General features: G+C 69.2%; 58 protein-coding genes, 1 tRNA gene and 1 pseudogene (1 of these 60 only partly in view). 28 read left to right on the forward strand and 32 right to left on the reverse strand.

What is annotated here, in order from left to right:
- Window positions 1-131 precede the first annotated feature (131 nt).
- Window positions 132-1,466 (forward strand): AAA family ATPase, encoded by a 1,335-nt coding sequence (locus NRB56_RS36560; protein ID WP_153348958.1) that lies wholly within the window; start codon window positions 132-134, stop codon window positions 1,464-1,466.
- A 287-nt stretch (window positions 1,467-1,753) separates the two neighbouring features.
- Here NRB56_RS36560 and NRB56_RS39560 read toward each other — a convergent pair whose 3' ends face one another.
- Window positions 1,754-2,047, reverse strand: coding sequence for a hypothetical protein (locus NRB56_RS39560; RefSeq protein WP_227838639.1), 294 nt, complete (start codon window positions 2,045-2,047; stop codon window positions 1,754-1,756).
- A gap of 210 nt (window positions 2,048-2,257) precedes the next feature.
- Between NRB56_RS39560 and NRB56_RS36565 the strand changes: the two are divergent.
- The 6 genes and pseudogenes from NRB56_RS36565 to NRB56_RS36590 all read left to right on the forward strand — a co-directional run.
- A pseudogene (locus NRB56_RS36565) lies at window positions 2,258-2,740 on the forward strand (Fic family protein); the annotation flags it as partial.
- Between the two features lie 167 nt (window positions 2,741-2,907).
- Window positions 2,908-3,261 (forward strand): VOC family protein, encoded by a 354-nt coding sequence (locus tag NRB56_RS36570; RefSeq protein WP_153348959.1) that lies wholly within the window; start codon window positions 2,908-2,910, stop codon window positions 3,259-3,261.
- Window positions 3,262-3,379: 118 nt separating this feature from the next.
- Entirely contained in the window at window positions 3,380-4,147 is a 768-nt protein-coding gene (locus NRB56_RS36575) for a dienelactone hydrolase family protein (protein WP_227838640.1), read from the forward strand.
- 162 nt (window positions 4,148-4,309) lie between these two features.
- Entirely contained in the window at window positions 4,310-5,149 is an 840-nt protein-coding gene (locus NRB56_RS36580; RefSeq protein WP_153348961.1) for a mycofactocin-coupled SDR family oxidoreductase, read from the forward strand.
- A gap of 61 nt (window positions 5,150-5,210) precedes the next feature.
- Entirely contained in the window at window positions 5,211-5,834 is a 624-nt protein-coding gene (locus NRB56_RS36585) for a TetR/AcrR family transcriptional regulator (protein WP_153348962.1), read from the forward strand.
- A 23-nt stretch (window positions 5,835-5,857) separates the two neighbouring features.
- Window positions 5,858-7,894, forward strand: coding sequence for an APC family permease (locus NRB56_RS36590; RefSeq protein ID WP_319944059.1), 2,037 nt, complete (start codon window positions 5,858-5,860; stop codon window positions 7,892-7,894).
- A 73-nt stretch (window positions 7,895-7,967) separates the two neighbouring features.
- Here NRB56_RS36590 and pdxR read toward each other — a convergent pair whose 3' ends face one another.
- From pdxR to NRB56_RS36635, 10 genes are all read right to left on the reverse strand, one after another.
- Window positions 7,968-9,431 carry a MocR-like pyridoxine biosynthesis transcription factor PdxR gene (pdxR, locus tag NRB56_RS36595; RefSeq protein ID WP_319944060.1) on the reverse strand — a complete coding sequence of 488 codons (1,464 nt, stop codon included), beginning with the start codon at window positions 9,429-9,431 and terminating at the stop codon, window positions 7,968-7,970.
- A gap of 145 nt (window positions 9,432-9,576) precedes the next feature.
- A complete protein-coding gene (locus tag NRB56_RS36600; RefSeq protein WP_319944061.1) occupies window positions 9,577-10,917 on the reverse strand; it encodes a salicylate synthase in 1,341 nt (446 codons plus the stop codon).
- A complete protein-coding gene (locus NRB56_RS38545; RefSeq protein WP_194291125.1) occupies window positions 10,914-11,216 on the reverse strand; it encodes an acyl carrier protein in 303 nt (100 codons plus the stop codon). The genes NRB56_RS36600 and NRB56_RS38545 overlap by 4 nt, the downstream gene beginning before the upstream one ends.
- Window positions 11,213-12,187, reverse strand: a complete 975-nt coding sequence (locus NRB56_RS36610) for a beta-ketoacyl synthase N-terminal-like domain-containing protein (protein WP_153348964.1) — start codon at window positions 12,185-12,187, stop codon at window positions 11,213-11,215. Before NRB56_RS36610 ends, NRB56_RS38545 begins: the two co-directional genes overlap by 4 nt.
- Window positions 12,187-13,317 (reverse strand): beta-ketoacyl synthase N-terminal-like domain-containing protein, encoded by a 1,131-nt coding sequence (locus NRB56_RS36615; RefSeq protein WP_153348965.1) that lies wholly within the window; start codon window positions 13,315-13,317, stop codon window positions 12,187-12,189. The genes NRB56_RS36610 and NRB56_RS36615 overlap by 1 nt, the downstream gene beginning before the upstream one ends.
- Window positions 13,317-14,831, reverse strand: a complete 1,515-nt coding sequence (locus NRB56_RS36620) for an AMP-binding protein (RefSeq protein ID WP_319944062.1) — start codon at window positions 14,829-14,831, stop codon at window positions 13,317-13,319. Before NRB56_RS36620 ends, NRB56_RS36615 begins: the two co-directional genes overlap by 1 nt.
- Window positions 14,828-15,103, reverse strand: coding sequence for an acyl carrier protein (locus tag NRB56_RS39565; RefSeq protein WP_227838641.1), 276 nt, complete (start codon window positions 15,101-15,103; stop codon window positions 14,828-14,830). Before NRB56_RS39565 ends, NRB56_RS36620 begins: the two co-directional genes overlap by 4 nt.
- Window positions 15,104-15,396: 293 nt before the next feature.
- The gene (locus tag NRB56_RS36625) at window positions 15,397-16,242 is read right to left on the reverse strand and encodes an ADP-ribosylglycohydrolase family protein (protein WP_153348966.1); all 846 of its coding nucleotides are present in this window, start codon (window positions 16,240-16,242) and stop codon (window positions 15,397-15,399) included.
- 55 nt (window positions 16,243-16,297) lie between these two features.
- Window positions 16,298-17,032, reverse strand: coding sequence for an HAD family hydrolase (locus tag NRB56_RS36630; RefSeq protein ID WP_153349014.1), 735 nt, complete (start codon window positions 17,030-17,032; stop codon window positions 16,298-16,300).
- A gap of 172 nt (window positions 17,033-17,204) precedes the next feature.
- Complete coding sequence (locus tag NRB56_RS36635; protein WP_153348967.1) at window positions 17,205-17,684, reverse strand: winged helix-turn-helix transcriptional regulator; 480 nt, start codon at window positions 17,682-17,684, stop codon at window positions 17,205-17,207.
- Between the two features lie 123 nt (window positions 17,685-17,807).
- Between NRB56_RS36635 and NRB56_RS36640 the strand changes: the two genes are divergently transcribed.
- Entirely contained in the window at window positions 17,808-19,043 is a 1,236-nt protein-coding gene (locus tag NRB56_RS36640; RefSeq protein WP_227838642.1) for an MFS transporter, read from the forward strand.
- Between the two features lie 169 nt (window positions 19,044-19,212).
- On the opposite strand, the gene NRB56_RS40360 is transcribed toward NRB56_RS36640, so the two are convergent.
- From NRB56_RS40360 to NRB56_RS36665, 5 genes are all read right to left on the reverse strand, one after another.
- The gene (locus tag NRB56_RS40360) at window positions 19,213-19,587 is read right to left on the reverse strand and encodes a ClpX C4-type zinc finger protein (protein WP_153348968.1); all 375 of its coding nucleotides are present in this window, start codon (window positions 19,585-19,587) and stop codon (window positions 19,213-19,215) included.
- A 362-nt stretch (window positions 19,588-19,949) separates the two neighbouring features.
- Complete coding sequence (locus NRB56_RS36650) at window positions 19,950-20,768, reverse strand: class I SAM-dependent methyltransferase (protein WP_153348969.1); 819 nt, start codon at window positions 20,766-20,768, stop codon at window positions 19,950-19,952.
- A 184-nt stretch (window positions 20,769-20,952) separates the two neighbouring features.
- Window positions 20,953-21,474, reverse strand: coding sequence for a type II toxin-antitoxin system RelE family toxin (locus tag NRB56_RS36655; protein ID WP_153348970.1), 522 nt, complete (start codon window positions 21,472-21,474; stop codon window positions 20,953-20,955).
- Between the two features lie 4 nt (window positions 21,475-21,478).
- A complete protein-coding gene (locus NRB56_RS39575) occupies window positions 21,479-21,646 on the reverse strand; it encodes a hypothetical protein (protein ID WP_227838643.1) in 168 nt (55 codons plus the stop codon).
- A gap of 248 nt (window positions 21,647-21,894) precedes the next feature.
- Window positions 21,895-21,967 (reverse strand) — tRNA-Ala (locus NRB56_RS36665).
- Between the two features lie 136 nt (window positions 21,968-22,103).
- Here NRB56_RS36665 and NRB56_RS36670 point away from each other — a divergent pair.
- A complete protein-coding gene (locus tag NRB56_RS36670) occupies window positions 22,104-23,501 on the forward strand; it encodes a DUF222 domain-containing protein (RefSeq protein ID WP_194291126.1) in 1,398 nt (465 codons plus the stop codon).
- A gap of 62 nt (window positions 23,502-23,563) precedes the next feature.
- Window positions 23,564-23,812: a hypothetical protein gene (locus NRB56_RS36675; protein WP_153348973.1), complete on the forward strand. Its 249-nt coding sequence runs from the start codon at window positions 23,564-23,566 to the stop codon at window positions 23,810-23,812.
- A 102-nt stretch (window positions 23,813-23,914) separates the two neighbouring features.
- Here NRB56_RS36675 and NRB56_RS36680 read toward each other — a convergent pair whose 3' ends face one another.
- The 3 genes from NRB56_RS36680 to pgm form a co-directional block, all read right to left on the reverse strand.
- A complete protein-coding gene (locus NRB56_RS36680) occupies window positions 23,915-24,652 on the reverse strand; it encodes a DsbA family protein (RefSeq protein WP_319944063.1) in 738 nt (245 codons plus the stop codon).
- A gap of 108 nt (window positions 24,653-24,760) precedes the next feature.
- The gene (locus tag NRB56_RS36685; RefSeq protein WP_319944064.1) at window positions 24,761-25,978 is read right to left on the reverse strand and encodes an MFS transporter; all 1,218 of its coding nucleotides are present in this window, start codon (window positions 25,976-25,978) and stop codon (window positions 24,761-24,763) included.
- Window positions 25,979-26,031: 53 nt separating this feature from the next.
- Entirely contained in the window at window positions 26,032-27,666 is a 1,635-nt protein-coding gene (pgm, locus tag NRB56_RS36690) for a phosphoglucomutase (alpha-D-glucose-1,6-bisphosphate-dependent) (RefSeq protein WP_153348974.1), read from the reverse strand.
- 372 nt (window positions 27,667-28,038) lie between these two features.
- Between pgm and NRB56_RS36695 the strand changes: the two genes are divergently transcribed.
- The gene (locus NRB56_RS36695; RefSeq protein ID WP_319944065.1) at window positions 28,039-28,713 is read left to right on the forward strand and encodes a TetR/AcrR family transcriptional regulator; all 675 of its coding nucleotides are present in this window, start codon (window positions 28,039-28,041) and stop codon (window positions 28,711-28,713) included.
- A gap of 64 nt (window positions 28,714-28,777) precedes the next feature.
- Here NRB56_RS36695 and NRB56_RS36700 read toward each other — a convergent pair whose 3' ends face one another.
- On the reverse strand, window positions 28,778-30,307 hold the full coding sequence (locus NRB56_RS36700; RefSeq protein WP_153348975.1) for an MFS transporter: 1,530 nt from the start codon (window positions 30,305-30,307) through the stop codon (window positions 28,778-28,780).
- A 128-nt stretch (window positions 30,308-30,435) separates the two neighbouring features.
- On the opposite strand from NRB56_RS36700, the gene NRB56_RS36705 reads away from it, so the two are divergent.
- Together NRB56_RS36705 and NRB56_RS36710 are read left to right on the forward strand one after the other, a co-directional pair.
- Window positions 30,436-31,110, forward strand: a complete 675-nt coding sequence (locus NRB56_RS36705) for a TetR/AcrR family transcriptional regulator (protein ID WP_319944066.1) — start codon at window positions 30,436-30,438, stop codon at window positions 31,108-31,110.
- 93 nt (window positions 31,111-31,203) lie between these two features.
- Window positions 31,204-32,493, forward strand: a complete 1,290-nt coding sequence (locus NRB56_RS36710; RefSeq protein WP_153348976.1) for a D-arabinono-1,4-lactone oxidase — start codon at window positions 31,204-31,206, stop codon at window positions 32,491-32,493.
- On the opposite strand, the gene NRB56_RS36715 is transcribed toward NRB56_RS36710, so the two are convergent.
- The 3 genes from NRB56_RS36715 to NRB56_RS36725 are packed head-to-tail and all read right to left on the reverse strand — an operon-like array spanning window position 32,474 to window position 33,974.
- Window positions 32,474-33,055, reverse strand: coding sequence for an Asp23/Gls24 family envelope stress response protein (locus NRB56_RS36715; protein WP_153348977.1), 582 nt, complete (start codon window positions 33,053-33,055; stop codon window positions 32,474-32,476). The two genes, NRB56_RS36710 and NRB56_RS36715, sit on opposite strands and share 20 nt — an antisense overlap.
- On the reverse strand, window positions 33,052-33,618 hold the full coding sequence (locus NRB56_RS36720) for a DUF6286 domain-containing protein (protein ID WP_153348978.1): 567 nt from the start codon (window positions 33,616-33,618) through the stop codon (window positions 33,052-33,054). Before NRB56_RS36720 ends, NRB56_RS36715 begins: the two co-directional genes overlap by 4 nt.
- Window positions 33,615-33,974 carry an Asp23/Gls24 family envelope stress response protein gene (locus tag NRB56_RS36725; RefSeq protein ID WP_153348979.1) on the reverse strand — a complete coding sequence of 120 codons (360 nt, stop codon included), beginning with the start codon at window positions 33,972-33,974 and terminating at the stop codon, window positions 33,615-33,617. The genes NRB56_RS36720 and NRB56_RS36725 overlap by 4 nt, the downstream gene beginning before the upstream one ends.
- A 289-nt stretch (window positions 33,975-34,263) precedes the next feature.
- Between NRB56_RS36725 and NRB56_RS36730 the strand changes: the two genes are divergently transcribed.
- Window positions 34,264-34,512, forward strand: a complete 249-nt coding sequence (locus NRB56_RS36730) for a hypothetical protein (RefSeq protein ID WP_153348980.1) — start codon at window positions 34,264-34,266, stop codon at window positions 34,510-34,512.
- 57 nt (window positions 34,513-34,569) lie between these two features.
- On the opposite strand, the gene NRB56_RS36735 is transcribed toward NRB56_RS36730, so the two are convergent.
- Window positions 34,570-35,391 (reverse strand): helix-turn-helix transcriptional regulator, encoded by an 822-nt coding sequence (locus tag NRB56_RS36735; RefSeq protein ID WP_319944067.1) that lies wholly within the window; start codon window positions 35,389-35,391, stop codon window positions 34,570-34,572.
- A 102-nt stretch (window positions 35,392-35,493) separates the two neighbouring features.
- Between NRB56_RS36735 and NRB56_RS36740 the strand changes: the two genes are divergently transcribed.
- Entirely contained in the window at window positions 35,494-36,036 is a 543-nt protein-coding gene (locus tag NRB56_RS36740; protein WP_153348981.1) for a YceI family protein, read from the forward strand.
- Window positions 36,037-36,180: 144 nt separating this feature from the next.
- Here NRB56_RS36740 and NRB56_RS36745 read toward each other — a convergent pair whose 3' ends face one another.
- On the reverse strand, window positions 36,181-36,531 hold the full coding sequence (locus NRB56_RS36745; protein WP_227838644.1) for a hypothetical protein: 351 nt from the start codon (window positions 36,529-36,531) through the stop codon (window positions 36,181-36,183).
- A gap of 157 nt (window positions 36,532-36,688) precedes the next feature.
- Between NRB56_RS36745 and NRB56_RS36750 the strand changes: the two genes are divergently transcribed.
- From NRB56_RS36750 to NRB56_RS36765, 4 genes are all read left to right on the forward strand, one after another.
- The gene (locus NRB56_RS36750; protein WP_153348982.1) at window positions 36,689-37,393 is read left to right on the forward strand and encodes a GAF and ANTAR domain-containing protein; all 705 of its coding nucleotides are present in this window, start codon (window positions 36,689-36,691) and stop codon (window positions 37,391-37,393) included.
- A gap of 190 nt (window positions 37,394-37,583) precedes the next feature.
- Window positions 37,584-38,396, forward strand: a complete 813-nt coding sequence (locus NRB56_RS36755; RefSeq protein ID WP_319944068.1) for a PAS and ANTAR domain-containing protein — start codon at window positions 37,584-37,586, stop codon at window positions 38,394-38,396.
- A gap of 95 nt (window positions 38,397-38,491) precedes the next feature.
- Window positions 38,492-40,204 (forward strand): AMP-binding protein, encoded by a 1,713-nt coding sequence (locus NRB56_RS36760; protein WP_153348983.1) that lies wholly within the window; start codon window positions 38,492-38,494, stop codon window positions 40,202-40,204.
- 383 nt (window positions 40,205-40,587) lie between these two features.
- On the forward strand, window positions 40,588-40,779 hold the full coding sequence (locus tag NRB56_RS36765; protein WP_319944069.1) for a hypothetical protein: 192 nt from the start codon (window positions 40,588-40,590) through the stop codon (window positions 40,777-40,779).
- 14 nt (window positions 40,780-40,793) lie between these two features.
- Here the strand turns inward: NRB56_RS36765 and NRB56_RS36770 are convergent, their stop codons facing one another.
- The 3 genes from NRB56_RS36770 to NRB56_RS36780 all read right to left on the reverse strand — a co-directional run bounded on the left by NRB56_RS36770 (window position 40,794) and on the right by NRB56_RS36780 (window position 43,359).
- Entirely contained in the window at window positions 40,794-41,792 is a 999-nt protein-coding gene (locus tag NRB56_RS36770) for an AraC family transcriptional regulator ligand-binding domain-containing protein (protein ID WP_153348985.1), read from the reverse strand.
- Complete coding sequence (locus NRB56_RS36775; protein ID WP_153348986.1) at window positions 41,789-42,658, reverse strand: AraC family transcriptional regulator; 870 nt, start codon at window positions 42,656-42,658, stop codon at window positions 41,789-41,791. The genes NRB56_RS36770 and NRB56_RS36775 overlap by 4 nt, the downstream gene beginning before the upstream one ends.
- A gap of 128 nt (window positions 42,659-42,786) precedes the next feature.
- A complete protein-coding gene (locus NRB56_RS36780) occupies window positions 42,787-43,359 on the reverse strand; it encodes a TetR/AcrR family transcriptional regulator (RefSeq protein WP_153348987.1) in 573 nt (190 codons plus the stop codon).
- A 95-nt stretch (window positions 43,360-43,454) separates the two neighbouring features.
- On the opposite strand from NRB56_RS36780, the gene NRB56_RS36785 reads away from it, so the two are divergent.
- Entirely contained in the window at window positions 43,455-43,889 is a 435-nt protein-coding gene (locus tag NRB56_RS36785) for a DoxX family protein (RefSeq protein WP_153348988.1), read from the forward strand.
- A gap of 9 nt (window positions 43,890-43,898) precedes the next feature.
- Here the strand turns inward: NRB56_RS36785 and NRB56_RS36790 are convergent, their stop codons facing one another.
- From NRB56_RS36790 to NRB56_RS36800, 3 genes are read right to left on the reverse strand one after another with little or no spacing between them, the layout of a single operon-like run.
- Window positions 43,899-44,690, reverse strand: coding sequence for an ABC transporter permease (locus tag NRB56_RS36790; protein WP_319944070.1), 792 nt, complete (start codon window positions 44,688-44,690; stop codon window positions 43,899-43,901).
- The gene (locus NRB56_RS36795; RefSeq protein WP_406603577.1) at window positions 44,687-45,346 is read right to left on the reverse strand and encodes an ABC transporter ATP-binding protein; all 660 of its coding nucleotides are present in this window, start codon (window positions 45,344-45,346) and stop codon (window positions 44,687-44,689) included. Before NRB56_RS36795 ends, NRB56_RS36790 begins: the two co-directional genes overlap by 4 nt.
- A 45-nt stretch (window positions 45,347-45,391) precedes the next feature.
- On the reverse strand, window positions 45,392-46,300 hold the full coding sequence (locus NRB56_RS36800; RefSeq protein ID WP_153348989.1) for an Lrp/AsnC family transcriptional regulator: 909 nt from the start codon (window positions 46,298-46,300) through the stop codon (window positions 45,392-45,394).
- Between the two features lie 250 nt (window positions 46,301-46,550).
- Here NRB56_RS36800 and NRB56_RS36805 point away from each other — a divergent pair, with 250 nt between their 5' ends.
- Genes NRB56_RS36805 through speB form a run of 8 tightly spaced genes read left to right on the forward strand, consistent with a single transcriptional unit; the run spans window position 46,551 to window position 53,662 of the window.
- Window positions 46,551-47,384 carry a transporter substrate-binding domain-containing protein gene (locus tag NRB56_RS36805; protein ID WP_227838652.1) on the forward strand — a complete coding sequence of 278 codons (834 nt, stop codon included), beginning with the start codon at window positions 46,551-46,553 and terminating at the stop codon, window positions 47,382-47,384.
- A gap of 4 nt (window positions 47,385-47,388) precedes the next feature.
- The gene (locus tag NRB56_RS36810) at window positions 47,389-48,111 is read left to right on the forward strand and encodes an amino acid ABC transporter permease (RefSeq protein ID WP_319944071.1); all 723 of its coding nucleotides are present in this window, start codon (window positions 47,389-47,391) and stop codon (window positions 48,109-48,111) included.
- A complete protein-coding gene (locus tag NRB56_RS36815; RefSeq protein WP_153348991.1) occupies window positions 48,108-48,917 on the forward strand; it encodes an amino acid ABC transporter ATP-binding protein in 810 nt (269 codons plus the stop codon). The genes NRB56_RS36810 and NRB56_RS36815 overlap by 4 nt, the downstream gene beginning before the upstream one ends.
- 13 nt (window positions 48,918-48,930) lie before the next feature.
- Window positions 48,931-49,884 (forward strand): NAD(P)-dependent oxidoreductase, encoded by a 954-nt coding sequence (locus tag NRB56_RS36820; protein ID WP_153348992.1) that lies wholly within the window; start codon window positions 48,931-48,933, stop codon window positions 49,882-49,884.
- Window positions 49,881-50,765 (forward strand): sugar phosphate isomerase/epimerase family protein, encoded by an 885-nt coding sequence (locus tag NRB56_RS36825; RefSeq protein ID WP_153348993.1) that lies wholly within the window; start codon window positions 49,881-49,883, stop codon window positions 50,763-50,765. Before NRB56_RS36820 ends, NRB56_RS36825 begins: the two co-directional genes overlap by 4 nt.
- Window positions 50,762-51,955: an aromatic ring-hydroxylating oxygenase subunit alpha gene (locus NRB56_RS36830; protein ID WP_319944072.1), complete on the forward strand. Its 1,194-nt coding sequence runs from the start codon at window positions 50,762-50,764 to the stop codon at window positions 51,953-51,955. Before NRB56_RS36825 ends, NRB56_RS36830 begins: the two co-directional genes overlap by 4 nt.
- Window positions 51,952-52,698, forward strand: coding sequence for a class II aldolase/adducin family protein (locus tag NRB56_RS36835; RefSeq protein ID WP_153348994.1), 747 nt, complete (start codon window positions 51,952-51,954; stop codon window positions 52,696-52,698). The genes NRB56_RS36830 and NRB56_RS36835 overlap by 4 nt, the downstream gene beginning before the upstream one ends.
- A gap of 28 nt (window positions 52,699-52,726) precedes the next feature.
- Window positions 52,727-53,662 carry an agmatinase gene (gene speB, locus NRB56_RS36840; RefSeq protein WP_153348995.1) on the forward strand — a complete coding sequence of 312 codons (936 nt, stop codon included), beginning with the start codon at window positions 52,727-52,729 and terminating at the stop codon, window positions 53,660-53,662.
- 3 nt (window positions 53,663-53,665) lie between these two features.
- On the opposite strand, the gene NRB56_RS36845 is transcribed toward speB, so the two are convergent.
- On the reverse strand, window positions 53,666-55,905 hold the 3' portion of the coding sequence (locus NRB56_RS36845; protein ID WP_319944073.1) for a protein kinase domain-containing protein. The gene runs 1,255 nt beyond the window's last position; the window shows 2,240 of its 3,495 coding nt (coding positions 1,256-3,495); the start codon falls outside the window, past its right edge; it ends in the stop codon at window positions 53,666-53,668.

The following is a 55,905-nucleotide window of genomic DNA, read 5'->3' on the forward strand; positions in this document are numbered from 1 at the left end:
ACCGGTAGTAGCGGCTCGATAACCGACCACAACTCGTCGTTCACGACCCAAGGTGCTGCCACAACGAAACATGCTGCACAACAACATGTCTCAGCGCAAGCCGACCGAACCTGTTAGGAGCTCTAAGCCACATGTCCGAACCCGGCGACTGGCACATCGATCGACTCGAGCTCGAGAATTTCCGATGCTTCGAGCGACTCGATGTCGCACTCGACCCCTCGTTGACAGTGCTGGTCGGCGCCAACGGCACCGGCAAGACCGCGGTTTTGGATGCTCTTGCCGTCATGCTCTCGACGGTCGTCCGCCAGTTCAATGGTGGTACAAGGGGTTTCGGCATCGAGGATGCTCGCGAGGTGCCGCGCGATCTCGACTCCCGGGCCGCTGTGGCACGGATGGATGCGATGTACCCGGTTCGCGCTTCGGTGGAAGCGACGCTTGCGGGTAGCAAATTTCGCTGGCAGCGAGAACGAGCGAGCGAGAAGGGCCGCACCTCATGGGGCGAAAAGAATAGCCAGGTCGGACAGGCTGTCGCTCGAATATGGCACGAGTCGGACGCACTCGAGAACGCCGAAGGACGCCCACTACTGCTACCAGTGGTAGCGCTGTACGGCGTGGAGCGACTGCTCGGAGTGCGAAAAGCTATGGGCGCCATTGCGCGGTCCCGATCCGGCGCCTACGACTCAGCCTTGGACGGCAAGTCCGATCTGTCTCGGCTGTCACGTTTCATCGAAGCACTGACACTGGCAGACTTCGTCGCGGACACCCGTGGTGAGGATGCGCTCGCTGCCCGCAATCAATTGAAAGCGATCACGTTGGCCTGCAATACGATGCTGAAGGACACGGGCTGGCAGGACCCGACCTGGAATCCGATCGTCGACGGACTGACACTACGCCATCGTGATCGCGGCGAACTTCCATTGTCATTCCTGTCCAGCGGGATCAAGATCGCCGCCGGTCTTGTGATCGATCTCGTGAGCCGGATCGCGCGGGCGAACCCGGCACTCGGCGCGGAAGATCTGCTCGCAGCTGTGCCCGGGATCGTTCTGATCGATGAAATCGACCTGCATCTGCATCCCACCTGGCAGCAACGGATCATCCCGCTGTTCGCAGAAGTCTTTCCTCGCGTGCAGTTCGTAGTCACTACACACAGTCCGCAGGTACTTTCTACGGTCGAGGCCGGCAGCATCAGAGTGCTCGACGACACGGAGGTGCGGACGGTCCAGTATTCGGCAGGTCTGCGCAGTGACGTCGTGCTCGCCCAGGTCATGGGCACCGATCCGGAGCCCCGACTTGCCATCAATGACAAACTGGACGAATACCTCGAGCTTGTCGACCGAGGACAAGGTCGCTCGGAGGCCGCAATGACTCTGCGTAGGCGACTGGATGAGGAACTCGGCGGCATCACGAACGTCCCTCAGTTGGCGGATGCGGATGCTAGCATCGCGTTCTTCGATATGGACGACTGATGCGCCGTATTCATGCTGCCCCACCCCCGTCGAGCCACAGTGCGGGCCGCTCTGCGCATGCGACTTTTGCCGAGTTGTCGTCGGATCCGGCGATCCGTCGTGCTCTCTGGACCGAGCAGGCCGGCCGGTGTGCGCACTGCGAGCGGATTCTTCGCGACCCGGCGCACCCCGATCATCGGACCAGGATCGAGCACTTCCATCCGCAATCGGCATCGGCTTGGACCTCGGACTGCTCCCGGTGCAGCGGGGCAACAGGCAATCAGGACGCGCCGACCAGGTGGACAAATCTACTCCTCTGTTGCGACGGCAACGAGGGAGCCGGATCCGATTTCACCTGCGACAAGTCCAAATCGGACAAGGACATCTGCGGAGATTTCCGAAATCCGAAGACGTGGAGTCACGATCGACTGCTCGTAGTCGATCGTGACGGACGGATACGACCGGGTAGTGGTCTTCCGCCGCGCGCCGGAAAGGTCGCCGACGAAGTCCTGAAGCTGAATGCGAAACGCCTCGTTATTATCCGAAGAAAAATCATCGGGGCACGAACACGCGAAATCAACAAAATAAGAGCCAAGAATCACGGGCTAACCGACAATATGCGAGATAAGCGTATTTCGAGGCTGCACACGGAAGCATCAACAGCCGAGTACGCCTCGGCATTGCTGACGGTGGCAGATCACCTGCTCCGAAAAGACACTACCTAATCGGACAAAAGGATTCTTCGCTTCCCTGCGAGAACGCTCTGTGCGATTCTCTCGTCACCCAATCGCTGACCCAGAATCTCCTCGGCCAGCGCAATACTGCGGCGCCGGGACCTGACCCGCACGATCACTGTCCCACTGGCCTCGGCCATGCTGGCCGATACCGGCGCCTACTTCGCCAGACTGGACTCCTACCGTCGCGGCGACGCCGACCAATTCGTAGAATACGTCGCCCGAGCCACCGTGAACTGTTGTACAGCTGCGGAAGATTCAGCACGCGGTCTGGCGGTGCTGCCGTCGAGATGGCGCGAAATCGCCCGGCCACGTGCCAACTCGGCCGACGAGGCATTGATCGACGCATTGCTGGATACCCCGATCCTCAATGCCGACACCGCCCAGCGGATCACCGGTACTTCCGATGCGAGCACCTATCGGGCGCTCAACGATCTCACGGAGGCCGGAATCCTCGAAGTGCTGTCGGAGAACAAACGTAACCGCATCTGGGCGGCGGTCGACGTTCTCGCCGCACTCGACGCCCTCAGTGCGGCAATCGGGAAGCGCATCGCTATCTGACGTCGACTGCGTCTGCCGCGCAACCTCTGTCGGCAGTCGTCACACGCCCGAACAGGTTGCCGACGCGACGTGGCGGGCGCCCGCCGGGCACGGGCCCGACGTGGTCGTCGACGCGGCGAACGCGGTCGTGGCGCGCCTGGCCGCGCGACATGCTGCAAGATGTCGGCATGGAACGTGTGCTCGGCATCGGTGGTTACTTCGTCCGCGCTGCCGATCCGGTGGCGCTGAACGCCTGGTATCGCGACTGCCTCGGCCTCGACGCCGACGAGCACGGGCTGTGGCAACAGCAGCCCGGGGCAACGGTTTTCGCTGCGTTCGAGGCCGAGACCGACTACTTCGGTTCCCGCAACCAGGCGGTCATGCTCAATTTCCGGGTCCGCGATCTGGACGCGATGCTCGCCCAATTGCGTTCTCGTGGAGCGGAAGTGGCCGACGAGGTGCAGGAGATGGCGGGGGTCGGCCGGTTCGGCTGGGTCACCGATCCGGCGGGCAACCGGATCGAGCTCTGGCAGCCCGCCTGAGCTTTTGCCCGTCCGGTGGCCTACCGTATGAGGCGATGACCACCGGGACGCGGTGCCGCGCGGGCCCGCCACTGTCGAGTTGAGCACCGGATATCAACTACGACAGAAGGATTCAATGATGACCACCCACGGTCTGACCGTCGATGTGCGGACCTCCGACGGCGTCGCCGACGCGTATCTCGCCCATCCGGACGACGGCTCCCCGCACCCGGGGGTGCTGGTGTTCCAGGACGGTTTCGGGCTGCGGCCCGCCCTGCGGTCGCTGGCCGATCGTATTGCCGCCCACGGTTATACGGTCCTGCTACCGAACGCTTTCTACCGGCACGGACCGGCGCCGGTGATCGACCTGCCGGATTTCATCGATCCGGACGAGCGGCCGGAGATCTTCCGGCAGGTCTTCCCGATGATCCGGGCGCTGACACCGGAACTGCTGCGTTCCGACGTCGGCGCGTACCTCGCGTATCTGGCGGCCGCACCGCTGGTCACCGCGGGGAAGGTGGGTCTCACCGGCTATTGCATGGGCGCGCGGCTGGCGGTGCTGGCCGCCGCGATGTTCCCCGATCGGGTGGGGGCGGTGGCCGGATTCCATGGCGGGCCACTCGTCACCGACACCCCGGACAGTCCGCATCTGGCCGTCGGAAACATCACGGCGGAACTGTATTTCGCCCATGCCGGCGAGGATCCGCACATGACGCCCGAGCACATCGCCCGGTTCGACGACGCCCTCGCGGCCGCCGGCGTCCGGCATCGCACCGACGTCTATCCGGGAGCCCGGCACGGGTACACGCAGGCCGACACCTCCGCCTACGATCCCGCCGCCGCCGAACGGCACTACCGCGAACTGCTGGCGCTGTTCGACCGCACCCTGCACGGACAGTCGGATTGACCCACCGATCAGAGTCTGCCCAGAGCCGGAACACCCCGCCCTGGGCAGCCCACCATTGACAGGCCGGTGCCGTACTGCCAAGGTTTGATCGATCGATCAGGAAGAGTCGATCGTCGGTCCATCGGGCGCCTCAGCGCCCGATCGGTAGTGAAGAGGTGCTTCATGGCAGGGCGGGTCGAGGGCAAGGTCGCCTTCATCACCGGTGCGGCGCGCGGTCAGGGCCGCAGTCACGCGGTGCGATTGGCACAGGAGGGCGCCGACATCATCGCGGTCGACGTGTGCCGCAACGTCAGCGGCAGCGATGTCATCGCGGGGTCGGCGCCGGAGGATCTGGCGGAGACCGCGGATCTGGTGAAGGGCCTGGGCCGGCGCATCGTCACCGCCGAGGTCGACGTGCGTGACTTCGATGCCCTGTCGGCGGCCGTGGACAGCGGCGTCGAGCAGCTGGGCCGGCTGGATATCGTCGTCGCGAACGCGGGCATCGGCAACGGCGGCGATACGCTGGACAAGACCAGCGAGGCCGACTGGGGGACGATGATCGACATCAACCTCTCCGGCGTCTGGAAGTCGGTGAAAGCCGCTGTGCCGCACCTGTTGTCGGGTGGCAACGGTGGCTCGATCGTGCTCACCAGTTCGGTCGGCGGACTGAAGGCCTATCCGAACACCGGTCACTACATCGCGGCCAAGCACGGCGTCATCGGCCTGATGCGCAGCTTCGCCGTGGAACTCGGTGAACATTCGATCAGGGTCAACGCGGTCTGCCCGACGAACGTCAACACCCCGATGTTCATGAACGAGGGCACCATGAAGATGTTCCGGCCCGATCTGGAGAACCCGACCGTCGACGATTTCCGGCCGGTGGCCCAGTTCATGCACGTGCTGCCGATCGGCTGGGTCGAGCCCGTCGACATCAGCAACGCGGTGCTGTTCCTGGCCTCCGACGAAGCCCGCTATGTCACCGGACTGCCCCTGACCGTCGACGCGGGTAGCACCCTCAAGTAGTTTCGGGGCCCGCGCCGGTGGCCGCTGGAGTTGATCGATCGATCAATCGTTAGAATGCGCCATGCCCATGACAGAGCCCGGCGTGACCGGCGGCAAGGATCCGGGGGCCCGGCAGCGCTTGATGGAGGCGACCGCCCGGATCATCAGCGAGGAGGGCTACGCCGCCGCCACGTCCCGGCGGGTCGCGGCGGCGGCCGGCGTCCGGTCGGCGCTGGTGTACTACTACTTCCCGACGATGGACGATCTGTTCGTCGCGGTGCTGCGCGCCGGCGCCGAGGTCGCGCTCGAGCGGATGCGCGCGGCGATCGCCGCCGACGATCCGTTGCAGGCCCTGTGGGTGATCAACACCGACACCCGGTTCACCCAGCTCAATCTCGAATTCATGGCACTGGCCAACCATCGCAAGGTGATCGGCGCCGAACTCCGGACCTACGCGGAACGGGTCCGCGACATCGAAACGGCGGCAGTCACTCTCGTGTTGCGCGCCTACGGGGTCGATCTGCGGGAGTTCCCGCCGGTCGTGATGTCCATGCTGCTCACCGGCGCCGCCCGGATCCTGTGCAACGAGGGCGCCGTCGGCGTCGAACAAGGTCATCGGGAACTACGGGCGTTCGTCGAGCGCTACATGAGCCGATTCGGCACCCCGCTGCCGCCCGCGGCCCCGGCGGAGCGACGAGAACGGTAACGGGACTCTTGTAGGCTGCGCGAGTGCCTCGTGTGACGGCCGCTGCCAAGCGCCTGCTGGTTGGTCGCCCGTTCCGTAGTGAACGGTTGTCCAACACTTTGTTACCCAAGCGTCTCGCGCTGCCGATGTTCGCCTCCGACGCATTGTCGAGTGTCGCCTACGCACCGGCCGAGATCTTCACCGTACTGTCCGTCGCCGGTCTGTCGGCTTACGCCTACACCCCGTGGATCGCGGTCCTGGTCTGCCTGGTCATGGTCGTGGTCGTGGCGTCGTACCGGCAGAACGTGCACGCCTACCCCAGCGGCGGCGGCGACTACGAGGTCGCGACCGAGAACCTGGGCCCCGACTTCGGGCTCGTGGTGGGTAGCGCGCTGCTGGTGGACTACATCCTGACTGTGGCGGTGTCCGCGGCGTCGGGCGTCGCGAACGTCGGCTCGGCGATCGCGATCGTGGGCCAGCACCCGGTATGGGCCGCGGTCGTCGTCGTTCTCGTCGTGACCGGCGCGAACCTGCGCGGCATCCGGGAGTCGGGCGCCGCGTTCGCGGTCCCGGTGTACGCGTTCATCTTCGCGATGATGGCGATGCTGGCCACCGGCATCGTGCGCTGGTTGCTGGGCTCGGCGATGCGCGCGGAGAGCGCGGGCTTCGATGTGCAGCCCGAGCACGCCGTGTCCGGTTTCGCGCTGGTGTTTCTGCTGGCCCGCGCCTTCTCGTCGGGCTCGGCCGCGCTGACCGGGGTCGAGGCCGTCTCCAACGGCGTGCCCGCGTTCCGCAAACCCAAGTCCCGCAACGCCGCCACGACGCTCACCCTGATGGGCGTGCTGGCGGTGACGATGATGATCGGACTGGTCAGCCTGGCCCTGATCACGAAGGCCCGGGTCACCGACGATCCGGGCCGGTTGATCGGGGCGCCCGCGGACTACCACCCGAAGACGCTCATCGCCCAGATCGCCCAGGCCGTGTTCTCCGGATTCCCGGTCGCGTTCTACTTCCTGTCGATCACGACCGGCATCATCCTGTTCCTCGCGTGCAACACCGCGTTCAGCGGATTCCCCGTGCTCGGATCGGTCCTCGCGCAGAACCGGTACCTGCCCCGCCAGTTGCACACCCGTGGTGACCGGCTCGCGTTCTCCAACGGGATCGTGCTGCTGTCGTTCATGGCGCTGGTACTGCTGGTGGCGTTCCGGGCCGACGTGACCGCGCTGATCCACCTGTACGTGGTCGGGGTGTTCGTCTCCTTCACGTGCTCGCAGGCCGGGATGATCCGTCACTGGAACCGGTTGCTGCGGTCCGAGACCGAGGCGTCCGTGCGGCGGCGGATGCGCCGCAGCCAGACCATCAACGCCGTCGGATTCACCTTCACCGCGGTCGTGCTGCTGATCGTGCTCGTCACCAAGTTCCTGGCCGGAGCGTGGATCGCCGTCGCGGGGATGGCGATGTTCTTCGTCCTGATGAAGGCCATCCGCCGGCACTACGACCAGGTGGCCCGCGAAACCGAGGGCGACGAGGAGGACATGCTGCTGCCGGGACGGGTCCACGCGATCGTGCTCGTGTCACGGCTGCACCTGCCGACCATGCGGGCCCTGGCCTACGCGCGAGCCACCCGCGCCGACAGTCTGGAGGCGGTGACGGTCAACGTCGATCTGGCCGATACCCGCGCGCTGGTCGATCAGTGGGACACCCAGAACCTTCCGGTTCCGCTGAAGGTGCTCGAATCCCCGTACCGCGAGGTGACCCGCCCGATCCTGGACTACGTGCGCCGCCTGCGGGACAAACGCCCGAACGACCTGGTCGTCGTCTATATCCCCGAATACGTGCTGGGCCGCTGGTGGGAACAGTTGCTGCACAACCAGTCCGCGCTGCGCATCAAGGCCCGGCTGCTGTTCACCCCCGGGGTCATGGTCACCTCGGTGCCCTGGCAGCTGGCGTCCTCGCGCGGCCAGGACCGCCGTGTCCGCGCCCGCGCGAACCGGGAGTTGCAGGCCCGTCCCCGCCATGTGCCGCTGACGATCACCCACACCGTGGGGAGCGAGCAACGCGAGAGTCGCGATACGCCTTGAGCTTTCGCCGGGTCGCTCAGGAGGCTCAGGGTCGCTCCGCTCCGGGAGCTCAGGGTCGCTCCGCTCCGGGAGCTCAGGCGTGGATCTCCCGATTCGGCACGGCCGCCGTGCGGTTCTCCTCGATCGCGGTGTGCAGCAGGCCGAGTGCCCGGTCGACGTCCGCCGTCGCGATGGCGCCGTAGCCGAAGACCAGACCGTCGGGCCCGTCGGTCATCCGGAATCGGGAGATCGGGAAGATGCCCACACCGGCGGCCCGGGCCCGGACGGCGACGGCAGCCGCGTCGACATGCGGTTCCGCCCAGGCCGATACGTGCAGACCGACCGCCGAGGGAACCACGGTCAGACTCTCCGCGAAGCGCGTGGTCAGCAGTTCGACGATCCGGTCGTGCCGAACCTGGTACTCCCGGCGCATCCGCCGAATGTGCTTGGCCAGCAACCCTTCCTCGATGAAGCCGAGAAGCGCCACCTGGACCGGCTGCGGCGAGTGCCAGTCGGTCACGTACTTCGCGGCGCGCAACGCGGCCCACAGCGGAGCGGGAGCGGCCACGAAACCCACGCGCAGCACCGGGAGCATGACCTTGGAGAAGGTTCCGACGTAGATCACCCGGCCCGCGGAATCGAGACTGTGCAACGGCGGCAGAGGACGACCGGCGTAGCGGAATTCGGTGTCGTAGTCGTCCTCGATCACCACCACGTCGCGGTCGCGCGCCCATTCCAGCAGCGCCCGCCGGCGTTCCAGCGACATCGGCATACCCAGCGGAAACTGGTGCGACGGACTGACATAGACGATCCTCGTGCGGTCGGGCAGCAGGTCGATCCGCATCCCCTCGGCATCGACGTCCACACCGACCACCTCGGCGCCGAGACTGCGGAACAGCTCGCGAACCAAGGGATAGCAAGGGTTTTCGATGGCGACGCGGTCACCCGGCCGTAGCAGCACCCGCCCCACCAGATCCAGGGCCTGCTGGATGCCCTGGGTGACGATGATGTTCTCGGCGGTCACGCGCACCGCCCGCGAGACCCCGATGTGCCGGGCGATGGCCGCCCGCAGTTCGACCAGACCCGCCGGGTCGATGGGCATTCCGCTGCCGATCGAGGACGCCCGGTAGGCCAGCGCGGTCAGCCGCCGCCAGGTCTCGAAGGGAAACAGCCGGACATCCGGAATGCCCGGACGCAGATCGAAATGCGGTGTGTAGGAGAAGAACTCGGGATCGGGCACCGTGATGTTCGCCCACAGCGGCGACGGGCGCACGGCCGGGACACCCGTGGCCGCCGAGGGCCGGCGTTGCGATGCCGGGCCGGCCGCTCGGACGAATACGCCCGCGCCGACCCGGCTTTCGGCCAGACCCTCGGCGACCAGCCGGTCGTAGCCGACGGTCACGGTATTGCGGGACACCGCCAGCCTGCGAGCCATCTCGCGCGAGGGCGGCAGCGGCTGGCCCGGCGTCAGGCGTCCGTCGAGCACGGCCGCCTTGATCTGCCGGTAGATCTGACCGCCGAGATCGCCGCGGCCGGTGAGGGTGATGTGCAGATCCACAGTCAGCCTCGGCGGTGGACCGGCGATATGACAAGAGCGGCGGCCGAAGACCGCCCGGTACGCAACACGTCAACAGTAAAGCAGAGGTAAGGCCGATGGGGCGCGCCGAAACGTGATCAACCGGCGGGACAGCCGATTTCGCGGGTCAAGCGCCGTGCTGCCGCCGATGGTCGCTGACCAGGTAGGGAGCCACACTGCTCAACTTCTCACACGTCTCCTCGAATTCCCGTTCCGGCGTGGACTGCGCGATGATGCCCGCACCCGCACGCAGCCAGGCGGTGTCGTCGTCCTGATACACCGCTCGCAACACCAGGGTGGCCTCCATCGCACCCGTGCCCGAAAGCATCACCACCGCACCCGAATACAGCCCGCGTGCGGAGTCGTGGCGGAAAACGGCGTCGACGCCGGCCTGTTTGGGAATGCCGGAGGCGGTGACGGACGGGAACAACGCCTCCAGCGCATCCCACGGCGTCCGGTGCCGCGCCAGCCTGCCGCGGACGGTGGAGGCCAGGTGCTGCACGCTTCCACGCTCGCGCACCGCCATGAAGTCGGCGACCGCCGTGGTGCCCGGTTCGGCGATCGACGCGATCTCCGCGAACGACGTCTTCACGGAGACCGCGTGCTCCACGATCTCCTTCGGGTCCGACTCCAGGCTGTGACGCGCGGCCAGATCCGTTGCGGCGCCGTGCCCGAACGCCCGGGTGCCGGCCAACGGCTCGGTGGTGACGACACCGCGATCGTCGACCGCGGCCACCAGTTCCGGGCTGAATCCCGCCGCCGCCAGACCGCCGAGCCGGAACAGGAAGGATCGAGCCGGGGTGTTGTGCGCCCGGCCGAGCCGGTAGCTGGCGGGCAGGTCGACGCGGAACGGCAGCTCGACCCGGCGCGACAGGATGACCTTCTGGTAACGGCCCGAGGCGATCTCGCCGACTGCGGCCGCGACTCTGGCGCGATAGTCGCTCGGGTCGGCGCGGACATCGGCGGGATGCGCGGCCGGCAGCGGTCCGGCCGGCCGGCCGAGCAGGTCCTCGATCAGCTCGACCTCGGCGGCCGTCGCGCCGTGCACGGTCGCCTCCGATCCGGTGATCGTCACCTCGACCCGTGGAAGGATCAAGTGCGCCAAACGAGTTCCGCTGTGCAGATGCCGCTGCGCGCCGAGCGAGTGGGCGCAGAACTCGAAGGCGATCCAGCCGTACGCCGTGCCCGAGGCACCCGCACCGGACACGACGCGCAGGGAGTCGAGCGCCCGCTCCAGTGCCACGACGGGCCGGCCGGTCCAGCTTTCACGCGTGAGCTGCCCGGCGGCGTCCACCCGCACTTCGTCCGTGTCCAATTCGACCCGGCCGAGCGGCGCGGCCGCGAAAACCCAGGTGCCGGGCCGTTCGTAGACGACGTGGTCGCCGAATCGGCCCGACTCCGCCAGTCGTGACACGGCGGTCACCGGATCGAGTGTGGTTTGCAGGCGCAGGGATTGCGGGGCGGTCACGTGGTTCCTCCGGATCGGAGCGTCGGGTCTGCGCCGGTCGGTTCCACGCTGAGCAACCGGTCGATGAGTTGGCGGACATTCGCCAGCGACGTGAGCGACAGGACTTCGGTCGCCGGAATCGTGACGTGGTAATGCGTTTCCAGCCTGGTCGCGAGCTCCAGCTGGAGCAGCGAGTCGACGCCCAGCTCGTCCGCGAAGTCCGCGTGATCGGCGATCTCGGCGGCCGGCACTTCCAGGACCCGGGCCACCAGTTTTTTCAATTCGTCCGGATCCACTTGTCCGGCAATGTTTCTCGTCACGGCTCCTCCAGCTCCCGGTCGTACTCCGCGCGGCCGGCGTGAACCGGCCGGGACGTGGTGGCCGGTGGCGGGTCCAGGCGTACCGTCACGAACTCGCCACCGGGCCGGCCGCAGGTGGCGTACACCGCGCGCGGATCGCCCCGGTCGAGATGCGCCACCGCCGCGGCGGCCTGGAGCACCCCGAGCGCACCCGAGCACTCCCCGAAGCGCCGGGTCGGATCCGTTGCGGGGACGGGTGACTCGATGTCCGCCGGCAGCCCCGGCGGGGTCAGCCAGCGGGCCGCCCCTCGAACCTCGGCCACCACCGCATCGATATCGTCTGTGCGGGAGCAACTTCCGACGACCGCCCGCACGGTCGCCGGACGTCTCAGCGCGTCCGTGTCGGCTTCGAGGATCAGCGCTGCGGCGCCGTCCAGAATCGGTTGCCCCGCAACGATATCGAGCAATCGGCGCACCGGCTCGGTATCCGGCTCGACTCCGACGACGACCGCCTTGTCGGCGCGGCCGGCGCGGATGAGGGTGGCCGCCCAGTGCAACGCGTCCGTTCCGCCGGTCCGCCCGCTGCACAGGGTGAGGTTCGGTCCGCGCAGCCCGTGCCGGATGGCGATCCACCCGGCGATGGCGTTGGACGACACGTGCGGCAGGCCCAGCGGACTGAGCGCGATGGTGGTCTGTTCGGCTATGCGGTCGGTGAATTCGCAGACGCTGTCGAGGTTGCCGTAGTTCGAACTGACCACGGTGGCTGTCGTACCGGACGATTCGGCAGGGTCGAGGGGCAGGCCGGCGTCGGTGAGCGCCCGCTCGACCGCCAGCAGTGCCAGTCGCGACGCTCGGTCCTTGTGCCGCATGTGCCGTCCGCCGAGGTCGAGCGCGGGAATCGGGGCGCGGAAATCGGCTGTGAGCAGATCGGCGTCCTCCGGAAGTCCGGTGACGGCCAGGCCGACTCCGGTGATCACGACCGTCGGGCGCATCACAGCGAACCCTTCTCGATGACGGCGACCGCGTTGATGCCGCCGAAGCCGAACGCGTCGATCTGCGCGACGGCCGGATTCGCGGGCATCACCTCGCGAGCCAGGTTCAGCGTGGCCGCCTCGGCGATCGGGTCGGTGAGGCCGAGAATCGGTGGCACCGAACCCCTTCGCATGGCGACCGCCGCCACGATCAGGCTGAGCAGCCCGGACCCGCCGAGGGTGTGACCGGTCATGGACTTGATCGCGGTCATGGCGGGCCGGGGCGTACACGCACCGAAGACGTCGGCCAGCACGGATGCCTCGACGGCGTCGTTGAGATGAGTTCCGCTGCCGTGCAGCATCACCAGATCGATCTCGCCGGGGTCGACGCCGGCCCGACGGTGCGCGTCGGCGATCACGTCGCGGATACTCGCCGGATCCGGTGCGGTGGCATGGCGTGCGTCGCAGTTCATCCCGACACCGCGCACCCGCGCGTGCCGCCGGCCGGCGCCCGCCGCGCGCAGCACGACCGCCACCGCGCCCTCACCCATGATCATGCCCGCACGATCGGAGTCGAAGGGGCGCAACGCATCCGGCGCCCCGGTCTGGACGCGGTCGATCGTGCCGAACGCGCTCTCGGTGAGAGCGTCGGTGCCCGCGACGATCACGGTGTCGGCGAGACCGAGATCGATCGAGTCGGCCGCCATCCCCAACGCGCACAACGACGCCGCGCACGCGCACGCGATCGTGTGCACCGCACCGGCCTGGGGGACGTCCCGCAACGCGTCCGCGAAATCCAGTCGATCGGGATCCGGCCGCGGCGCCGCGTGCCGCCACCACAGTTCCGCGGATCGCTGTTCCCGCAGCGTGGTTCCGACCATCACGGGGTAGAGGGCGCCGTTCGCTTCGAGCCCCGCGTCCGCCAGCGCGGCCTCGATCACGGTGCGCAGCCAGCGGGTCGCGCGGAACGACCGGTCGCCGCCGTCCCCGCGATCATCGATCTCGTAGGCCCGGCGGGTCCGGTACTTGGCGGCGTCGAACGCGCGCAGCGGCCCGATCCCGCTCCGGCGCCGGCACAACGACTCGAATATCGCGTCGGGCGTGTCCCCGATCGACGCGACGGCGGCCATCCCGGCGATGTCCCACGCCATCAGCTCGCTCCGATCGTGCGGAGCTGGTTGCGCGCGAGCTTTCCCGTCCACGTGGTCGGCAGGGCGTCGACCATCTCGACCCGGCCGGGGCGTTTGAACGACGCGAGATCGACACGCAGAGAGGATATTACGGCACGCCGGACCGCACCGGCCTCGCGATCGCCGCGCGGGACGACGAACGCCACCGCCTGCTGCAGGCCGTGCTCGTCCGCGATCCCGACGACAGCGCAGTCCCGCACTCCGGCGACGGCGCGGATCACACCCTCGATCTCGGCGGGCGCGACCTTGTACCCGCCCAGATTCAGGAAGTCGTCGACTCGGCCGAGATATCGGATCGGGCCGCCGCGTGCGCGCCGGACGATGTCACCGGTGTACGCGCCGCCGTCGGCGAACGTCGCGCTCGTCGCCTCCGGCCGGTCGAGATAACGGCCCGCGACGGACCGGCAGGCGATGTGCAACCGGCCCTCCACCTCGTCGCCGTCGAGAACGCGGCCGTCGTGGTCGCGTACCGTCGCCCGGACTCCGGCGACGGGCACGCCGATGGTGCCCGGCGCCGGATCGGCGGGTGTCGTCGCGACCACGATGTAGAGGGCCTCGGTGGTCCCGAGGCTGTTCACCAGTGGAACCCCGAGGCGCTGCATGGTTCGCTCGCAGAGATCCGCCGGCAGCGCCTCGCCCGCGGACACCGCCAGGCGCAGCCGGCTGTCGCCGCCACCGTCGAAGGATTCCGCGAGACCGGCGTAGACGCGCGGCACCGAGAACAGCACCGTAGGGCGGTGTCTGCGCAGCGCGCTCGCGACGATCTGCGCGTCCACCCCACCGTGGAGCAACACCGTGGTCGCGCCCGCGCTCAGCGGCAGGAGCAGGGAGTTGCCGAACCCGTACGCGAACGAGAGCTTCGCCGTCGACAGCACGGTGTCGCCCGGCGTCAGTGCGGCGAGGAGACCGAACCCGGCGGGCACCGACATCAGGGCGGCGGCCCGATGCGGAACGCCCTTGGGCACACCGGTACTGCCGGATGTGTACTGCAGCAGCACTTCCCGATCGGGTGGACACTGCACCGGCGGCGGCAGCTCGGGCATCGTGGACGAGCCGCGCTGCCGCAGTATCAGTTCGCGGATCCGGTCACCGTGCACCTGGGGAGCATCGGGAAGCAGTGGGGCGAGCGCACTCAGCCGCCGCGCGGAGATATCGAGGTATTCGAACCGCACGCCGCTGTCCGTCGCGATGAACCCGATGTCCTTGTCCGACAGCGCCGGATTCACCGGCACCGCGGCACATCCGTGCCACCAGAGCCCGAGAATCGCCACCACGGTGGTCACCGAATCGTCCGCGAGCACCAGTCCCCGGCTCCCCGCCGCCAGACCGGCGGCCCCGAGCAGATCCGCAAACGCGCCCGCGGCGGTGAACAATTCGGTGTAGCTGACATCGCCCATGACTGGATCGACGTAGGCCACAGCGTCTTTGCGCGGCGAATCGAGATGCTTTCCGACGAAGAAGTCGATGAGGTTCACTCGCCCGCGCCACCCGCCGTGCCGACGACGACCAGCGCGTCGTCCAGCGAATCCAGGTTCTCGACCGAGCCGTCCGTCAGCCGCACGGCGAATTCGCGTTCGATACGGCCGAGGATCTCGGCCTTCTCCAGCGAGGAAGCACCCAGGTCGTCGTAGAAATGGGCTCCCATATCGATATCGGCGGGATCCACCTCGAGCACCTCGGCCGTAATGGAGCGCAGCCGTGCACTGTTCTTGTCATCGACGCCGTCGGGTTCTTCGGGTGCGACCATCGCAATGTCCTAGCAATTGATTTATTCCAGCGTCGAACAGACCCAGCGCTGGGGGAACGACACCGTGGTAGACGACAGTTCTTTCAGCGGCGACGGAGCGATTCGGTCCGGCCGATCCGAGATTTTTCTCGTACGGCTGCACCATATAATTCCGAACCTGTGCGGAACAGTGCCAATATCGGGCAATCGCATTGGTCCGGTTGCCCGCGGCTCGACCGTCCGGCCCGGCGGCACGGGCCGTCGCCGCCAGGACCGCGGCGCGAAGCGGCCGGCGATTCGAACGGCGGTGCGAGCTACCGAGCGAACGCCGCCAGCAGCCGAGTATCCAACTCCCGCAGATAATCTCGGCCGAACCGGCCGTTCTCCAGGCCCGTGATCAATGCGTCGGGCAGGTCCTGCGCGATCTCCGTCGAGCGGGATGCGGCGGCCAGCGCGATGGTGCCGACGGTGTCGACATCGCCGGTGAAAGCCACACAGGTGCGCAGGATTTCGGTGAGACCGCGCCCGGTCGCCACCGCCGTGACGGCGGCCCGCACACTCATCCACCCCTTCGCGCCGACCTTGCCCTGCCACGGCCGCGCCCACTCCGGCCCGAGCCGGCCGGCGACCCATTCCGGCAGCTGGGCCACCGGTCCCAGCTCATGATGGCAGTAGTGCACCGCGAGGGCCGCGGCCTGCGCTGCCTCGATCCCCGATGGTGTGTCGTGGGTGATACTCGCCTGCAACCGCGCGCGGTCCAGCACATCGTCGACGTCCGGCAGCAGGCCGATCGGCCCGGCCCGCATGGCCGCGCCGCTCTTGTCGCTGACCGGATCGATGCGGCGCAACAGTTCCGCACCGGTGTGCGCACCGTCGAGGAAGGACTGGAAACGGCGCGAGTAGCCGACGCGCTCGTCGCGGCGGTAGGCCAGCACGAACTGTTCGGCCAATCGCTCCCGGCTCCAGTGTCCGCCCGCCACAAGCACTTCCGCGACGGCCACGCTCATCTGCGTGTCGTCGGTATACGCCCCGGGGCGCAGGCCCAGATGGATCGGGTTCTGGACGTAGTCCCGCATCGTGTTGTGCCGGGCGACGAATTCCGCTTCCGCGTACTCGAATCCCGCCCCGTACGCGTCACCGATCGCCGACTCCACCAGCATCGAATCCCCCGATATCCTCGTCCGGACCGAACATCGTGCGTCTCGCAACTTTCGGTCACCGCCCCGGTCGAGGGTACGGCAGATGCTCGCGCGGCGGCGAACCGTTCGATCCGACGACATTCGTCACGAGGTGCAGCCGCCGGCGGCGAGGATCGGTCAGGGCCGGGAGCAGCAGGGCAGGCATCCCGACATCGACCGCGACTCCGTCGCGAGCGGGATTGTCTCCAACCATGAGGGTTTCCTCGGCGCTCGTGCCGAGCAGCCCGAGCGCCAGGCGGAAGATGGCAGGATCGGGCTTTTGTATCCCGTGTTCGCCGGAGAGAACGAACCGGTCGACCGAACCGAGCAGTCGCGCTTTCTCGAACATCGGTCTGATATCGAAATGGATATTACTGAGAACGCCGATCTTGCACCCACTTTCGATCAGAGCAGCGAACGCCGCCGGAGCATCGACGGCGAATTCGTTCAGGGAGGCATCCGAATCCACATCGAAAAGTGCGTCCGCCAGCTCCTCGTCCAGAGCGGCGTCCCGGAAGACCGTGTAGTAGGTCTCGCGATGCCGGGCGTAACTGGTGTTGCCGTCCGGCGCCCGGAGGCGGTTCGGCCGACCGGCCGCCTCCCGAATATCGTGCAGCAGTGCGGTAACCGCGACGTCGTCGCACACACGCCCGGCCCGGCGCAACGCCTCTCGCACCCAGCCGTGCGGGGTTAGTTCCGAAACCAGCGTGCCACGCCAGTCGAAAATTACCGCTCGGATCGAAAAAGGTTTGGGCTCAGTAATTGTCGGCATGTACATAAAGGCTACGGCGCTCGCACCCCCGGATGAACCGGGCGGAAACCGCTCCGCTGCCGAACCACTGCCTTTTCGATGATCCTCCGGTGCCATAACGTGCGGGGTCCGGCGCGGCCCAATTTCGTTGGTAGCCCTCGTGAATCGCGGCGGGCGTCGCGCACTGCGGTTTTCAGGTGGCCGCCGGGTCGGTGGAGTCGAGTTTGCGCACCCGCGCGCGGTGGGCCTCGACCGGCCGGCCGTCGGGTGTGGTGTAGGTCAGTTCCGGGATCGGGTCATCGGTGACGGCGTCGACCAGGACCGAATGCGGTTCGCCGGGATCGAAGGCATGGCGCTGCCCCCATTGGCGCAGGCTCACAACGAGATCGAACAGGTCGACGCCGTCCTCGGTGAGGGTGTACTCCTGGAATCGGCTGCCGTCGGAGGCCGGTTCGACCCGCAGCACACCGATTGCCACCAGATTGCGCAGCCGGTCGGACAGGATGTTCTTCGCCACGCCGAGGTTGCGCTGGAACTGCCCGAACCGGGTCACACCGTCGAAGGCGTCGCGGATTATCAGCAGCGACCACTTGTCCCCGAGCAGATCCACCGTGCGCGCTACCGGGCAGCCCGGATCGGTCCACGGCCGATGGCCGGTCACCGCGTCACTCATCGCACTCCTTCGCACATCCGCCATCGCCCTGATGGTTGCATATTACTACCACCGCGGGCATGATGGTTTTGATTTGAAACCATGCTGCGGCGGACGGCCGCTGCCCAAGCGTGAGGAATTGCGTTGGACCTCAGTGGCGATGCCGAAGCCGCGGCGACGATCGATATGCGCTCGGCCGTGCTGCTCGCGGTGGCGTGCGGTCTGGCGGTGGCCGACGTCTACTACGCCCAACCGCTGGTCGAGCAGATCGGCGCGGACCTCGGCATCGGCCGCGGCGCCCTCGGGCTGATCACGGCCACGACCCAGGGCGGCTACCTGCTCGGACTGGTACTGATCGTCCCGCTGGGTGATCTGGTCGAGCGCCGCCGCCTGATCGTGGCCCTGATGGTCATCGCGGCGTGCGCCCTGATCGCGGTCGTCGCGGCACCGGGGATGGTCTGGCTGTTCGCCGCGAACGCGCTGGTCGGTTCGGCGTCGGTCGTGGTACAGGTCATCGTCGCCTACGCCGCCGCGTCGAGTGCGCCACAGCGGCGGGGCCGTGTGGTGGGCACGGTGACCAGTGGCGTGGTGATCGGAATCCTGCTGGCCCGCTTGGTGTCCGGCTGGGTCGCCGAGCTGGCGGGCTGGCGCGCGATGTACGCGGTGGCGGCCGTGACCATGCTCGGCATGGCGGGTGTCCTGGCCGGTGTGCTGCCGCGCGATCGGATCGCCCGGCCGCGGGTGCCGTACCTCCGGTTGATCACCACGACCCTGGTCATGGGCATCCGCGAGCCGGTGGTGCGTGTCCGCGCGGCGATCGGGCTGCTGATGTTCACCGCATTCGGTGCCGTGTGGGGTGCGATGGCGTTGCCGCTGACGGCGGCGCCCTGGCATCTGTCCACCGGCGAGATCGGCATGTTCGCCCTCGTGGGCGCGGCCGGTGCGCTGGGAGCGACCGGCGCCGGACGGCTGGCCGACCGCGGGCACGCCCGCACGGTCACCGCGATCGCCCTGGTGATGCTGACGCTGTCGTGGGCGGCGATCGCGGCGGCCCCCTGGTCGCTGCCGCTGCTCGCACTGGGCGTGGTGGCGCTGGATCTGGCGATCCAGGCACTGCACGTGACCAATCAGCAACTGATCGTGGCCGTCGACCCCACGGCCAGCAGCCGCCTGATCGCCGGATACATGATCTTCTACTCGCTCGGCAGCGGCACCGGCGCGGCCGTGGCGACGACTCTCTACAGCGTCACCGGATGGAGCGGCGTGTGCGTCTTCGGCGCCGCGATATCCGCACTGGCACTGGGTGTTCGGTTCTTCGACCGACCCGTCACCGGATCTCCCGACGCACACCCGATCCCAGCGAACGCCACCTGCGAATGAAACTCGCACTCGCACTTAGGATTACGCGAGCATCCCGAACAGGCATCGGATCCCCCGACCGTGACCGCTGCGCCCGGGCCGACCAGCGACCACAACCGCCGAACCAACTGCGCCGCCGGCACGTCGGACGCCGGCCGGGTCCCGCAGCAGAGGACCCGATCGGGTGCGATTACTCGGGCGAGGCGATGTCGAAACGCAGGCGAGCGGTCTCGACGCTCATGCCCATGGCCGCGGCGATCGCCTGCCATTCGATCTGCTGCTCGCGCAATCGCCCGATCCAACCGGTCAGCTCCGCCTCGACCCGCTCGGCGCTGCGCAGCAACACGGGAAGCATGGCGAGGATGTCCGCAGTGGGGTAGTCGGGTCGAGACGATCGGGCCGACCCGGTCCCGGCGGAATCGTCGATGATGTTCGCCGACAACGCAACACACTCATCGCAGATGTACACGCCCGGCCCGGCGACGAGCTTGGCCACAGTGGTGTGGGGCTTGCCGCAGAACGAGCAATGCATGAGCACGTCGTGGGTATGAGCGGTGGAAGACATGCGGGTCTCCTGTTCGAGGCGAATTCTCCGCAGCGCGGTCGCATAAGGCTCACCGGTCCGGGCGACGCGCGACCTGACCCGACGCTTCAGATGCTTCTTCGTCGTCATCCGGTCTCACACACTCCGATCGGCGCCCCAGCTGCACCTGCGGAATGGACAACGGAAAACGACCCGAGGACATGATCCCCTTTGTCTCCGAATGCCGGCCGTGCTGGGTGGCCGACGGGAGAGAGGCGCGGAACTCGCCGACGCCATCGTGACCGATCCGGTCGGTGAAGTCAATCGACCCTACCGGCGGCGCACGGCCTCGATGCCGCAGCAGATGGTGCGTGATACAGCGCAGGTTCGATGTCCGGCCTCGGTCAGATCGCCGGCTTCACCGCCGACACGATGTAGTAGTCGAGTCGGCCGTCCTGGTACGCCCGGAACCAGTTGCGGCACCAGTGGTTCTCGTACCCGGTGTGCAGCATCCAGGCGTCGTATCCATGCCACACGTGTTCGCCGATGGACTCGACCTCGACCGGTTCGAAGCCGGTCGTCCGGAGCGTCTCGGCGAAGGAGCCGATCGGGGTCACAACATCGACCCCGTTGCGGATGGTCTCGATGAGTGGCGCCAGACGTTGTGCGGAGTCATCGGCGGTGGTGAAGAACGTCGTCAGGGTGAGCCTGCCGCCCGGCTTCAGGATTCGGATCACCTCGGAGGCGAAGCCCGGCAGATCCTCGAAGTGCTGCGCTGCCTCGACAGAGATGCAGCTGTCGAATACCTCACGCGGGAAGGGCATATCGAACGCCGAGCCTTGACGGAACGACAGCCGGCCGGGCTGCGCCGCCAGCACATCGGCGTTGACCCGCTCGGCCCGCGCAACCTGATCGTCGGAGAGATCGAGCCCGACGAGCCGCTGCGGGCCGAACTCCCGCAGGACGAGCGCCGCGCCAACGCCGATGCCACAGCCGACCTCCAGCACCGCGTCGTTTCCGCCGATATCGGCGCGGCGCAACACTTCTCGATACAGATCGGCCTGGCTGGCGGTCCGCTGGTCCAGGGTGATCCGGCCGGGGACGACGTCGTGGGGCCAGTACCCGAAGTTGATGAAGTGGCCCGAGAAGAGCTTGCTGGCACTGAGATCGCCGCTGCCGTACATGATCGCGCGCCGAGAAGCGTCGGCGTCGCGTGTGGCCATGGAAGATATTTTCGCCTGAAACACCCTGCCGTGTCACGAAATTCGCTTCGCACGTGCCGGACCGTACGCTGGGGTGGCGCCGCAATGCCGGATCGAGCCGCGACACCGAGCAACTCGGGCCGCGGACCAGAGCTCATGTCGTGCAACTATTCTCGCGCAGCCTTTTATTGCAATGGCCGGTTGATCAGGTAGATGGTCGCGAGGTGTATTCGGTCCAGCGGTCGACAGCCTGTTCGAGATCGAGCGCGGCGACCTCCGCAGGAGCCATCCCCGCGGTGTGAATCAACCGCTGTGCGAGCCAATCCGGGACGGGTTCACGGGTCGGGGACGGCGGAATGCCGAGCGATTCGACACTACGGCCCAGCCGCTCGACAACCGCCTCGAGCTTGTCGAATTCCGGGATTCGGCTGGCAGCCGCTACGATGCGCGCAGTTGCTTCCGCGTAGACCTCGGAGTCAGCGCGTGCTCCGATCGCCCGGATCTCGCAAATCTCGATGATCTGCTGATCGACGACACGATAAACGATCCGCCAGGTGTTGCGACCGACCACAAGCTTCCGGAACCCGGTGAGTTCTCCGCCCAGTGGGTAGCCGGCTCGTGGTGAATCCAGCAGCAGGAGAACCTTTTTCAGGACTTTGGGCGCAGCGTCCGGACCGATTTTTCGAAGATCATCGATCGCCGTATCGGTGAAGACGATTTCGACCATCGGATTACTCGTGGTCATCGAGTTCGGCGAGGGATTCTCTCGTGTGACCGAAGGCGTCGAGCACCTCGTCGAGTGGCGCCCGGTTGCCATTGTCCGTCGCGGCCCGGGCCAGCACCAGCGCGAGGTCACGTAGGTCGGACTCCGCACGATCCAGTTCAGCCAGCCGATTCATACTGACAACCGCGGCGACCGGGCGATGATGACGAGTCACTACCAGGTCGGTACCGCCCTCGGCATCCGCTACCAGCCCGGCGACGCCTCGCTGCGCGGCGTCCGAAACGCTCAACTCCTGAACGTTGCGCAGGATGGACTGTACAGATTTCCAGCTAGATTAAAACCTAGACCGCTGATCTCACGATCGGACCATCTCCCTGCGCCGATACCAAAAAACCGCAGGTTGAAACCTACGGTTTTAGAAAGTGGAGCTAAGGGGATTCGAACCCCTGACCCCCACACTGCCAGTGTGGTGCGCTACCAGCTGCGCCATAGCCCCTGGTTGTTCAGTTGTTGTTTGCCCGCGGGGATGTTCCCCGCTGGCCTGGATGAAGTTACACCACCGTTTGCCACGGGACCAAATCGCCTGGACGCAGGGGTGGTGGAACGGGCGTTCGAACGGTAGGCTCGAACACATGTTCGACAGCGGAGAGCTTCAGGCGATGAGCGATGAGGTGCTGGTCGACGCGTTGCGGCGGGCACATGGGGCGGCGGCGTTCGCGCAGGCCGCGGAGGTGCGGGCGGTGCGGGAGTTGTATCGGCGCCGGCGCGCGGAAGGGCGGCATGGCGGTGTTGCGGCCGGGGAGTTCGCGGCGGCGGAGGCCATGGCGGCGGTGCAGGTCGGGGAGTCGGTTGCCGCGGCGTTGATCGATGTCGGGGTGGGGCTGGATCAGATGCCGCGGACCTCGGCGGCGTTCGAGTCGGGGCTGATCGATCTGGCGCGGGCTCAGGTCATCGTGGAGGCTGTGCGGGATCTGCCGGTCGAGGTGCTCGGCGAGGTGGAGCAGACGCTGGTGGAGACCGCGGCGCGGTCCACGCCGGGTCGGTTGCGGCAGACGGCTCGGCGGTGGGTGACGAAGATCGATCCGGGGGGTGAGCAGCGGCGGCGGGAGCAGCGGGAGCTGGATCGGGATGTGCGCATCTCGGCGTTGCAGGACGGGGTCGCGTTGTTCGACGGGGTGCTGCCGGCGATGGGGGCTCAGGTCGTCGCCAATCGATTGCGGGAGATGGGAGCGCGGGTGTGTTCGGAGGATCCGCGGAACGCGGCGCAGCGGCGGGCCGACGCGCTGGTGGCGCTGGCGCAGGGGGAGGCGATGCTCACCTGCGCGTGTGGGCGGGCGGAGTGCCCGGCCGCGGCGGAGCCGGCCGTGGGTAGTCGGGTGCTGGTGCAGGTCGGGGTGTCGTTCGAGGCGCTGGCCGGGTTGTCGGAGGACCCGGGGTTGCTGGCGGGGTACGGGCCGGTGGATGCGGCGCTGGTGCGGCGGATCGCGGAACAGGCACGGCTGCAAGTGATTCCGGAGCAGGCGGAGGCCGGGGAGGCTCGGGTCGCGATGGACGGGCAGTGCCGGTTTCCCGGATGTACCGTCGCCGCGGCGGAATGTGTTCCGGAGACACCCGATTCGGAGGGTGGTTCCCCGCCGCGGCGGACCGGGCGGGGGCCGGGGGGTCGTGGCGCGGCCGGACAGGCCGGCGCACAACGGGATTCGGCGGTCGCGGGAGGTACGGGAGCGCTCTGTGCCCACCATCATCGGCTGCGGTTGTCGGCTAGTGGATGGCGGGTGCGGCGGCTCGACGGGGATCGGGTGGGGTGGACCAGTCCTACCGGGGATCGGCACACCACCGTGCGGGAGGGGGCTCGATATCTGTTTCCGCACAGCGACTCCGAGGCACCGGATATCCGGATCGCCACGGCGGCAATGGTTTCGATTACCACACAGCCCGGACTCGATCTGACGTATCCGATTTCGACGCATCGGCAGTCGGCGGCGTCGACACCCGAGGATGCGGCGACCGAGGGGCCGGTGGCGTGGTGACCGTTTCGATCGACACCGTCCGCGGCAGCATTGGCACTCCGAACACGAGGACACGGCACGTCATGGAGAACCCGGATCGGCCGCCTCCGCCGACCGTCATCGATGTCGGTGTGGAGCGGGAACGGATCGCGGCGCTGGAGCGGTTGCGGCGGCGGCTGGAGGAGGAGCTCGATCGGCGCGGCGCCGGAAGCGATTACGCGGCCATCGCCGGGCAACTGCGCGATACGGTCAACGCCATCGCGGATGCCCGGAATCGGGTGTACGAGGCGCTGCTCGGCGAGGATCCGGCTGCGCCGGACAGTGATCCGTAGCATTTGCCGGGCACTAGCCGATACGTCGTTCGCGGCCTACCGCCGCGATCGCGGATCCGGTCCGGGTGGGAGGGGATGACCACCCGGGCCGGGTATCCGCTGTCACGGTGCGATTTTCGTCACCCAGTCGGCGGCGCCGACGTCGACCCGCTTGCCACCGTCGAGCACCGTGGGGGTTTCCACGGTGCCGCCGTTCGCCGACTTCAGTGCCGCCAGTGCGGCTTCGGCGTGGATGCGGGCCGCGTCGACCCGGGTGCCCTTGGCGATGCACTGCTGCACACTGTCGGGTGCGCCGGCCTTCTTCGCGATCTCGCCGATCTGCGCGTTGGTGAGGTCTCCGCCGTTCTCGCCGGGCTGTTCGGTGGTGAACATCAGCTGGTGGAACTTCGAGAACAGAGGGCCGTCGCCGGTGTCGGCCACGCATTCGTGGGCGGCGATCGCGCGGGTCGAGTAGTCCTTGCTGCCGGACTTCGGGTCCAGGAAGTTCACGAAGCGATATCGGACGGCCAGCTTCCCGTCGTCGATCTTGTGGGAGATCTCCTGGCCGAAGAGGTGTTCCAGCGAGCCGCAGGACGGGCAGAGCGGGTCCTCGAAGGCGTCGACGGTGTGCGCGCCGGACTTGCCGAGCACGATCGCGCCGTCGGAGTCCGGCAGCGCCTGCACGGCACTGTCGTGCACCGAGCCGTATCCGTCCTCGCGGACCTTCAGGCCGTGGTCGCTGTTCCAGCGCACGACGAACACCACGATCAGCACCGCCACCACCAGCGCGACGCCGCCCAGCGCGTAGGTGGTGACGTTCGACATGGGCCGCGGCGTGTACTTCGAGCTCCGTTCAGTCACGGGCAACACTCTGCCGCACTACCGCGTGGAAGGCACCGCAGGGGCGTGGCCGATTCGGCAACGCGAGGGCTATACCGAGGTGCGCGGGCAGCCGCAGCCGCCACGGCGTCATGGCACGGCGTCTGTCTCCGCGCGGCGCGACGGTTCGGGGACCACGATCCACACCGCGGCCGCGGCCAGCAGCAGCAGGGCCGTGACGGCGAGCGCGGCCTCGAACGAAACCCGTTGGGCCAGTGCGCCGATGGCGATCGGGCCGAGAACGGTGCCGAGGTCGCCCGCCATCTGGTACCCGGCCAGCACCGGTCCGCCGCGGGCCCGGGCGCCGATCACGTCGGCGACGGTGGCCTGCTGTGCGGGACTGAACAATCCGGAGCCGAGCCCGGCGACGAACGAGGCCGCGAGCAGCCAGATCAGGCCGGGCGCCAGGCCGACACCCAGGGTGCCGAGCGCGCACACCACGGTCCCGGTGATCAGAAACGGCTTGCGGCCCAGGCGATCCGAGACGCGACCGGCGGCGAACAGGACCGCCGCGTTACCGGCGGCGAACACCGTGAGCGCGACGCCGGCCTGACCGCGCGACTGCCCCAGCACCTCCACCACCAGCAGCGGGACCAGGGCGGTCCGCACGCCCAGGACCGCGACGCCGTTGGCGAAGTTGGACCACAGCACGGCGGGATACGCCGGCTGTGCCAGCGCCGCACGGAAACTCAGCACCGGTACCTCGGCGCCGGCCACGAGCGTCTCGGGGCGGGTACCACGCAGGCTCCGGTAGACGACGAACGCCGCGACCAGCAGGGCCAGCGCGTAGATCACGAACGGCAGCCGGAGGCCCAGGCCGGCCATCGCCCCGCCGATCAACGGTCCGCCGAGGGAGCCGACCAGGAAGCCCGTCGACCACAGGCCGGACACCCGGCCGCGTTCGCCGGGCCGCGACAGCCGGATCACCAGTCCGAGGGATGACACCGTGAACATGGTCGAGCCGATGCCGCCGAGGGCCCGCAGCACGATCAGTTCCCAATAGCTCTGCGCGAGCGCGCACGCGCCGGTCGACAGGGCGACGATCAGCAGCCCGGACAGGTAGACCGTCCGCTCCCCCAGTCGCTGCACGAGTCGACCGCTGATCGGCGCGAACAGCAGGCGCATCCCGGCGAAGGCGCTGACGATCGCGGAGGCCGCGGTGATCCCGACGCCGAAGCTGCGGGCGAACTGCGGCAGGGCCGGGGCGACCAGGCCGTATCCGAGGGCGACCACGAACGCCGAGACGATCAGCACCCAGATCTCGACGGGCAGTCGCCGGTCGATCACCACTTCGTCACGCACCGCCACACCTTCACCACAACAACTCGTCCGCCGGGCTGTCCAGCGAGTATCTCCGGTGCTCAGCCGAGCGCGCGGCCCACCACTTCTTCGGCCGCCGACTGTACCTCGGCCAGATGTTCCGGTCCGTGGAAGGATTCGGCGTAGATCTTGTACTTGTCCTCGGTGCCGGAGGGCCGGGCGGCGAACCAGGCGTTCTCGGTGGAGACCTTCACCCCGCCGAGGGCCGCGCCGTTGCCGCGCGCCCGGGTCTGGATGTTGACGATCGGCTCGCCCGCCACCTCGCCGGCGGTGATGTCCTCGGGGGCGAGCGCGGCCAGCCGGGCCTTCTGATCGGCGGTGGCGGCGGCGTCGATGCGCGCGTAGGCGGGACTGCCGTAGCGCTTCTCCAGTTCGGCGTAGCGGGCCGCCGGGCTCTGGCCGGTGACCGCGCTGATCTCGGCGGCCAGCAGGGCGAGCAGGATGCCGTCCTTGTCGGTGGTCCAGACCGTGCCGTCCATGCGGAGGAAGGAGGCGCCGGCGCTCTCCTCGCCGCCGAAGGCCAGTGAACCCGAGAACAGGCCGGGCACGAACCATTTGAAGCCGACCGGGACCTCGTGCACCTGCCGGCCGAACACGCCGACCACCCGATCGATCATCGAGGAGGTGACGGCCGTCTTGCCGATCTTGGTGAGCGCGTCCCAGCCCATCCGGTTCGCGATCAGGTATTCGATCGCGACGGCGAGGTAGTGGTTGGGGTTCATCAGCCCGGCGTCGGGGGTGACGATGCCGTGCCGGTCGGCGTCGGCGTCGTTGCCGGTGGAGATGTCGTAGTCGTCGCGGATGGCGACCAGAGAGGCCATCGCGTACTTGGAGGAGGGATCCATCCGGATCTTGCCGTCGCCGTCGAGGGTCATGAACCGCCAGGTCGGGTCGACGAACGGGTTGACGACCTCGATCTCGAGGTCGTAGCGCTGGCCGATCTCCTCCCAGTAGTCGACGCTCGCGCCGCCCATCGGGTCGGCGCCGAGCCGGATGCCCGCACCGCGAATCGCGTCCAGATTCAGCACGTTCGGCAGATCGGCGATGTAGTTGTCGAGATAGTCGTAGCGCTGCACGGTGGTCGCGAGCGCGTGCGCCAGTGTGGTGCGTTTGACTCCCGCGAGCCCGCCGCGCAGCAACTCGTTGGCGCGTGCGGCGATGGCGTCGGTGGCGACCGTGTCGGCCGGGCCGCCGTGGGGCGGGTTGTATTTGAAGCCGCCGTCGCGCGGGGGGTTGTGCGAGGGGGTGACGACGATGCCGTCGGCCTGATGCCGGGTGCCACCGCGATTGTGCCGCAACACGGCGTGGCTGAGGACCGGTGTGGGCGTATAGCGGTCGCGGGCATCGATGATCGCGGTGACGTCGTTGGCGGCGAGCACTTCCAGCGCGGTGGTCCAGGCGGGTTCGGACAGCGCGTGGGTGTCGCGGGCGAGGTAGACCGGACCGGTGATGCCGCGGGTGGCGCGGTATTCGACGATCGCCTGGGTGATCGCGAGGATGTGCGCCTCGTTGAAGGCGGCGTCCAGGCTGGATCCCCGGTGCCCGGAGGTGCCGAAGGCCACCAGCTGCGCCGGATCCGCCGGATCCGGAATGCGGCTGTAGTAGGCCGTCACGAGATGCGGTATGTCCTCCAGGTCGGTGGCCCGGGCCGGCCGACCGGCTCGATCGTGGGCCATGCTCGGGCCTCCTTTCCGTATCGTCTGCGCCCGGCTCGTCATCAGAATCACCGTCGCCCCAGAAGGAATACGGTAGCGAATCCCGCGGCGACCGCGCTGGTTCGCAAACCCACCTGGAAACCTCCTACCGGATCCGAAATTCCACGGCTGTCATGCTAACTGCCAGCGATCTCCGTGGTTGGCGTCGGGCGGCCGGTCGGTCCGGCCCGTCGCCCGCGACCGGATACCCACCCTCGACCCGACCTGGGCGATGGTCCCGGCGCGCCGGCGGCGACCGTCGGATCCTCCCGGACGATCGCCGAAAATTTGCTGACTTCAGGTAAATAGGAGATATCGGCTCCGGTTCCGGTGGACGCTTGTTAACATAATGGAGTGAATCCCGTCATCACGGCGCCACCACGGCGGTTGCGCGCGGACGCCGCCCGCAACCAGCAGCGGATCCTCACCGCGGCGCGGCAGCTGTTCGCCGAACGGGGGCTGGAGGTCACCCTCGACGATGTCGCGGAGGCCGCGGGGGTCGGGGTCGGCACGGTGTACCGGCGCTACGCCAACAAGCAGGAACTGATCGCGGAGGTGTTCGACCGCCACATCACCGCGATGGCGGAGGCGGCCGAATCCGCGTACGCCAATCCGGATCCGTGGTCCGGTCTGGTGGAACTGCTCGAGTACGCCTGCCGGCACATGGCCGACAATCGCGGTTTCGGCTCGGTGATGCTCGAATTGCCCGATGCCGTGGAACGTTTCGCGTCCATGCGGGATCGGGTCAAACCGGCCATCGCGACCGTCATCGACCGGGCGCGGGACGCGGGCGTGTTGCGTCCGGGCATCGCCTCGTCCGACTTCTTCGCGATCGTCGGGATGGTCGAATCGGTCGCGGCGTTCTCCCGTTCGGTGAACCCGGACGTGTGGCGGCGCTACCTGGACATCGTGCTCGACGGGATCCGCGGCGACGACCAACCGCGCCAGCAGCTTTCGGTCCCGCCGCTGCGGGACGACGAGGTGGACCAGGCGAAGGCCGCCGCCTCCTGCGCGGCCCGCCGGCGCTGAACCCGTCCGGAAACGACAGTGCCCCGGCCCGTTTCACGCGGGCCGGGGCACTGTCCGGCGGATGTCAGTGCGCGAGCACCAGTTCGCCCTCGGCGGGGGCGGGCATCTTGTTCGGCACGATCGCCGCGACCAGAATCGCGCCGACCACGAAAATCACCGTCGCCCACCAGAATGTGGTCACGTAGCTGTGAATCGCGCCTTCCGCCACCACATCCGGGGTCGGAGGCAGGTGACCACGCACGTAGCCGCTCGCCGAACTCGCCGCCACCGTGCTCAGCAGCGCGGTGCCGATCGAGCCACCGACCTGCTGCATGGTGTTGACCATGGCCGAGGCCACGCCCGCATCCTGGTGGTGCACACCGGCGGTCGCGCCCTGGAAGGCCACCGACACCGCGGCGCCGAGGCCCAGGCCCATCAGGATCAGCGAGGGCAGCACGTGGGTGCCGTACGAGGTGTGCAGACCGATCCGGGTCAGCAGCGCCATGGACGCGCCGCCCAGCAGATAGCCCACGCCCATGGTGACCTTGGGGCCGACCCGCGGCAGCACCAGCGACGGGGTGGTCGTCGAGGACAACACCATCGCGGCCACCATCGGCAGGAACGCCACACCCGTGCGGATCGGCGAGAAGCCGAGCGTGTTCTCCAGGTAGAAGGTCAGGAACAGGAATGTGGCGAACATTCCGATGCCCATGACGAACACCGCCAGATAGGACGCGCCCCGAGTCCGGTCCAGCACCACCCGCAGCGGCAGCAGCGGATTCGCGACCCGGGTCTCCAGCACCACGAACGCCACCAGCAGCGCCAGGCCGCCGAGCAGGAAGCCGAGGGTGGCGCCGTTGCCCCAGCCGGCCGACTCGGCGTGCGAGAAGCCGTACACGATCGCGAACAGCGAGGCCGTCACCGCGACGGTGCCGGGGATGTCGAGCTTGGGCCGCTCGGTGCTGGTGTGCTTGGCCAGCAGCAGCACCGCGCCGACCAGGGCGACCGCGGCGAACACCAGGTTGACGTACATCACCCAGCGCCACGAGGCCCATTCGGTGAGCGCGCCGCCGAGCAGCAGGCCCAGCGCGCCGCCGGTGCCCGCGACGGCGCCGAAGATGCCGAACGCCTTCGCTCGCTCGGACGGTTCGGTGAAGGTCACGGTCAGCAGCGACAGTGCGGCCGGCGCCAGCAGCGCGCCGAACACACCCTGGGCGACCCGGGCGGCGACCAGCATGTCGAAGCCGGTCGCGGCGCCGCCGAGGGCCGAGGCGGCGGCGAAGCCGATCAGGCCGACGATGAAGGTGGTGCGGCGGCCGAACAGGTCGGACAGCCGGCCGCCGAGCAGCAGGAGGCTGCCGAACGCCAGGGCGTATCCGGTGACCACCCACTGGCGGTCGCCGTCGGAGAAGCCGAGCGCGCGCTGCGCCTCCGGCAGTGCGATGTTCACCACGGTCGCGTCGAGCACGACCATCAACTGAGCGACGGCCAGGACGGCCAGTACCCACCAGCGCGCGGCGTGCGAGCCGCGCCGGCTCTGACGCTCGGCCCGATGCGTGACCGGGCCGGGCGGCGCCCCGCCGGGCCGGTTGTCGAGATCGACAGCGGAGTTCATGAGTCCTCGAATCGGTTGGCCGAAGGTTTACCAGTAGCGGAGGTTCTCCCTCCACTTGCTCCCACGAAGCTACCACCATAACGGAGCAGGCCCCTCCACTTAATCCCGTTTCCGCGTAGAATGTCAGTGTGAATCCCGCCACCACACCCGCCCCACCTCGCCGTTTGCGCGCCGACGCGGCTCGCAATCAGCAGCGCATCCTCGCCGCTGCCAGGCGTTTGTTCGCCGACCGCGGGCTGGAGGTCACGCTCGATGATGTAGCGGAGGCCGCGGGTGTGGGCATCGGCACTGTCTACCGGCGGTATGCCAACAAGCACGAGTTGATCAACGAGGTGTTCGTCCAGGGCATGACGGAACTGGCCGAGGCCGCCGAAACGGCCGATGCCGATCCCGATCCGTGGGCCGGGCTGGTCGGCTTCTGTGACTTCGCCTGCCGGCACATGGCCGACAATCGCGGCCTCGGCGAGATGATGCTGTCGGTGCCCGAAGAGGTGCAGCGGCTGGGCTGCGTGCGCGAGCGCATCGAGTCGACGATGAATCATCTTCTGGAGCACGCCATCTCGGCGGGAGTGCTGCGCCCGGACATCGCCGGCACCGATTTCTTCGCGCTGATGACCATGGTCGAGACGATGGCCACGCTCACCCGTTCGGTGAATCCCGAGGCGTGGCGGCGCTATCTCGCGATCCTGCTGGACGGCATCCGCGGCGACACCGTCCCGCGGCAGACGCTGCCGGTCGGCCCGCTCACCGAGGAGGAGATCCACGCCGCCAAGCACGCGGTGTTCGCGGCCCGCAAGAAGTGACGCGGCCGGCACCGATCCGGCGAACCGCTCGCGAACCCTCCGAATCCGCTCGCCCGGTGGTGTACGACACAGCCATCCCCTAGAGTTGGACAGATGACCAACTCGTGGGTGAACTGGGCCGGAGATCAGCAGTGCGTGCCCGCCGTCGTGGCCACCCCCGGTTCGGCCGACGAGGTGGCCGTCGCGCTCGCCGACGCAGCAGCCGCCGGGCACACCGTGCGCGTGGCCGGAGCGGGCCACTCCTTCAACGACACCGTACTCACCGACGGCGCGCTGCTGCGGATGCCGGCGCTCGATCGGATCCGGCACGTGGACACCTCGACCGGCCTGGTCCGGGTCGAGGCCGGCGCCACCCTGAACGCGATCAGCACCCGGCTGCACCCGTTGGGGCTGGCCTTCCCGAATCTCGGGGACATCGACGTGCAGACCGTCGCCGGCGCGACCGCCACCGGCACCCACGGCACCGGCGCGGCGCTGCAGAACATCTCGGCCGCACTGCATTCGGTGGAACTGATGCTCGCCGACGGCAGCCGGGTGGAACTGAACGAGCAGACCGATCCGGACGGCTGGCGCGCGGCGCGGGTGAATCTCGGTGCGCTGGGGGTGGTCACCGCGGTGACCCTGCGACTGGTGCCGTCGTTCGTGCTCGAGGGCATCGAGCGTCCCGTGCCGGTCGAGCAGGTACTCGCCGATCTCGACGAATTCGTCGACGGCAACGAGCATTTCGAGTTCTACGTATTCGCGCACAGCCCGCTGGCGATGACCAAGCGCAACAACCGGGTGGCCGGGCCGGAGCAACCGCGCCCCAAGGCGGTGGACTGGTTCGCCGATATCGCCATGTCCAACTACACCTTCGACGGGTTGTGCCGGCTCACCCGCCGCCGGCCGCAATTGATCCCGTGGGTGCAGCGGCTGGCCGCGCATGCCGGCAGCTATCGCCGCCAGGTCGACCGCTCGTACCGAGTGTTCGCCTCCCCCAGGCTCTTTCGCTTCACCGAGATGGAATACGCGATTCCGCGCGAGCACGCGGCGGCCGCGCTGCGCGAGATCAAGGAGATCGGCACCCGGTTCGATTCGCCGATGCCGACCGAGGTCCGTTTCGTCGCACCCGACGACGCGTTCCTCTCCCCGGCCGGCGGCCGCGCGACCTGTTACATCGCGGTGCACCAGTACCGCGGCATGGCCTGGGAGCCGTATTTCCGGGCCTGCGAGGCGGTTTTCGATCGATACGAGGGCCGGCCGCACTGGGGCAAGCGGCACTTCCAGACCGCCGCGACCCTGCGCGACCGCTACCCCGACTGGGATCGGTTCCAGCAGGTCCGCCGGCGACTGGATCCCGAGGGCCGCTTCGCCAACCCCTACGTCACCCGAGTGCTGGGCTGACCTTCGGCGAATCCTCCAGGCGCAGTTCGAGACTCACCGGGACGGCGTCCACCTCGAGCGCCTGGCGCAGCCGCGGCAGCGCGTGCGCGGTGATGCGGCCGCGCAGCGCGACCACATCGGTGTCCTGTGCGGCCGACACCAGCAGATGCACCCGGGGGCGGCGGCCCGAACCGGTCACCCAGGCGGTGGCCGAGCGGACCCCCGGATAGCTCTCCAGATCGGCGACCAGCGGCGCCGCGATCCGCGCCGAATCCAGTACGGCCAGATCGCCGGAACCGGCGGCGCGCGCGTGCCAGCGCACCGCGCCCGGCGTCCGGGGTACCTGGGCAACGGCCCAGCGCAGGCTGGCCAGGCCGATACCCGCGGCCACCACGGCGATCCCCCAGCACGCCCAGTCCGGCGGCAGTTCGGTGCCGGATACCACCGGATCCGCGGCGTCGACCCAGCTCAGCTCGCCGAGATGGGCGGTGAGCGCGTAGCCGCCGAGGGCGAGCAGCAGCAGTCCGAGCGCCGCCAGTACCGTGCGGTTGGGCCGGATCCGGCCGCGCCGCCGGGCGATCATCGCCGCCCCGGGAGCTGTTTCGAATTGTGCTGCCGGGCAACAGTTCCCAGGCGGCGAACCCGGGCCGACACCCGCGGTGACGAGGCCGGGGCGATCCGGGTGACCCGTTCGTCGACGGCGTCGCGCACCGCCCGGCGTAGTTCCGGGGACCGCGCCCCGGCCCGGGCCACCACCCGGACCTTCCTGCGGCGCAATACTATTCGCACCGAATGCACCCCGTCGACGGATTCCGCCGCCGCGCCCAGCGCGCGGTGCAGGCCGGAGCGCACGACCCCGGCGGCGATCCCGTCGCCGGGAGCCAGCGGCAGCACCGTGGCCCGATCGGGCAGCACCGCCAGCGCGAGCAGCGCCACTCCCCCGGCGACGGCGGCCAGACCGGCGGCGGCCACCCGGATGTCGTTCCAGCTGATGCCGTGCAGGACGCGGACCACGACGTCGTGCCACAGGTAGTCCCGGGCGCCGGTCAATCCGGGGATCAGGGTGAGCGCCACGGCGGCGCTCACTCCCAGCAGCGTCAGCGCCAGGACGGCCGCGGGCAGCGCGCGATGCGGGCGGCGAATCATGGTGCCTTCCGGGGTAGCTCGGTCACCTCGATGTCGACGCGGCGGATCGGCATGCCGAACCGTTCCTGGACCCGCTGCCGGACATGGGCCCGGCAGGCGGTCGCGACCTGCCAGATCGGCATCGGATACCGGATCGGCAGTTGCAATGCGAGGGCCAGTTCACCGCGGGCGAGTTTGACCCGTACCCCGACTTCCCGGTCCACGCCGGTGATCTCGCGAGCCGCGGCGATGGCGGCCTCGCGCACCGCCTCGGCGGCCACCTCTCCGGGTGGGCGTGAGGCGATGGATTCGGTTGCGGCGGTGGCGGCCGTACTCCCGGGATCGATCCGGGATTTGTCGGTCACCGTACTCGTCATGAGTTCCTCCCGAGCGGCGTGTGCGGACCAGCGGTCGTCCCGACTCGTTGCGTTAGCGCAACACTAGCTGCATCGCTACGAATTCTTTGTTTGACACCCGCGCGAGCCGATCGCCAGGATAGTTGTGGCTGCAGACGGGGTTGTCGAATCAGTTGCTGCAGCAGCTTCACCGGTTGCCGAAACGGCGATCACACGTCGGCTCGGCGGCGTTTCACCCGATGGCGGACCAGCCGGACGAGGCTCGTCCCCAGGTTCTGTTCGGACGTGACCGACCAATAGGAAGGTTCAAATGTCTGCCCCGAAAAAGCCCGGCCAGGCGGCTGCCAAGACCAAGAAGCCGATGAAGCAGCAGGCGGATCGCGCGCAGAACGAGCGCGAGCAGATCGCCGGTGACAACCGGCGCGGCATGGGCCAGATGGCCGATGACATGCGCCGCGGCCGCGAGAATGCCGAGGCCGATATGAAGGAGAACCGGGATCGAGCCGAGTCCGGCATGAAGAATGCCGCCGACCGGATGCGCCAGAAGACCGGCCGCTAGTAGCCGAGCCCGGATCGGCCCGCCCCACCCGGTGGCGGGCCGATCTGTGTGCGAGCGTTACTCGTTGACCAGGCGCAGGCCCCGCGCCGGCGCGCGGCGGCGGTCGACCAGCCAGACCATCATGGTCTGATCCGCGGCGGGAGTGAGCAGTTCGACCTCGACCTCGACATCACCGCGACGCGGATGATCGAGACGCATGGTGACCCGGCGATGTTCGACGACCCGATGCGAACGCCAGCGGCGCACGAACTCCGGGAACCGGTGCAGGGCGTCGATCATCGCGCCGAGCCGCTGATCCTCGGGCCACTGCGAGCGGGCCGCGCGCAGCAGCGACACCATCAGATCCGCGACCTCGGCCCAGTCCCGCCAGTACTGCGCGGCGCGCGGATGCGCGAAGACGTAGTACGCGAGGTTGCCCTCGGCCTCGGCGTCGAGCAGGCCCAGCGGCTCCGCGAAATCGCGCCAGGCGGCGTTGGAGGCGAGCACCGTGAGCCAGCGCCCGACCAGGAAGGCCGGGGTGGGATGCAGTCCGTCGAGCACGGCCTGCATGGTCTCGGTCACCTGATCGTGCGCCTCGCCGGCGCCCGGGCAGGTGGACGTACGCTCCATTCCCATCGCGAGTTTGCCGAAATGATGCCGCTCGACCTCGTTGAGGCGCAGGGCGTCGGCGAGGGCGCCGAGCACGCCGGTCGAGGGATTGGTGTCACGGCCCTGTTCCAGTCTGGCCAGATAGTCCACGCTCACCCCGGCCAGCGCGGCCACCTCCTCGCGGCGCAGGCCCGGGGTCCGCCGGCGGCGACCACTGGGCAACCCGACATCTTCCGGCTGCAACAGCGCGCGGCGGGCGATCAGGAATTCGGCGAACTCGGACTGCGTCACTCCACCATCCTGCCGGATCCCCGCCCTGTTATCCGCGCCCTGTCAGTCCCATGATCAGCGCGGTGTGGCTAAGCGGACCGAGGTCCGCTTACTCTCGGCGCTATGACCACTCCTGAACAGACCACTCTGCTCCCCGGCACCTGGGCCCTCGACCCGGCTCACTCGTCGGTCAACTTCACCGTGCGCCACCTGGGCATCTCCAAGGTCCGCGGCCGGTTCAACAAGTTCGACGCCGGCTTCGTGGTGGACGAGTCCGGCTACGCGCTGATCTCGGCGACGATCTACCTCGAGTCCTTCGACACCGGCAACGAGCAGCGCGACGCGCACGTCCGCACCGCGGACCTGCTGCACGTCGACCAGCGGCCGACCCTGACCTTCAAGGCGCTCGAGCCGATCCGGGTCGCCGAGGACTTCGAGGTCGTCGGCGAGGTCACCCTCGGCGATGTGACCAAGCCCATCACGCTGGCGGTCGAGTGGGGCGGCGTCCAGGAGTTCCGCGACGGCGAGCGGCACACCGGCTTCACCGCGACCGGTTCGCTGTCGCGCACCGAACTCGGCGTGGGCGCGGGCCTGCCGTCGTCATTCCTCAGCGACAAGGTCGCCATCGAACTGGACGTCCAGCTGGTCGAGCCGAAGGCCGCCTGACCGGGCCGTCTATGACGCGGGCCCGGCTCACGGCAGCAGGCCGGGACGCCGGGCCGCCACCACCGCCTCGTGCCGGGTGGGCGCGCCCGATGTGATCATCACACCGCGCGGGTAACCGTGCGCAGTCTCCGGACGCAGCGACAATCATTGCGCGACTGCGACATCGGCGCGGCCCCGCGCGATGTGCCGGGTCCCACCGTGGCCGATCCCCGGTCGCCGGCTCGCAGCCGGGCCTCGCGCAGCCGCAGTCTCGCGCAGCCGCAGTGCGAGGCCGCCCAGTCCCGAATCGGGCGCGACGACCGGGCCGCCGATCGCGCCGGTGCGAGTGCCGAAGAACTCACCGATCACCAGGGTGTCGACCCGCACACATCCCCCGCAGACCACCGGCAGGCCGGGAAACGCTGCGACCTCCCGCAATTGGGCACGCCACGCGTCACTGTCGCGTGGCGGAGCAGGGTCCGTCGCGGACTTCTTTCCCGATTCGAGTCCGCGCACAGTGGTGTGATCCTCACGACGTCGCCGCCGCTCCGGGGCCGGATCCCGGCCTCCTCGGCGGACCCGTGCCCACAGCGGCTGTGTCGGGTACGCCGGCTCGGGTAGCTCTGGAAGGAGACGCGGCCGAGCGACGGCCGCCGTGATCGGGAGGTCGGTGATGGCACACGACAGTTCGGCTCTGGTCGAGGCGCTGGCACGATTCGCCCGCCTGTTGCCGACCCCCTACAAGGTGGAGACGGCACTCGATGAGCTCGGCATGAGCGTGACGAAGGTGTTCGATCTGGTCGGCGCGGGCGTCTGCCTGCTGGAGGGCGGTGTGCTGCGGTTCGTCAGCGCCACCGCCGCCCCGGTGGCCGCTCTGGAACGCGTGCAGGAGCTCAGTCAGCAGGGGCCGTGCATGGAGGCCAGTCATACCGGTGAGGTCGTGACCGTGAGCGATCTGCGCACATCCGCGGATCGGTGGCCGAGTTACACCGAAACGGCGCTCGAGGTCGGGGTGCTGGCGGTGGCGGGCATCCCGATGTGGCTCAACGAGGAGCGGCTCGGCGCCGTGAACCTCTACAGCGCCGGCCCGCGGATCTGGTCGGAGGCGGATCTGGACGCCGCGCGGATCCTGGCCTCGGTGGCGACCGGATACATCGTCAACGCGAACAAATGGAATCAGCAACAGCAGGTCACCGAGCAGTTGGAGCAGGCCCTGGAATCCAGGGTGGTGATCGAACAGGCCAAGGGCATCATCGCCAACGTGCGCGACATCACGCCCGACGAGGCGTTCGACCTGATCCGTAAGCACGCGCGGGCCCACCGGACACCGCTGCACACCACCGCGCGGGCCGTCATCGAGGCCGGCCTGCGCGTGTAACCTCCTGCGGCGCAACATGACTGCCCCGATGCCGGACGCCGTTCGCCGGTTCCGGACCGGTACGCCACCAGTGCTAGGCTGGTCCGGTCCGGGCCGCCGACCAACGGCCCACCGAGCCGCCCCAGTCCCCGGCGGAGCACGAAACACAGCTCTGTAAGACGGGTGACTTGACGATGCGTGGGAATGGCGGGTGGCCGTGGCGATGACGCCGGGCGGCGACCATACGGCGATCTCGGGCGACCAGTGTGCGCCGAGTTCGGCCGACGGCAGTGCGCCGAGTTCGGACGGTAGCAGTGCGTTGAGTGCGGACGGCAGCGGTGCGCCGAGTGCGGACGGTAGCGGTGCTCGTGCTCCGCTGCCGACCGCCGGGCGTTTCCGGTTCTGGTTCGGGTCGCAACGCTGGGAGTGGTCGCCGGAGGTGTTCCGGATGCACGGCTACCCGCCCGACGCGGTGCAGCCGACCACCGCGCTGCTGCTGGCCCACAAACATCCCGACGACCGCGACCACGTCGCCGAGGCGATCACCCGCTCGGCCACCGATGCCGTGCCGTTCTCGAGCCGGCACCGGTTCATCGACACCGCGGGCCGCGTCCACACCGTGATGGTGGTCGCCGATCTGGTCACAGACTCCGATGGGCGCGCCGTCGGCACCGAGGGTTTCTACATCGACCTCGGGCCCCTGGTCACCGACACCGCCCGCGAGATGTTCGACACGCGACTGCCGGAGATCATCCGTACCCGCGCCGAGATCGAGCAGGCCAAGGGGGTGCTGATGACCATGTACCGCATCGGCGCCGACCAGGCGTTCGAGGTGCTGCGGTGGCGTTCCCAGGAGACCAACGTCAAGTTGCAGCCGCTGGCGGCCCGGCTGCTCGGCGATCTACTCGAACTCCCGCACGTGCCGCCCGAGGTGATCACCGCCTTCGATCATCTGCTGCTGACCGCCCACCTGCGGGTTCCCTGCGACGCAACCGAGCCGGCCGCCGCCGACGGCGAGAACTGACCCCCGTTCGGGGGTGGTCCACCGGGCCCGGCCCGGCGTACGGTCGCGAGGCGGGGTCCGGCCCCGCGGACGCCCGGTGCGAGAAAGGCGGCACGATGACCCGGCCCACGAAGAACACGGTCCGCTACCGGGCCGCCCGCGACCATCTGCTGGCGCTGGCCGCCGATTACGCGACGGCCACCGCGACCTTCGAATGGCCGGAGATCACCGGCGACTTCAACTGGGCCGTCGACTGGTTCGACGTGATCGCGCGCGGCAACGATCGCACCGCGCTGTGGATCGTCGAGGAGGACGGCCGGGAGGAGCGGGTGAGTTTCGACGAGATGTCCCGCCGCAGCGACCGGCTGGCCACCTGGCTGTCGGAACTCGGTGTGGGCCACGGTGATCGGGTGATCCTGATGCTCGGCAACCAGGTGCAGCTGTGGGAGTCGATGCTCGCGATCGCGAAGCTGGGCGCGGTCACCGTACCCACCACCGCCGCGCTCGGCGCGGACGATCTGGCCGACCGGATCGGCCGCGCCGGCGCCCGCGCCGTCATCGCCGATGCCGCGGATACCGCGAAATTTCCTGGGGCACAGGATGATTACATCCGCATCGCGGTGGGCGAACCGGTGGCCGGATGGCATCGGTACGCCGACGCCGACTCGGTCGTCCCGGACCCCCCGCGCGTCGGCACCGCGGTGACCGACGAGCTGCTGGTGTACTTCACCTCGGGCACCACGAGCAAACCGAAGATGGTGCCGCACACCCAGATCAGTTATCCGGTCGGGCACCTGAGCACCATGTACTGGATCGGATCGCGGCCCGGCGACGTACATCTCGCGATCAGCGCGCCGGGCTGGGCCAAGCACGCCTGGAGTTGTTTCTTCGCGCCGTGGATCGCCGAGGCGACCGTCTTCGTCTACAACTACCGCCGGTTCGACGCGGCCGCGCTGCTCGCGCAGTTGCGCCGGGCCGAGGTGAACACCTTCTGCGCACCACCGACGGTGTGGCGCATGTTGATCCAGTCCGACCTGGGCACTCGCCCGGACGGCCTGCGCGAAATCCTCGGCGCCGGTGAGCCACTCAACCCGGACGTGATCGCGACCGTGGAACGGGCCTGGGGGCTGACGATCCGGGACGGCTTCGGTCAGACCGAGACCACGCTGCAGATCGGCAACACCCCGGGACAGCCGGTGAAGCCGGGCTCGATGGGCCGCCCGGTGCCGGGAGTGCCGGTGGCGCTGGTGGATCCGATCAGCGGCGCGCTCGCCGACGAGGGTGAGATCTGCCTGGACCTGCGCCGGCATCCGATCAACCTGACCACCGGCTACCTCGCCGATCCGGAACGCACCGCGGCGGCGATGGCCGACGGTTATTACCACACCGGCGATGTCGCGGTCCGGGACGACGACGGCTACATCACCTACATCGGCCGCACCGACGACGTCTTCAAATCCTCGGACTACAAGGTGTCGCCGTTCGAACTCGAGAGCGTGCTGATCGAACATCCGGCGGTGGTGGAGGCGGCCGTGGTGCCGCAGCCCGACGACACGAGGCTCGCCGTGCCGAAGGCCTACGTCACCCTCGCCGCCGGATGGCCCGCCGACCGGGAGACCGCGCGCGCCGTGCTCGCCCACGCCCGGCAACGGCTCGCACCCTACCTGCGGGTGCGCCGGCTGGAATTCGCCGAACTGCCGAAGACCATCTCGGGCAAGATCCGCCGGGTCGAACTGCGCCGCCGCGAGGAGCAGGCCCACCGGGACGGCATCGGCCTCGAGGCGGAATTCCGGGACGAGGACCTGTTCCCGCCGTCCGCGGGCCGCTGAGACGACACGGGCGGTAACCGGTATTGCGACGAGTTCGCCCGGTCGCGAGGCCTACTCGCCGGGCGCCTGCGGCAGTACACTCGAAGTCACTGCATCTGCACACTCTTCGTTGTACCGCCACCGCAATTTGGCGCGTTTGCCCCGAGGTGGCGCGTTTTCCGCTGGCCTCACGGTCCGGCAGCCACGAGACTGAATCGGTGCCGCACCGGCGCAACAATCGTTCCCGGGCCCGATCCCCGCGATCGGGCTGCCGCCCCGCACCCGGGACCGCCGGTGGCACCGAGCCGGCGTGCCCCCGGCTCGGTGCCCACCGCGAATCCCCCTGCGCGGCAAGCGATATGGACTATCGATCGGCTGTGTTTCCGAAACGGAGAGGAGATACCGTGCTGAACACCTGCGAATCCGCGACCGCGTACGTGATCGCCGAGCTGGAGGCGAAGGGCACCGCCACGCGCGAGGATTTCGACGTGCCGGCCATCGTCGCGACCACGTACGCCATCACCGAGACCTGGGATTTCCGGGCGCTGGACCGCGGCACCTTCTGGAACATCGCGGCCAGCAACCTGCGCGCCTGAGGGCGCCGGCCGGGTCACTCGCGGGGTTCGCCCGGCCGGGCGCGGGCCGCCAGCGTCCACCGCCGTTCCGATCTGCGCATCGTGTCGGGATCGGTGTAGCCGAGCAGCCGCGCCTGCCGCCGGGGACTCAACGGGCCCGCGGCGCCCGCCCGGGAAAGCCTGGCGCGCTCCAGTTCCCGCCGCCAGGTGGTTCCCGCCTCCGCGAGCCGCCGCTGCAACGTCCGGGGGCTGGTCGCCAACCGGCGCGCCACCGCCGACAGCGACGGGTCACCGTCGTCCAGCGCCGCCGCCAGCGCGACCGCGACCCGCTGCGGCCAGGCCGTCGCCAGCGGCGGCGGGGGTGGCAGGGTCGCGGCCAGCGGTTGCAGCACCCGGGCCAGCACCGGATCGGCGGTCCGCTGCGGCAGGGCCAGATCGGCGGCACGGAACGTGATCGAATCGGAGTCCGCCTCGAAATCGACTGCGGCCGTTCCGAATACGTCGACATAGGCCCCGTGGTCGCGCGGAGCGCGCTGACGCAACCGGACCCGGACCGGTGTCAACGGGGCGTCGACCGTGCCGCGCGCCCGGGTCAGCACCGCCACCAGGCCCCACAACTGGATGAGGTCCCGGGCCCGGCCCGCGCCGTCGATCATCTCGAGCGACAGCGTGCTCTCCCGCTCGTCGTCGGCGACGAGATCGAACCGGTGATTGGTGGTGACCGCGGCGACATACGGTCCGCACGTGGCCAATCCGTCGCCCAGGGTGGCGGCGCTGGCGAACAGGTAGTCGTAGAGGCCGAGCGCCCGCAGCCGGTAACGGGAGGCGACGCGCAACGCGACATCGGGTTCGTCCAGCCGCTGCTCGGCGAGTTCCCACAGCCGGCTGAACGTGTCGCTGGACAGATGCACCGGACCGCCGGACAGCACCCAGGCCGGGATGCCGCAATCGGCCAGCAGCGCAACCGGATCCACGCCGGCGGCCGCGAGCTCGCCGATCACGAAGCGATGCAGCAACGCCACATCGGTACTCATCGCCGGCCTCCCAGCGCACGGTCCAGCTCACGCCGCCAGCTGGTGCCCGCCTCGGCGAGCCGGCGCTGCAGGGTGCGCGGGCTGATCGCCAGCCGCCGCGCCACCACCTCCAGCGACACCTCACCGTCCTCGAGCGCGGCCCGTAGCGCGCGGGCCACCCGCCGCGGCCAGGCGGCCGGGAGTTCCGGTGGGGGCGGCAGGGTTTCGGCCAGCGGGCGCAGCACCTGCGCCAGCATCGGGTCGGCGGTGGTCAGCGGGCGATCGAGGTCCGCGGCACGGAAGGTCATCGAGTCGGCGTCCGCGCCGAATTCGATTCCGGCCGTACCGAATACGTCGGTGTAGGGCCGGTCGTCGGGTGGCGCGGGCTGCCGCAGCGTGACCCGCACCGGGTCGAGCCGGCCCTCGACCACGCGCCGGGTCCGGGTCAACATCGCGGTCAGGCCCCACAATTGGACAAGCTCCCGGCCGCGGCCCTCGCCCTCGATCATCTCGAGCGACAGCGTGGCCCGGTCCGCGTCCTCGAATCCGAGGACGGCGCCGTGATTGGTACTGACCGCCGTGATGTAGGGGCCGCAGGTGGCGAGCCCGGCCCCGACCGTGGCGGCGGTGGCGAACAGGAAGTCGAACAGCTCGGCCGTCTTGAGCGGATACCGGGTTCCGATGCGCAGCGGCAGATCCGGTTCACCGAGCCGGTCGGACCCGATCTCCCAGAGCCGGGCGAAGGTCGCGCTGGGCAGGTGCACGCCGGGGCCGCTCAGCGTCCACTCCGGTATGCCGCATTCGCGCAACAGCGGGTCCCGATCCAGTCCGGCCGCGACGAGTTCGGACACGACGAATCGGTGCAGCAACGTCACATCCGTGCCCATGCCCCTCCTGCACTCGTCCTCCGGCGAACATATCGGTACAGCTGTGGCCACGCTGCGAAACACCGTATCCGAAAGCGCGAGTGCGAGAATCGGCCGGGGCCACCGGCGGGCCGGGCGGCGGCGTGCGACTACGGCGAATCGGGCGCGAGCCGCACGGTGGCGATCATGCGGCGGGCGAGCTCCTCCGGATCTTCGCCGCCCAGTTGCGATCCCACCAGCGCGCCCTCGCGCCACAGCGTGGCGAATCCGTGCGCCAGCGACCAGGCGGCCAGTTGCACCGCCCGGTCCGATTGTCCGGAAGTTCCGAGTTCGGCGGCACCGGAGCGTAATTCGACGCCGGAACGCAGCCGTGCCGCGGCCAGCCGCTCGTCGCCGGCGCGCAGCAGGTCGTGCCGGTACATGATGTCGAAATGACCGGGATGGGTGCGGGCGAACCGGATGTAGGCCACCGCGACCTCACGGAAATCGCCTGCGGCCGCGTGTAGTTCGTCCGCGAGCAGGTCGAATCCGGCGATCGCCAGCTCGGTCAGCAAACCCTGCCGGTTGCCGAAGTGGTGGGCCGGCGCGGCGTGCGACACCCCGGCCCGCTGCGCCAGCGCGCGCAGCGACAGCCCGTCGACACCCTCGGCCGCGATCTGCTCGGCGGCGGCGGCGAGCAGGGCGGCCCGTAGGTCGCCGTGGTGATAGGCGCTCTTGGTCATGATTCGATCCTGACCCATCATCTTGACGTTGACAAGTTCATGGAGCGGCCCTAATCTTTCCACTGTCAAGTTCCGCGCACATCCAGGAGCCCCCGATGGCACCCCTCGTCGTACTTCTCGTCGTCACCGCGATCGCCCGGCTCGCCGGTTGGTTGCATCTGACCGGCTGGCTGGACTCGTGGCCGCACGCCGCTCGCCTCGGCCTGGCCGCCATGTTCCTGCTGACCGGCATCGCCCATTTCACCGAGCCGCGCCGCAGCGGCCTGATCGCCATGGTGCCGCCGCGACTGCCGGCCGCGGCGACCCTCGTGACCGTCACCGGAGTTCTCGAACTCGCCGGAGCGGCAGGGCTTCTCATCCCGCCGGTGGCGCCCGTCGCCGCGATCTGCCTGGCGGTGCTGCTGCTGGTGATGTTCCCCGCCAACGTCCGCGCCGCACGAGCGGACCTCGGCATCAAGAGCATGCCGCTGCCGCTGCGGACGGTCGTGCAGGTGGTCTTCGTCGGGGCGTGCGTCCTCGCGGCGCTGTGAGCGCGACGCTCAGCCGGCCGCGACGGCCACCAGTCGTTGCGCATCGTCGAACAGCCACTGTTCGGCGATGCGCGCCGCGGCGAGCGCGGCCAGCGCGGCGGCGGCCAGCAGCATGTACATGACGACGATCTGATAGCGGATGGCCACCAGCGGATCCACCCCGGCCAGGATCAGGCCCGTCATCGCGCCGGGCAGGCTGATCAGCCCGACCACCTTCGTCGAGTCGACCACCGGCACCAGCGCGGTGCGCAGGGCCGAGCGGCGGTACGGCAGGAACGCCTCCGCCGCGGGCAGCCCGAGGCACAGCCGGGCCTCCACCTGCGGGCGGGCGGCGACCGCATCCTCCCGCACCCGGCGCAGCGCGACCCCGGTGGCCTGCATCGCGCCGGAGACGATCATGCCGCCGACCGGCACCACCACCCGGGCCTCGGTGGAGATCACCCGCAACACCAGCAAGACGCCGAGGGTCAGCACCGAACCGAAGGCGACGCCGATGGTGGCGGCCCACACCGAATGCGGCAGACCGGCCCCGCGCCGCCCGGCCACCTGCCCCGCCACGACGATCATCAGCGCCACCCAGGCCAGCCCGCCGGGCAGGCCCGTGTGCCGGAAAAGCAGCAACAGGACCGCGCCGACCGCGATCAACTGCACCCCGGCCCGCGCGGCCGCGATGAGCAGTTCCCGGGTCAGTCGCAACTGCTGGCGATAGGCGATCCCGGCCGCCAGCGCCACCAGCAGCAGCGAGGCCGCGACACCCCACCAGCTGGGCACCGACAGCGCGTGCGCCGTGTTCGTGTTCACCGGAACTCCCGTCCGCCAAGTTCGCCGAGATGTGACAGCCGGCCCTGCTCCAGCAGCAGGATCTCGTCGGCGACCGTGCCGACGAAGGTGCTGTCGTGGCTGACCAGCACGACGGCGCCACCGGCGGCGACATGGCCGCGGACCAGGTCGGCGACCACCGCGGCGGCGCGTTCGTCCAGGGCCGAGGTGGGCTCGTCCAGCAGCAGCACCTCCGGCTGCACGGCCAGCCCGCGGGCCAGGCACACCCGCTGCGCCTCGCCGCCGGACAGTTCGGCACAGCGGCGGTGCAGGAACGACTCCGGCAGCCCGGCCCGGTCCAGCAGGCCCGCCACCTCGGCCTCGAGCAGATCGGATCGGCCCACCCGCACCTCGTCGAGCACGACCTCGGTGAGCAGCACCGGCTGCTGCGGCACGAGCCCGACCCGGCGGCGCAACTCCAGCACGTCCAGATCGGCCAGCGGCACACCGTCGAGGCCGATCACCCCCGACGACGGCTCGGCCAGCCGGTTCAGCAACCGCAACAGCGTGGTCTTGCCGACCCCGCTCGGACCCACCAGTGCCGTGCAGCGGCCGCCCGGGAAGACGACGTCGAGGTCGGTGAACACCGTCCGATGGCCGAATGTCACCGAAACCTTGTCCAGGACAATGCTGTGCACGGCCCCCACCCTGCCCTACCCGGCGCGGCCGCGCATCCCCGGAGGTCAGCGCATCGGGGCGCCGTAATGCTCCTTCATCAGGTCCAGATGGACCCAGTTGTCGACTTCCAGCACCCGCCGCAGCGCGCGCAGCCGGTCCAGCGCCGACACCACCTCGTCCAGCCGCGGCGCGAAGATCGTCCCGAGCAGATCGAACCGCCCGATGGTGGCGGCCAGGAATCGGACACCGGGAAGCTCCGCGATCAGCGGTGACAACCCGGAGACCCGGCCGCTGGCCCGCACCCCGAATCCGACTGCCACCTCGGTGTCGCCGTGGCCGGGGGTGGACAGCGCGCCGATCCGGACGATGCCCTCGTCGATCAGGCGCATCACCCGCATCCGGGCCGTTCCGGGTGTGGTGCCGGCCGCCGCGGCCAGGATCGCGTAGGACGCGCGGCCGTCCTCCTGCAACTGCGCGAGCAGCCGCCGATCGAGCGCGTCCAGCGCGGCCTCGGCGACCTTCTGCGGTTGCCCGGCGTCGATCATCAGGTCGGAGTAGTACAGCGTGTTGGTGTCGCGCACGCCGTCGATGCTGCGGATGCGATCGAGCGCGGCGGCCAGTTCCGCCGCGTCGCCACAGCGGATCTCCGCGATCAGCGGATACCGCCCGCTGATCAGCGAGACGTACGGCACCTCCGGCAGGGCCGCCACCCGTGCGGCGACCTGCCGCACCGGCTGCTCGACGCTGACCGAGACATGCGCCAGCGCTTCGAGTCCGACGGTGGCCGGGTGCACGATGCCGACCACGCGGGTGTGACCCGATTCCAGCAGGGCGTCGAGCCGTTTGGACACCGTCGGCCGCGACACCCCGAGGCGGGCCGACAGCTCGTTGCGGCCGATCCGCCCGTCCAGGCGGAGCTGATCGAGGATGCGCGCATCGAGATGGTGGGTGCCGATCGGGTCCGGGGCGGTCATCCGAACTTAACAATCGAGATCGGGGACGGCCGGGTTTTACATATCGGCAGCGGAATCGCAACATCCCGTCCATCGACGACACCGAATGCGAACATCTCTTTACATTTCATCGATCAAACCCCTTGTCCGGCAACTTCTTTCGCCTGGACAAAACCTATCGCAATTTCTATGGTTCAGCCACGGCCGGAAAGCGACCGATCGACATGAAAACTTCGCACAACCGCTACCGCACCAACAGGAGATCGACGTGATGAAAAAGCTGAAGCTGGTGGCAGCAGGGCTCGGTATCGCTCTGCTCGCCGCCGGGTGCGGCAGCGGATCCTCCGGCAGCAGCGCCCACGGGGCCGCACCCGCCGGCTTGCTGAAGGACGGTGAGCTCCGGGTGTGCACGGACCCGGAATACCCGCCGATGGAATACTTTCCGGAGGGCAACACCACCGACCCGACGGGCTTCGACTCCGGCGCCGCCCGCGCCCTCGCCGACCTGTGGCAGCTGAAGGTCACCTGGCAGATCACCGCCTTCGACGGCCTGATGCCGGCGTTGCAGGCACAGCGCTGCGATGTGCTGTGGTCGGCGCTGTACATCAGCCCGGAACGCACCAAGGTGGCCGACGCCGCGCCGTTCCTGCACACCGGTCCCGGACTCCTCGTGCGCACCGGCGACACCCGCGTCGCCACCGCCGACGATCTGTCCGGCAAGACGGTCGCGGTCCAGGGCGGCGGCGTCAACGAGCAGACGCTGCACAAACTTTCGGACAAGTTCACCGCCGCCGGCCGGCCCGGCATCACGGTGCAGGCCTACCCCAAGACCGCGGAGACGGTCGCCGCCGTCACCAACGGCAAGGCGGACGCACTCATCGAAACCGATGTGGCCGTGGTGGACATGGTGTCGAAGTCGGGCAAGGCGCTGACGGCGGTACCGAACATCTTCGCCGCCGAAACGGATTTCGGCGTGTACACCCGCAAGGGCTCGCCGCTGTCCGCCCCCACCGCCGAGGCGGTGCGCACCCTCGCGAAGAACGGCGCACTGGGCGCGCTGGCGACGAAGTACGGCCTGGATCCGGCGAGGGTCGCGCAGGGATAGTGCCGTGACCTTCGATCGAGACATCTTCTGGTCCGCGCTGACCTCGGCGGAATTCCTGCACGGCGCCTGGCTGTCGCTGGCGCTGGCCGTCGTCTCGATGGCGCTGGCGACGGTGCTGGGTTTCGCGGTCGCCTTGTTGCGCACCGCGTCCCGGCCCGTTCCCCGCGCGATCGGCGGCGCCTACGTCTGGTTCTTCCGAGCCATCCCGACCCTGTTGGTGCTGCTGATCATCTGGAACGCCGGGCCGCAGCTGTTCCCGGCCCTGCGGGAACACTGGTTCACACCGTTCCTGGCCGCGCTGTTCGGGTTCGCGATCGTGGAGGCCGCCTACATGGCCGAGATCCTGCGCGCGGCCCTGGAATCGGTCGACGAGGGCCAGCACCTCGCGGCCCGCGCGATCGGCCTGGCGCCGCATCAGGTGATGCTGAAAGTGGTGCTGCCGCAAGCAATCAAGGTGGCGCTGCCGCCCACCGGCAACGAGCTCATCGCGCTGCTGAAGTACACCTCGCTGGCCTCGGTGATCTCGCTGCGCGAACTGCTGACCACCGCCCAGGTCGGCGTCTCGGTGACCTTTCGCTACGCCGAGTACTACAGCGCGGCACTCGTCTACTACCTCGTCATCGTCAGCGCGCTCATGGCCGCGCAGGCGCTGATCGAGCGCCGCTACCGCTGGGTCTCCCGCGCCGCGGCAACGCGCGTGGCACCCGAGGCGGTGGTGGCCCGATGAACGAATCCGCCGCGATCCCGCGACCCACCGGAGGCCCCGCCGTGACCACTCCGCTCCTGCAAACCGTCGGTCTGCGCAAAAGCTATGGGACCCAAGTGGTTCTGGACCGCGTCGACTTCGGCATCGATGCCGGCGCGGTGAAGGCGGTGCTCGGCCCGTCCGGATCGGGCAAGTCGACCATGCTGCGCCTGATGGCGCTGCTGGAGCCCGCCGACGACGGCTCGATCCTGTTGCACGGCAGAGAGATCGGGACCGAGTCCGGGCGCGCCGGCGCCGCGCGGTTGCCGGAGCGGCGGCTGGCCCGGCAGCGCGCCGAGATCGGCATGGTGTTCCAGCGTTTCAATCTGTTCGCGCACCTGGACGTGCTGCACAACGTCACCCTGGGCCTGACCGCCGTACGACACGTCGGCAAGGCCGAAGCGGCGCAACGCGCGCAGGCCATGCTGGAACGCGTCGGCATGGCCGACCGGATGCGTCACTACCCCTCCGAACTGTCCGGCGGACAGCAACAGCGGGTCGCGATCGCCCGCGCGCTGGTGCTGGAGCCCTCGGTGATGTTGTTCGACGAGCCGACCTCCGCCCTCGACCCGGAACTGGTCAACGAGGTGCTGGTGGTGATGGAAGATCTTGCCGCCCAGGGCATGACGATGATCGTGGTGACGCACGAGACCGGGTTCGCGCGCCGGGTCGCGCACGAGGTGGCGTTGTTCCACTCCGGCGTGATCGTGGAGCAGGCACCGCCGGAGCGGTTCTTCACCCAGCCCGAACACGAACGCACCCGCGCCTTCCTGGCGCACGTGCACTGAGGGCGGCCCCGATATGCCGGAACTCGCCGTCTACACCGATATCGACGACCTCGACCCCGCACCCGGAGTGGAACTGCTGGAGGACAACGGATTCCGGGTGCGCGTGCTGGCCACCCGCGATCCGTCCGAGATCGCCGCGGCCGCCGCCGAAGCCACCGCGCTGCTCGCCGGGTACGCACCGGTCGACGCGGCGCTGCTGGACCGGCTGCCGCGGCTGCGGATCGTGTCGCTGCTGTCCCGCGGCAGTGACACCGTGGACGTGGCCGCCGCCACCGCGCGCGGTGTCTGGGTGGCCGCCGTCGGGGACGTCGCCGTCGAGGAGGTCGCGACCCACGCCTGGGCACTCACGCTGGCGCTGGTGCGCCGCCTGGACTATTTCGCGCTGTCCGCCCGCCGGGACTGGCTCGCCCGGCCCGCGCCGGGCCCACGCCGGTTGTCGGAGCTCACGCTCGGCCTGATCGGACTGGGACGCACCGGATCCCGCGTCGCCGCGCTCGCCGCCGGATCCGTGCACCGGATCCTGGGGTACGGCCGCGGGCCGACCCCGCCCGGTGTCGACGCCGCGCCGCTGGCCGAGGTGGTGGCGCGATCGGACCTGTTGTCGCTGCATCTGCCGCTCACCGCCGAGACCGCGGGGCTGCTCGACGCGAACCTGCTGGCCACCGCGCGCCCCGGCGCCTATCTGGTCAACGTCTCCCGCGGCGGCCTCGTCGACGCGGAAGCCCTTGCCGCCGCGCTGGATTCGGACCGGCTCGCCGGCGCGGCACTGGACGTGCTCGATGTCGAGCCACCACCGGCCGGCGACCGGCTGGCCGGACATCCGAAGGTGCTGCTCACCCCGCACGTCGCCTATCTGTCCGATGCCGCCGCCCGCGATTACGTGCTGACGCAGGCCCGTAACGTCGTGCACTGGCGGCGCACCGGCCGGCCGTTGCATCCGCTAGCCGAACCGGCGGCCCGACCGTGACCGGGCCACGGCTGGAACTGTTCAACTCGCTGTGGGCGATGGAGGATCTGCCCTACCGCGGCGCACGAGCGTGGTCGCTCGACGAGCAGTTGGATCTGCTGGAGCGCAACGGGTTCGACGGCGCCGCCGTCGATCTCGGCGCGCGACAGCGACCCGAGGCGACGCGGCTGGCGGCCGCGCTGCGCGGCCGTGTGCTGCGCGTCGCGGTTTTCGCGTTCGCCGGTACGGACGCGGAGATCGGTACCGCGCTGCGGTACGCGGACACGGTCGGCGCGGATCGAATGGTGGTGTGCGGCCGCCTGTTCGACGACGACTCCGCCGCACTCGCCGCGGTGCTGGGTCGCTGGCATCGGCGCTGCGCCGGCGCCGGGGTGGCCATGCAGCTGGAAACCCACCGCCACACCCTGACCGAGGATCTGCGCCGCACCGTCGCGCTGCTGAACGTGCTCGATCCGGCGATCCGGCTGGCCATCGACCTGTCGCACTACGTGTGCGGCAGCGAGATTCCGCTGCCCGTACCGGACGCCGTCGACGAACTGCTCACCACCGTGCTGGACCGCACCGAATCCGTGCAGGGCCGCGTCGCGACCCGCTGCCAGGTGCAGATCCCGCTGGGCTTCCCACAGCACCGCGGATGGGAGGACCAGTTCCGGGACTGGTGGATTCGCGCCTTCACCGCCGTCCTCCGGCACCGGGACGGCGGCAGCGAGCCGGTGATGTTCTGCACCGAACTCGGTACCACTCCGTACGCGATCACCGGCCCCGACGGCCACGAGCTGTCCGACCGCTGGGCCGACACCCTCACCCTGCGCGACCGTGCCGCCGCGGCCTTCGACGCGGCCCTCGACGGTCTCACCCGCACCCCAGGAGGTAACCCGTGACCACCGCGCACGCCGCCGCACAACCGTTGAGCGGCAATCACATCGCCGCGGGACCGCTGACCGAGCCGCCGAGCGGCCGATCGCTGCTGCCCGCCCGCGCCTACACCGGCGAGGACGAATTCCGGGCCGAGCAACGGCTGATATTCGGCGCCGGCTGGGTGTGGGCCGGGTACGCCCACTGGCTCGCCGAACCGGGTGCGGTACATCCGGTCACCGTCGCCGGGCAACCCCTGCTGCTGGTCCTCGACGAGCAGCACCGGATCCGGGTGTTCCACAACTCCTGCCGCCACCGCGGCATGACCCTCACCGAGGAACCGACGGTGGTGCGCAAGCGCATTCAGTGCGCCTATCACTGCTGGTCGTTCGGTCTCGACGGAAAGCTCTGTGCGGCACCGTTCTACGGCCGGGCCAAGGGAACGGCCGTCGACGCCGAACTCGGCGATCGACTGGCGCTGGTCCCGGTGGCGGCGCACGTCTGGGCGGGCCTGATCTTCGTGGATCTCGCGGCCGCCGACACCGATCCGCAGGCCTGCGCGGCCGACTTCACCGACCGGCTCGCGCCGCTGCTGCGCCGCTGGTCGCACATCGACTTCGACCGGCTGCATCCGATCGAGGAACGCCGCTTCGACGTCGCCGCCAATTGGAAACTGGTGGTGGAGAACTTCCTCGACTTCTACCATCTGCCGTTCATCCATCCCCAGGTCGGACCGGTGGCGGCCGCACTGGACATCGACGATCTGGTGCTGCGGCCGGACATCATGGGCGGCAGCTATCCGCGCGGCGCGGTCGGCAAGGCCGGCAAGACCGAGAAGCGCTTGCCGTGGCTCGGCGAGGTTCCCGCCGAACTGCGCGAACGGCAGGACATCTTCTGTGTGTTCCCGAACGCGCTGTTGTTCCTGGAGGCCGACTGGTTCCAGGTGATCGGTTTCGATCCGCTCGCGCCGGACCGCACCCTCGAACATATGGCGGTGTTCGTGGACCGCACCGCTGCCGGAGCCGAATATGCCGGTACCCGAACCCAATTGGCCGAGGCGTTGTTCGCGGTCAACGAACAGGATCTGCCGATCCTGCGGCGGCTCCAGGCGGGACGGCACTCCCCGGCCGCCGACGCCACCAACCTCGTCGCCGCCTGGGACCAGATCACCGCGCTGTTCCAGCAGCGGGTGGCCGACCGGGCAAACCACCGATGAGCGCGGAGTCGCGACTGCGGCGGGAACTGGCGGCGGTGTACCGGCTGGTCGCGCACTTCGGGATGACCGACCTGATCTTCACCCACATCTCGCTGCGGCTGCCCGGTGCGGAACCACGCTTCCTGCTCAACCCGTACGGGCTGCTGTTCGAGGAGATCACCGCCTCGAATCTGGTGATCGTCGACGCCGCCGGCCGTCCGGCCGGCACCGGCGGGCAACGGGTCAATCCGGCGGGCTTCGTCATCCATTCGGCCGTGCACGCCGCGCGCGCCGACGCCCACTGCGTCCTGCACACCCACACCCAGGCCGGTTGCGCGGTGGCCGCCGGTGCCGCGGGACTGCTTCCGCTGAACCAGATCTCGATGGAGTTCTACGATCGGATCGGCTATCACGACTACGAGGGCGTGGCGCTCGGCCGCGCCGAACAACAGCGCCTGGTCGCCGATCTCGGCGGCCATCCCGCGCTGATCCTGCGCCACCACGGCCTGCTGACGGTGGGAAGCACTCCGGCACAGGCCTTTCTGCGCATGTTCTATCTGGAGCGGGCCTGCCGGATCCAGCTGGCGGCCACCGCCGCGGGGCCGGTGACCACACCGCCGGCCGATGTCTGCGCGCGCGCCGCGCACCAGCTGACCACCGGTGCGGCCCCCGGCGACGACTACGCCGACCCGGACGGTCCCGAACTCGCCTGGGCGGCCCTGCTGCGGCTGCTGGACCGGGTCGCCCCCGATTACACGGACTGAGACCGCTTCTCCCGGAAAGGATCCGCCGATGACTCCTGTCGGACCCGTCGACGCCACCCTGGTCCCCCGCTACGCGGGCCCGGCCACCTTCGCCCGGCTGCCCCGGCTGGACGAGGTCACCACCACCGATATCGCCGTCGTCGGGGTGCCGTTCGACACCGGGGTCAGCTACCGGCCCGGCGCCCGGTTCGGTCCGGCGCACGTCCGGGCCTCCTCGAAACTGTTGCGCCCCTACAACCCCGAGCTCGGCCTGAGCCCCTTCCAGCGGCTGCAGGTCGCCGACGCTGGCGACGTTCCCTGTAATCCCTTCGACATCGGCGCGGCGATCACCGAGATCGAACGGGCCGGTGACGATCTCACCGGCAGCGGCGTCCGGCTACTGACCCTCGGCGGGGATCACACCATCGCCCTGCCGCTGCTGCGGTCGGTGACCCGCCGGCACGGACCGGTCGCCGTGGTGCACTTCGATGCCCATCTGGACACCTGGGACACGTATTTCGGCGCGGCGGTCACCCACGGCACCCCGTTCCGCCGCGCCTCCGAGGAGGGCCTCATCGACCGGGAAGCCAGTCTGCACATCGGCACTCGCGGCCCGCTCTACAGCGACCACGACCTGGACGACGACCGCCGCCTCGGGTTCGCCACGATCACAGCACCACAGCTGGAGATCGACGGGGTCGCCGCGGCCGTCGAGCGGATGCTGACCCGGCTCGGCGACCGCCCGGTCTACGTCTCGGTCGACATCGACGTACTCGACCCGGCGCACGCACCCGGCACCGGTACCCCGGAGGCCGGTGGCCTCACCAGTCGTGAACTGCTGCACCTGCTCCGGGCGTTGCGCGCGGTGAACCTGGTCGGCGCCGACATCGTCGAGGTCGCCCCCGCCTACGACCACGCCGAGATCACCGGTATCGCGGCCGCGCACGTCGGCTACGAGCTCATCTCCGCGATGGCAGCGGCGTGAACGTCAGATGATCTGCGGGACGGGCGCTTCCGTCAACGCGGTGAGGAATTCCTCCGGGACGTGCGGCCATTCGGGCCGCCACGCGCCGGACACCTGGTCCGCGCGCAACGCGCCCAGGATCGCCACCACGTGCGGGCCGCCGTCGAGAAGGTAACGGACGGAGCCGAAGACGGCGCACTGCGCGGCCACGCGCGCGGCCAGCGCCTTGGCCTCGTCGGTGTGGCCGGCCGCGACCAGACAGCCGATCAACAGGCGGCGGGCCTTCAGCAACTCGCGCGGGCGATCGACGGATTCCAGGCGGTCGACCCAGTCCTGCGCCCACCGGCGGGCCGACTCCGGATCGTCGGGCAGCAGCAGCCGGATGGCGGTGAATTCCTCGTAGAGGACGGTGAATTCGTCGACCGGATCGGCCGGTGCGCGGCGGTCGGCGTAGGCGAGCACCGGCAACTCGCCGAACTCCGGATGCGGCGGCAGGCCGAGCCGCAGGCGCTCGTTCTCGACCTCGGCGCGCAGTCGCGGCAGTCCCATGGCGTGGGCCACCCGTGCGCCCTCGGTGAGCCGGCGGATGGCCGCCGCGCGATCGCCGCGCAGCGCCTTGATCCGGGCGCCGACCACATAGCGGGCGAGTTTGAAATCGACGATGCCGGCGGTGGGCCCGAGTTTGTAGCCGTCGTCGATGAGCCGTTCGGCGGCCGCCACCTCGCCGCGTTCGTAGAGCAGTTCGCCGAGCAGCGCACCGGCCAGGCGCGCGGGATAGCAATGGCTGCCGCCGGTTTGGCGGGCCAGCCGCAACGCGCGCCGGAAGTACTTCTCCGCCGCGGGGATGTCCAGTTGCAGTCCGGCGGCGATGCCGAGGAAGCACAGTCCGTGAATCTCGTTGTAGGAGCCGCGGTTCCGCCGGATGTAGGGAACCGCCCAGCGCTGGCGGCGGAACGCCCCGGTCAGGTCGTAGCGGTAGGCGGCGACGAAGGTGGCGATGTTGGCCGCGATCCCGACCACGTACGGCGGCAGCCGATCCGCGTGCTCGAAGCACGGGGCCAGCTGTTCGTCGATGCCGGACAACCGATCCGCGCGCAGCGCGACCACCGCGTGCACGACATCCGCCTGCGCGCGCAACAGCGTGGTGTCGCCCGGCATCGCGGCCAGCAGATCCTCGGCCCGCCGCAGGGCCTGTCCGGCCGACTCCGGGCGGTGCAGCAGGGTGTTCGCCCAGGCCAGCAGCAGTTGCAGCGGCGGATGGGTGACGACGGCGGCGACCGGCAACGTGTCGACCAGCGCCAGCAGGGCGGCGGCGTGGCCGTGCTCGAGCAGCGCCATCCCGTCCGCCTCGACCAGGGCGACCGCGACCGCGTCGTCCCCGGCCCGCAGCGCGTGGTCGACGGCCTCGCCGACCAGATCCTGCTCGGCGAACCAGCGCGACGCGGCGCGGTGCAGGTCGGTGATCCCCTGCGGCCGGTCCCGTTCCAGGCGCTGCCGCAGGAATTCCGCGAACAGATGGTCGTATCGGAACCAGTGACCGTCGTCGAGCCTGCGCAGGAACAGGTCTCGCTGTTCGATCCGCTCCAGCACCGCCTGCCCGTCCGCGACGCCGGTCAGCGCGGCGGCCAGGTCGCCGCAGACACGGTCGGAGATCGAGGTGGCGGTCAGGAAGTCCAGCAGCTCCGGCTCCAGGGTGTCGAGGACGTTCTCGGCCAGGAATTCCCCGATGAGGTGATGGCGGCCGCTGAGGTGGCCGATCAGCCCGCCGCGATCGTGGCTGTCGCGCAGGGCCAGTGCGGCCAGGCGCAGGGCGGCGATCCAGCCCTCGGTCGCGGCCGTGAGCTCATCGACATCCTCCGGGTCGAGCTCCGGCCCGTCCGGACCCGCCAGAAAGGCCCTGGCCTCCTCCGGCTCGAAACGCAATGCGGTGGAGCCGATCTCGACCAGATCGCAACGCGCACGGGCGGCACTCATCGGCAGGCCGGACCGGCTGCGGCTGGTCACCACCAGGTGCAGTGCGGGACTACAACTCTCGATGAGGAAGCGTAGCGCGGCGGTGGTGGCCGGATCGGTGACGCGATGCCAGTCGTCGATCACCACCACCAATTGCTCACCGCGGGCATCGATGTCGTTGATCAGCGAGGTGAGTACGTACCGTTCGGCCGCGTCGCCGTGCGTCTCCAGGAGCTGACCGAGCTCGCGGGCCAGCGTGGGCGCGACGGTGCGGATCGCCTCGATCAGATGCGACAGGAACCAGATGACGT

Origin of the sequence: Nocardia aurantia (assembly GCF_009604425.1) — a bacterium.
Classification (GTDB): Bacteria; Actinomycetota; Actinomycetes; order Mycobacteriales; family Mycobacteriaceae; genus Nocardia; species Nocardia aurantia.

Bases quoted from the DNA above. Each gene is read 5' to 3' on its own strand.
- NRB56_RS36725 (WP_153348979.1), bottom strand. From the start codon at position 33,974: ATGACGAGTACGGTGACCGACAAATCCCGGATCGATCCCGGGAGTACG.
- NRB56_RS36710 (WP_153348976.1), top strand. From the start codon at position 31,204: ATGACCAACTCGTGGGTGAACTGGGCCGGAGATCAGCAGTGCGTGCCC.
- NRB56_RS36625 (WP_153348966.1), bottom strand. From the start codon at position 16,242: ATGCTGGTGGAGTCGGCGATCGGTGACGCGTACGGGGCGGGATTCGAG.
- pgm (WP_153348974.1), bottom strand. From the start codon at position 27,666: ATGGCCCACGATCGAGCCGGTCGGCCGGCCCGGGCCACCGACCTGGAG.
- NRB56_RS36655 (WP_153348970.1), bottom strand. From the start codon at position 21,474: ATGGTCGAAATCGTCTTCACCGATACGGCGATCGATGATCTTCGAAAA.
- NRB56_RS36730 (WP_153348980.1), top strand. From the start codon at position 34,264: ATGTCTGCCCCGAAAAAGCCCGGCCAGGCGGCTGCCAAGACCAAGAAG.
- speB (WP_153348995.1), top strand. From the start codon at position 52,727: ATGACTCCTGTCGGACCCGTCGACGCCACCCTGGTCCCCCGCTACGCG.
- NRB56_RS36635 (WP_153348967.1), bottom strand. From the start codon at position 17,684: ATGAGTGACGCGGTGACCGGCCATCGGCCGTGGACCGATCCGGGCTGC.
- NRB56_RS36820 (WP_153348992.1), top strand. From the start codon at position 48,931: ATGCCGGAACTCGCCGTCTACACCGATATCGACGACCTCGACCCCGCA.
- NRB56_RS36675 (WP_153348973.1), top strand. From the start codon at position 23,564: ATGGAGAACCCGGATCGGCCGCCTCCGCCGACCGTCATCGATGTCGGT.
- NRB56_RS36670 (WP_194291126.1), top strand. From the start codon at position 22,104: ATGTTCGACAGCGGAGAGCTTCAGGCGATGAGCGATGAGGTGCTGGTC.
- NRB56_RS36585 (WP_153348962.1), top strand. From the start codon at position 5,211: ATGCCCATGACAGAGCCCGGCGTGACCGGCGGCAAGGATCCGGGGGCC.
- NRB56_RS36580 (WP_153348961.1), top strand. From the start codon at position 4,310: ATGGCAGGGCGGGTCGAGGGCAAGGTCGCCTTCATCACCGGTGCGGCG.
- NRB56_RS36715 (WP_153348977.1), bottom strand. From the start codon at position 33,055: ATGATCGCCCGGCGGCGCGGCCGGATCCGGCCCAACCGCACGGTACTG.
- NRB56_RS39575 (WP_227838643.1), bottom strand. From the start codon at position 21,646: ATGAATCGGCTGGCTGAACTGGATCGTGCGGAGTCCGACCTACGTGAC.
- NRB56_RS36815 (WP_153348991.1), top strand. From the start codon at position 48,108: ATGAACGAATCCGCCGCGATCCCGCGACCCACCGGAGGCCCCGCCGTG.
- NRB56_RS36700 (WP_153348975.1), bottom strand. From the start codon at position 30,307: ATGAACTCCGCTGTCGATCTCGACAACCGGCCCGGCGGGGCGCCGCCC.
- NRB56_RS36835 (WP_153348994.1), top strand. From the start codon at position 51,952: ATGAGCGCGGAGTCGCGACTGCGGCGGGAACTGGCGGCGGTGTACCGG.
- NRB56_RS36630 (WP_153349014.1), bottom strand. From the start codon at position 17,032: ATGCCGACAATTACTGAGCCCAAACCTTTTTCGATCCGAGCGGTAATT.
- NRB56_RS36775 (WP_153348986.1), bottom strand. From the start codon at position 42,658: ATGGGCACGGATGTGACGTTGCTGCACCGATTCGTCGTGTCCGAACTC.
- NRB56_RS36610 (WP_153348964.1), bottom strand. From the start codon at position 12,187: ATGCGCCCGACGGTCGTGATCACCGGAGTCGGCCTGGCCGTCACCGGA.
- NRB56_RS40360 (WP_153348968.1), bottom strand. From the start codon at position 19,587: ATGTCTTCCACCGCTCATACCCACGACGTGCTCATGCATTGCTCGTTC.
- NRB56_RS36740 (WP_153348981.1), top strand. From the start codon at position 35,494: ATGACCACTCCTGAACAGACCACTCTGCTCCCCGGCACCTGGGCCCTC.
- NRB56_RS36560 (WP_153348958.1), top strand. From the start codon at position 132: ATGTCCGAACCCGGCGACTGGCACATCGATCGACTCGAGCTCGAGAAT.
- NRB56_RS36750 (WP_153348982.1), top strand. From the start codon at position 36,689: ATGGCACACGACAGTTCGGCTCTGGTCGAGGCGCTGGCACGATTCGCC.
- NRB56_RS36650 (WP_153348969.1), bottom strand. From the start codon at position 20,768: ATGGCCACACGCGACGCCGACGCTTCTCGGCGCGCGATCATGTACGGC.
- NRB56_RS36575 (WP_227838640.1), top strand. From the start codon at position 3,380: ATGACCACCCACGGTCTGACCGTCGATGTGCGGACCTCCGACGGCGTC.
- NRB56_RS36785 (WP_153348988.1), top strand. From the start codon at position 43,455: ATGGCACCCCTCGTCGTACTTCTCGTCGTCACCGCGATCGCCCGGCTC.
- NRB56_RS36780 (WP_153348987.1), bottom strand. From the start codon at position 43,359: ATGACCAAGAGCGCCTATCACCACGGCGACCTACGGGCCGCCCTGCTC.
- NRB56_RS36720 (WP_153348978.1), bottom strand. From the start codon at position 33,618: ATGATTCGCCGCCCGCATCGCGCGCTGCCCGCGGCCGTCCTGGCGCTG.
- NRB56_RS36615 (WP_153348965.1), bottom strand. From the start codon at position 13,317: ATGGCGTGGGACATCGCCGGGATGGCCGCCGTCGCGTCGATCGGGGAC.
- NRB56_RS36570 (WP_153348959.1), top strand. From the start codon at position 2,908: ATGGAACGTGTGCTCGGCATCGGTGGTTACTTCGTCCGCGCTGCCGAT.
- NRB56_RS36805 (WP_227838652.1), top strand. From the start codon at position 46,551: ATGAAAAAGCTGAAGCTGGTGGCAGCAGGGCTCGGTATCGCTCTGCTC.
- NRB56_RS36760 (WP_153348983.1), top strand. From the start codon at position 38,492: ATGACCCGGCCCACGAAGAACACGGTCCGCTACCGGGCCGCCCGCGAC.
- NRB56_RS39565 (WP_227838641.1), bottom strand. From the start codon at position 15,103: ATGGTCGCACCCGAAGAACCCGACGGCGTCGATGACAAGAACAGTGCA.
- NRB56_RS36800 (WP_153348989.1), bottom strand. From the start codon at position 46,300: ATGACCGCCCCGGACCCGATCGGCACCCACCATCTCGATGCGCGCATC.
- NRB56_RS36770 (WP_153348985.1), bottom strand. From the start codon at position 41,792: ATGAGTACCGATGTGGCGTTGCTGCATCGCTTCGTGATCGGCGAGCTC.